Source organism: Bradyrhizobium sp. Ash2021 (genome assembly GCF_031202265.1).
Classification (GTDB): Bacteria; Pseudomonadota; Alphaproteobacteria; order Rhizobiales; family Xanthobacteraceae; genus Bradyrhizobium.
This window is the reverse complement of the sequence record NZ_CP100604.1, coordinates 6,088,641-6,144,146: the sequence shown is the minus strand read 5'-3', so window position 1 is coordinate 6,144,146 and position 55,506 is coordinate 6,088,641. Positions and strand designations below refer to the sequence as shown.

The 55,506-nt window shown below is 62.0% G+C and carries 55 protein-coding genes, 1 tRNA gene and 2 pseudogenes (1 of these 58 cut by a window edge); 18 read left to right on the top strand and 40 right to left on the bottom strand.

Going from position 1 to position 55,506, the window contains the following annotated elements:
- Positions 1-309 precede the first annotated feature (309 nt).
- On the bottom strand, positions 310-1,953 hold the full coding sequence (groL, locus tag NL528_RS29720) for a chaperonin GroEL (protein WP_309177929.1): 1,644 nt from the start codon (positions 1,951-1,953) through the stop codon (positions 310-312).
- A gap of 90 nt (positions 1,954-2,043) precedes the next feature.
- Positions 2,044-2,361 carry a co-chaperone GroES gene (locus NL528_RS29715; protein ID WP_074275059.1) on the bottom strand — a complete coding sequence of 106 codons (318 nt, stop codon included), beginning with the start codon at positions 2,359-2,361 and terminating at the stop codon, positions 2,044-2,046.
- Positions 2,362-2,738: 377 nt separating this feature from the next.
- Between NL528_RS29715 and NL528_RS29710 the strand changes: the two genes are divergently transcribed.
- Together NL528_RS29710 and NL528_RS29705 are read left to right on the top strand one after the other, a co-directional pair.
- The gene (locus tag NL528_RS29710; RefSeq protein WP_074278385.1) at positions 2,739-3,026 is read left to right on the top strand and encodes an usg protein; all 288 of its coding nucleotides are present in this window, start codon (positions 2,739-2,741) and stop codon (positions 3,024-3,026) included.
- Between the two features lie 161 nt (positions 3,027-3,187).
- The gene (locus NL528_RS29705; RefSeq protein ID WP_309177928.1) at positions 3,188-3,745 is read left to right on the top strand and encodes a cupin domain-containing protein; all 558 of its coding nucleotides are present in this window, start codon (positions 3,188-3,190) and stop codon (positions 3,743-3,745) included.
- Positions 3,746-3,858: 113 nt separating this feature from the next.
- Here NL528_RS29705 and NL528_RS29700 read toward each other — a convergent pair whose 3' ends face one another.
- Positions 3,859-5,130: a nucleoside transporter C-terminal domain-containing protein gene (locus NL528_RS29700; RefSeq protein WP_309177927.1), complete on the bottom strand. Its 1,272-nt coding sequence runs from the start codon at positions 5,128-5,130 to the stop codon at positions 3,859-3,861.
- A 173-nt stretch (positions 5,131-5,303) separates the two neighbouring features.
- Between NL528_RS29700 and NL528_RS29695 the strand changes: the two genes are divergently transcribed.
- Positions 5,304-6,527, top strand: coding sequence for an MFS transporter (locus NL528_RS29695; RefSeq protein WP_309177926.1), 1,224 nt, complete (start codon positions 5,304-5,306; stop codon positions 6,525-6,527).
- A gap of 142 nt (positions 6,528-6,669) precedes the next feature.
- Here NL528_RS29695 and NL528_RS29690 read toward each other — a convergent pair whose 3' ends face one another.
- Both NL528_RS29690 and NL528_RS29685 read right to left on the bottom strand, forming a co-directional pair.
- Positions 6,670-7,434: an SDR family oxidoreductase gene (locus NL528_RS29690; protein ID WP_309177925.1), complete on the bottom strand. Its 765-nt coding sequence runs from the start codon at positions 7,432-7,434 to the stop codon at positions 6,670-6,672.
- A 13-nt stretch (positions 7,435-7,447) separates the two neighbouring features.
- A complete protein-coding gene (locus tag NL528_RS29685) occupies positions 7,448-8,206 on the bottom strand; it encodes a proteasome-type protease (protein ID WP_309177924.1) in 759 nt (252 codons plus the stop codon).
- A gap of 226 nt (positions 8,207-8,432) precedes the next feature.
- On the opposite strand from NL528_RS29685, the gene NL528_RS29680 reads away from it, so the two are divergent.
- Complete coding sequence (locus tag NL528_RS29680; RefSeq protein WP_309177923.1) at positions 8,433-10,043, top strand: ABC transporter substrate-binding protein; 1,611 nt, start codon at positions 8,433-8,435, stop codon at positions 10,041-10,043.
- A gap of 258 nt (positions 10,044-10,301) precedes the next feature.
- Here the strand turns inward: NL528_RS29680 and NL528_RS29675 are convergent, their stop codons facing one another.
- From NL528_RS29675 to NL528_RS29665, 3 genes are all read right to left on the bottom strand, one after another.
- Positions 10,302-11,138: a transglutaminase family protein gene (locus NL528_RS29675; protein ID WP_309177922.1), complete on the bottom strand. Its 837-nt coding sequence runs from the start codon at positions 11,136-11,138 to the stop codon at positions 10,302-10,304.
- A 190-nt stretch (positions 11,139-11,328) separates the two neighbouring features.
- Positions 11,329-12,273 carry an alpha-E domain-containing protein gene (locus NL528_RS29670; protein WP_309177921.1) on the bottom strand — a complete coding sequence of 315 codons (945 nt, stop codon included), beginning with the start codon at positions 12,271-12,273 and terminating at the stop codon, positions 11,329-11,331.
- Positions 12,274-12,289: 16 nt separating this feature from the next.
- Complete coding sequence (locus NL528_RS29665; RefSeq protein ID WP_309177920.1) at positions 12,290-13,708, bottom strand: circularly permuted type 2 ATP-grasp protein; 1,419 nt, start codon at positions 13,706-13,708, stop codon at positions 12,290-12,292.
- Positions 13,709-13,933: 225 nt separating this feature from the next.
- Between NL528_RS29665 and NL528_RS29660 the strand changes: the two genes are divergently transcribed.
- The 3 genes from NL528_RS29660 (at position 13,934) to NL528_RS29650 (ending at position 16,001) form a co-directional block, all read left to right on the top strand.
- Positions 13,934-14,671 (top strand): molybdopterin-binding protein, encoded by a 738-nt coding sequence (locus tag NL528_RS29660; protein WP_074275069.1) that lies wholly within the window; start codon positions 13,934-13,936, stop codon positions 14,669-14,671.
- Between the two features lie 40 nt (positions 14,672-14,711).
- Positions 14,712-15,242, top strand: a complete 531-nt coding sequence (gene gpt / locus NL528_RS29655; protein ID WP_074278386.1) for a xanthine phosphoribosyltransferase — start codon at positions 14,712-14,714, stop codon at positions 15,240-15,242.
- Positions 15,243-15,383: 141 nt separating this feature from the next.
- Positions 15,384-16,001 carry a hypothetical protein gene (locus tag NL528_RS29650; protein WP_309177919.1) on the top strand — a complete coding sequence of 206 codons (618 nt, stop codon included), beginning with the start codon at positions 15,384-15,386 and terminating at the stop codon, positions 15,999-16,001.
- Positions 16,002-16,202: 201 nt separating this feature from the next.
- Here the strand turns inward: NL528_RS29650 and NL528_RS29645 are convergent, their stop codons facing one another.
- The 3 genes from NL528_RS29645 to NL528_RS29635 all read right to left on the bottom strand — a co-directional run bounded on the left by NL528_RS29645 (position 16,203) and on the right by NL528_RS29635 (position 20,152).
- Positions 16,203-17,402 (bottom strand): MBL fold metallo-hydrolase, encoded by a 1,200-nt coding sequence (locus NL528_RS29645; protein WP_309177918.1) that lies wholly within the window; start codon positions 17,400-17,402, stop codon positions 16,203-16,205.
- Between the two features lie 104 nt (positions 17,403-17,506).
- Positions 17,507-18,028, bottom strand: coding sequence for a Cache 3/Cache 2 fusion domain-containing protein (locus NL528_RS29640; protein WP_309177917.1), 522 nt, complete (start codon positions 18,026-18,028; stop codon positions 17,507-17,509).
- Between the two features lie 1,101 nt (positions 18,029-19,129).
- Complete coding sequence (locus NL528_RS29635) at positions 19,130-20,152, bottom strand: methionine synthase (protein WP_309177916.1); 1,023 nt, start codon at positions 20,150-20,152, stop codon at positions 19,130-19,132.
- 123 nt (positions 20,153-20,275) lie between these two features.
- Here NL528_RS29635 and NL528_RS29630 point away from each other — a divergent pair, with 123 nt between their 5' ends.
- The 3 genes from NL528_RS29630 (at position 20,276) to NL528_RS29620 (ending at position 22,731) form a co-directional block, all read left to right on the top strand.
- The gene (locus NL528_RS29630) at positions 20,276-20,977 is read left to right on the top strand and encodes a glutathione S-transferase N-terminal domain-containing protein (protein ID WP_309177915.1); all 702 of its coding nucleotides are present in this window, start codon (positions 20,276-20,278) and stop codon (positions 20,975-20,977) included.
- 165 nt (positions 20,978-21,142) lie between these two features.
- Positions 21,143-21,757, top strand: coding sequence for a 2-hydroxychromene-2-carboxylate isomerase (locus NL528_RS29625; protein ID WP_309177914.1), 615 nt, complete (start codon positions 21,143-21,145; stop codon positions 21,755-21,757).
- Positions 21,757-22,731 carry an NADPH:quinone oxidoreductase family protein gene (locus tag NL528_RS29620; RefSeq protein ID WP_309177913.1) on the top strand — a complete coding sequence of 325 codons (975 nt, stop codon included), beginning with the start codon at positions 21,757-21,759 and terminating at the stop codon, positions 22,729-22,731. The genes NL528_RS29625 and NL528_RS29620 overlap by 1 nt, the downstream gene beginning before the upstream one ends.
- Positions 22,732-22,852: 121 nt before the next feature.
- Here the strand turns inward: NL528_RS29620 and NL528_RS29615 are convergent, their stop codons facing one another.
- The 8 genes from NL528_RS29615 to NL528_RS29580 all read right to left on the bottom strand — a co-directional run bounded on the left by NL528_RS29615 (position 22,853) and on the right by NL528_RS29580 (position 33,029).
- Entirely contained in the window at positions 22,853-23,743 is an 891-nt protein-coding gene (locus NL528_RS29615) for a crotonase/enoyl-CoA hydratase family protein (RefSeq protein WP_309177912.1), read from the bottom strand.
- A 147-nt stretch (positions 23,744-23,890) separates the two neighbouring features.
- Positions 23,891-25,312, bottom strand: a complete 1,422-nt coding sequence (locus NL528_RS29610) for an amidase (protein ID WP_309177911.1) — start codon at positions 25,310-25,312, stop codon at positions 23,891-23,893.
- Positions 25,305-26,477 carry a M20 aminoacylase family protein gene (locus NL528_RS29605; RefSeq protein ID WP_309177910.1) on the bottom strand — a complete coding sequence of 391 codons (1,173 nt, stop codon included), beginning with the start codon at positions 26,475-26,477 and terminating at the stop codon, positions 25,305-25,307. The genes NL528_RS29610 and NL528_RS29605 overlap by 8 nt, the downstream gene beginning before the upstream one ends.
- 6 nt (positions 26,478-26,483) lie before the next feature.
- Positions 26,484-28,007, bottom strand: coding sequence for a M81 family metallopeptidase (locus NL528_RS29600; RefSeq protein ID WP_309177909.1), 1,524 nt, complete (start codon positions 28,005-28,007; stop codon positions 26,484-26,486).
- A gap of 138 nt (positions 28,008-28,145) precedes the next feature.
- Entirely contained in the window at positions 28,146-29,789 is a 1,644-nt protein-coding gene (locus NL528_RS29595; RefSeq protein WP_309177908.1) for an ABC transporter ATP-binding protein, read from the bottom strand.
- Positions 29,790-29,827: 38 nt separating this feature from the next.
- Positions 29,828-30,718: an ABC transporter permease gene (locus NL528_RS29590; protein WP_309177907.1), complete on the bottom strand. Its 891-nt coding sequence runs from the start codon at positions 30,716-30,718 to the stop codon at positions 29,828-29,830.
- A 14-nt stretch (positions 30,719-30,732) separates the two neighbouring features.
- Positions 30,733-31,674 (bottom strand): ABC transporter permease, encoded by a 942-nt coding sequence (locus NL528_RS29585; RefSeq protein ID WP_074275140.1) that lies wholly within the window; start codon positions 31,672-31,674, stop codon positions 30,733-30,735.
- A gap of 224 nt (positions 31,675-31,898) precedes the next feature.
- A complete protein-coding gene (locus NL528_RS29580; protein WP_309177906.1) occupies positions 31,899-33,029 on the bottom strand; it encodes a M20/M25/M40 family metallo-hydrolase in 1,131 nt (376 codons plus the stop codon).
- Positions 33,030-33,296: 267 nt separating this feature from the next.
- Between NL528_RS29580 and NL528_RS29575 the strand changes: the two genes are divergently transcribed.
- The 4 genes from NL528_RS29575 (at position 33,297) to NL528_RS29560 (ending at position 36,559) form a co-directional block, all read left to right on the top strand.
- Positions 33,297-34,901, top strand: a complete 1,605-nt coding sequence (locus tag NL528_RS29575; protein WP_309177905.1) for an ABC transporter substrate-binding protein — start codon at positions 33,297-33,299, stop codon at positions 34,899-34,901.
- 163 nt (positions 34,902-35,064) lie between these two features.
- Positions 35,065-35,388 (top strand): metalloregulator ArsR/SmtB family transcription factor, encoded by a 324-nt coding sequence (locus NL528_RS29570; protein WP_309177904.1) that lies wholly within the window; start codon positions 35,065-35,067, stop codon positions 35,386-35,388.
- Positions 35,385-35,870 carry an SRPBCC family protein gene (locus NL528_RS29565; RefSeq protein ID WP_309177903.1) on the top strand — a complete coding sequence of 162 codons (486 nt, stop codon included), beginning with the start codon at positions 35,385-35,387 and terminating at the stop codon, positions 35,868-35,870. Before NL528_RS29570 ends, NL528_RS29565 begins: the two co-directional genes overlap by 4 nt.
- 29 nt (positions 35,871-35,899) lie before the next feature.
- Positions 35,900-36,559 carry a glutathione S-transferase family protein gene (locus tag NL528_RS29560; protein ID WP_309177902.1) on the top strand — a complete coding sequence of 220 codons (660 nt, stop codon included), beginning with the start codon at positions 35,900-35,902 and terminating at the stop codon, positions 36,557-36,559.
- A 47-nt stretch (positions 36,560-36,606) separates the two neighbouring features.
- On the opposite strand, the gene NL528_RS29555 is transcribed toward NL528_RS29560, so the two are convergent.
- Entirely contained in the window at positions 36,607-37,467 is an 861-nt protein-coding gene (locus NL528_RS29555) for an alpha/beta hydrolase (RefSeq protein ID WP_309177901.1), read from the bottom strand.
- Between the two features lie 162 nt (positions 37,468-37,629).
- On the bottom strand, positions 37,630-37,866 hold the full coding sequence (locus NL528_RS29550) for a PepSY domain-containing protein (protein WP_309177900.1): 237 nt from the start codon (positions 37,864-37,866) through the stop codon (positions 37,630-37,632).
- 602 nt (positions 37,867-38,468) lie between these two features.
- Between NL528_RS29550 and NL528_RS29545 the strand changes: the two genes are divergently transcribed.
- Positions 38,469-40,931, top strand: coding sequence for a family 16 glycoside hydrolase (locus NL528_RS29545; protein WP_309177899.1), 2,463 nt, complete (start codon positions 38,469-38,471; stop codon positions 40,929-40,931).
- Positions 40,932-41,347: 416 nt separating this feature from the next.
- Here NL528_RS29545 and NL528_RS29540 read toward each other — a convergent pair whose 3' ends face one another.
- The 15 genes and pseudogenes from NL528_RS29540 to NL528_RS29470 form a co-directional block, all read right to left on the bottom strand.
- Positions 41,348-41,521, bottom strand: coding sequence for a hypothetical protein (locus NL528_RS29540; protein WP_309177898.1), 174 nt, complete (start codon positions 41,519-41,521; stop codon positions 41,348-41,350).
- 236 nt (positions 41,522-41,757) lie between these two features.
- The gene (locus NL528_RS29535; protein WP_309177897.1) at positions 41,758-42,333 is read right to left on the bottom strand and encodes a TMEM175 family protein; all 576 of its coding nucleotides are present in this window, start codon (positions 42,331-42,333) and stop codon (positions 41,758-41,760) included.
- Between the two features lie 191 nt (positions 42,334-42,524).
- A tRNA-Leu gene (locus NL528_RS29530) sits at positions 42,525-42,611 on the bottom strand.
- Positions 42,612-42,699: 88 nt separating this feature from the next.
- The gene (locus NL528_RS29525) at positions 42,700-42,948 is read right to left on the bottom strand and encodes a hypothetical protein (RefSeq protein WP_309177896.1); all 249 of its coding nucleotides are present in this window, start codon (positions 42,946-42,948) and stop codon (positions 42,700-42,702) included.
- Positions 42,932-43,726 (bottom strand): hypothetical protein, encoded by a 795-nt coding sequence (locus NL528_RS29520; protein ID WP_309177895.1) that lies wholly within the window; start codon positions 43,724-43,726, stop codon positions 42,932-42,934. Before NL528_RS29520 ends, NL528_RS29525 begins: the two co-directional genes overlap by 17 nt.
- An 8-nt stretch (positions 43,727-43,734) precedes the next feature.
- Positions 43,735-44,682, bottom strand: a complete 948-nt coding sequence (locus NL528_RS29515; protein ID WP_309177894.1) for an IS481 family transposase — start codon at positions 44,680-44,682, stop codon at positions 43,735-43,737.
- Complete coding sequence (locus tag NL528_RS29510; RefSeq protein ID WP_309177893.1) at positions 44,669-44,878, bottom strand: hypothetical protein; 210 nt, start codon at positions 44,876-44,878, stop codon at positions 44,669-44,671. Before NL528_RS29510 ends, NL528_RS29515 begins: the two co-directional genes overlap by 14 nt.
- A gap of 584 nt (positions 44,879-45,462) precedes the next feature.
- The gene (locus tag NL528_RS29505; RefSeq protein WP_309177892.1) at positions 45,463-45,984 is read right to left on the bottom strand and encodes a DoxX family protein; all 522 of its coding nucleotides are present in this window, start codon (positions 45,982-45,984) and stop codon (positions 45,463-45,465) included.
- Positions 45,981-46,787, bottom strand: coding sequence for a DNA-binding domain-containing protein (locus tag NL528_RS29500; RefSeq protein WP_309177891.1), 807 nt, complete (start codon positions 46,785-46,787; stop codon positions 45,981-45,983). The genes NL528_RS29505 and NL528_RS29500 overlap by 4 nt, the downstream gene beginning before the upstream one ends.
- Positions 46,777-47,700, bottom strand: coding sequence for a DUF692 domain-containing protein (locus NL528_RS29495; RefSeq protein ID WP_309177890.1), 924 nt, complete (start codon positions 47,698-47,700; stop codon positions 46,777-46,779). The genes NL528_RS29500 and NL528_RS29495 overlap by 11 nt, the downstream gene beginning before the upstream one ends.
- 37 nt (positions 47,701-47,737) lie before the next feature.
- A complete protein-coding gene (locus NL528_RS29490) occupies positions 47,738-48,043 on the bottom strand; it encodes a DUF2282 domain-containing protein (protein ID WP_074277541.1) in 306 nt (101 codons plus the stop codon).
- Positions 48,044-48,152: 109 nt separating this feature from the next.
- Positions 48,153-48,703, bottom strand: a pseudogene (locus tag NL528_RS29485) (carboxymuconolactone decarboxylase family protein).
- Positions 48,704-49,574: 871 nt separating this feature from the next.
- The gene (locus NL528_RS29480; RefSeq protein ID WP_309177889.1) at positions 49,575-50,300 is read right to left on the bottom strand and encodes an outer membrane beta-barrel protein; all 726 of its coding nucleotides are present in this window, start codon (positions 50,298-50,300) and stop codon (positions 49,575-49,577) included.
- A 269-nt stretch (positions 50,301-50,569) separates the two neighbouring features.
- Positions 50,570-50,875 (bottom strand): DUF2282 domain-containing protein, encoded by a 306-nt coding sequence (locus NL528_RS29475; protein WP_309177888.1) that lies wholly within the window; start codon positions 50,873-50,875, stop codon positions 50,570-50,572.
- Positions 50,876-50,984: 109 nt separating this feature from the next.
- Positions 50,985-51,260 carry a hypothetical protein gene (locus NL528_RS29470; RefSeq protein ID WP_309177887.1) on the bottom strand — a complete coding sequence of 92 codons (276 nt, stop codon included), beginning with the start codon at positions 51,258-51,260 and terminating at the stop codon, positions 50,985-50,987.
- A gap of 690 nt (positions 51,261-51,950) precedes the next feature.
- Here NL528_RS29470 and NL528_RS29465 point away from each other — a divergent pair.
- From NL528_RS29465 to NL528_RS29455, 3 genes and pseudogenes are all read left to right on the top strand, one after another.
- Complete coding sequence (locus NL528_RS29465) at positions 51,951-52,592, top strand: DUF1109 domain-containing protein (protein WP_309177886.1); 642 nt, start codon at positions 51,951-51,953, stop codon at positions 52,590-52,592.
- Between the two features lie 19 nt (positions 52,593-52,611).
- Positions 52,612-53,084 (top strand): annotated as a pseudogene (locus NL528_RS29460) (transposase); the annotation flags it as partial.
- Between the two features lie 392 nt (positions 53,085-53,476).
- On the top strand, positions 53,477-54,031 hold the full coding sequence (locus NL528_RS29455; protein ID WP_309177885.1) for a sigma-70 family RNA polymerase sigma factor: 555 nt from the start codon (positions 53,477-53,479) through the stop codon (positions 54,029-54,031).
- A gap of 219 nt (positions 54,032-54,250) precedes the next feature.
- Here NL528_RS29455 and NL528_RS29450 read toward each other — a convergent pair whose 3' ends face one another.
- The 4 genes from NL528_RS29450 to merP all read right to left on the bottom strand — a co-directional run.
- Positions 54,251-54,376: a hypothetical protein gene (locus tag NL528_RS29450; RefSeq protein WP_309177884.1), complete on the bottom strand. Its 126-nt coding sequence runs from the start codon at positions 54,374-54,376 to the stop codon at positions 54,251-54,253.
- Positions 54,377-54,665: 289 nt separating this feature from the next.
- Positions 54,666-55,037 (bottom strand): hypothetical protein, encoded by a 372-nt coding sequence (locus NL528_RS29445; protein ID WP_309177883.1) that lies wholly within the window; start codon positions 55,035-55,037, stop codon positions 54,666-54,668.
- A 6-nt stretch (positions 55,038-55,043) separates the two neighbouring features.
- Complete coding sequence (locus NL528_RS29440) at positions 55,044-55,268, bottom strand: GDCCVxC domain-containing (seleno)protein (RefSeq protein ID WP_309177882.1); 225 nt, start codon at positions 55,266-55,268, stop codon at positions 55,044-55,046.
- Positions 55,269-55,272: 4 nt separating this feature from the next.
- Positions 55,273-55,506 carry the 3' portion of a mercury resistance system periplasmic binding protein MerP gene (gene merP, locus NL528_RS29435; RefSeq protein WP_309177881.1) on the bottom strand. 51 nt of this gene lie beyond the right edge of the window, so the window shows 234 of its 285 coding nt (coding positions 52-285); its start codon lies off the right edge, out of view — the gene reads right to left on this strand; it ends in the stop codon at positions 55,273-55,275.

The following is a 55,506-nucleotide window of genomic DNA, read 5'->3' as shown; positions in this document are numbered from 1 at the left end:
AGTTTCTGGATGAGCTTTGATTAGCCCCGACACTACTTTGCGTCAGGAGAAACGGGACTGTCGGTTCGGTTTGCGACTCTCGGGCCAATTTTTTTTGAAATTGTCAATACAAACAAACGTATATTTACGGAGGTCCTGTGCATAACAGGGATATCCAAGGGAGCACAAAGCCTCCTCTTCACCGTAGCGTTGCGAAAGAGACTTCGGCGTTAACTGCGTTGCGGGCGGCCATTCGCGTCGTCTGCCCAAACAAAAACCCCGGCATCGCTGCCGGGGTTTTGCATTCTTGTAACCGCCTGAGAGGCTGGATCAGAAATCCATGCCGCCCATGCCGCCGCCCGGGGGCATACCGCCGCCGCCGGCGCCGGACTTCTTCGGCAGTTCGGCGATCATGGCTTCGGTGGTGATCAGGAGAGCCGCAACCGAAGCTGCGTTCTGGATCGCCGCACGAACCACCTTGGTCGGGTCGATGATGCCCTTGGTGACCAGGTTGCCGTATTCGCCGGTCTGCGAGTCGAAGCCGTAAGCGTACTGGTCCTTCTCGAGGATCTTGCCGACGATGACGGAGCCGTCCTCGCCTGCGTTGATCGCGATCTGGCGAGCCGGCCAGGAAAGCGCCTTGCGGACGATCTCGACGCCGGTCTTCTGGTCGTCGTTCTGGGTCCGGATCTTCTTCAGCTGCTCGGAAGCACGCAGCAGGGCGACGCCGCCACCCGGCACGATGCCTTCTTCAACCGCCGCACGGGTCGCATGCATCGCGTCATCCACCCGATCCTTGCGCTCCTTGACTTCGACTTCGGTCGCGCCGCCGACGCGGATCACCGCGACGCCGCCAGCGAGCTTGGCCAGACGCTCCTGCAGCTTCTCGCGGTCGTAGTCCGAGGTGGTTTCCTCGATCTGCGCCTTGATCTGCTGAACGCGGGCTTCGATGTCGGCCTTCTTGCCGGCGCCGTTGACGATGGTGGTGTTCTCCTTGTCGATCATCACCTTCTTGGCGCGACCGAGCATGGCGAGCGTGACGTTCTCGAGCTTGATGCCGAGATCTTCCGAGATCGCCTGACCACCGGTCAGCACCGCGATGTCCTGCAGCATGGCCTTGCGGCGATCGCCGAAGCCCGGAGCCTTGACGGCGGCAACCTTGAGACCACCGCGGAGACGGTTCACAACAAGCGTGGCCAAGGCCTCGCCTTCGACGTCTTCCGCGACGATCACCAGCGGCTTGCCGGTCTGCACCACGGCTTCGAGCAGCGGCAGCAGCTCGTTCAGCGAGGAGAGCTTCTTCTCGTTGATCAGGATGTAGGCATCGTCCATTTCAACGCGCATCTTGTCGGCGTTGGTGACGAAGTAGGGCGAGATGTAGCCGCGGTCGAACTGCATGCCTTCGACGACGTCGAGTTCGGTCTCGAGCGACTTGGCTTCTTCAACCGTAATGACGCCCTCGTTGCCGACCTTCTTCATGGCATCGGCGAGGAACTTGCCGATTTCGGCGTCGCCGTTGGCGGAGATGGTGCCGACCTGGGCGATTTCCTCGTTCGAGGTGACCTTCTTGGAGTTCTTGACGAGGTCGGCGACCACGGCTTCCACAGCCAGGTCGATACCGCGCTTCAGGTCCATCGGGTTCATGCCGGCGGCAACCGACTTGGCGCCTTCACGGACGATCGCAGCCGCCAGAACGGTCGCGGTGGTGGTGCCGTCGCCGGCAGCATCTGCGGACTTGGAGGCGACTTCGCGCACCATCTGCGCGCCCATGTTCTCGAACTTGTCCTCGAGCTCGATCTCCTTGGCGACGGTGACGCCGTCCTTGGTGATGCGGGGAGCCCCGAACGACTTGTCGAGCACGACGTTGCGGCCCTTGGGGCCGAGCGTCACCTTGACGGCGTTGGCGAGGATGTCGACGCCGCGCAGCATGCGGTCGCGGGCATCAACACCGAATTTGACTTCTTTAGCTGACATATTTGATTTCCCTGAGTTGTTGTCTGTGTCTCACCCTTTTGGGGAGGCGCCACGCAGGCGCTCCTCAGGGTGAGCGGTGCGGCAAAAAGCTTAGGCGGCCTTCTTCTTGGAGGCGGGAACGTCGGTGAGGACGCCCATGATGTCGCTTTCCTTCATGATCAGCAGCTCCTGGCTGTCGATCTTGACTTCGGTGCCCGACCACTTGCCGAACAGGACGCGGTCGCCGACCTTGAGGTCGATCGGGATCAGCTTGCCGGCTTCGTCACGGCCACCGGGGCCGACGGCGACGATTTCGCCCTGCGACGGCTTTTCCTTGGCACTGTCCGGAATGATGATGCCGCCTGCGGTCTTCTCTTCGGCGTCGATGCGCTTGACCACGACGCGGTCGTGAAGCGGACGGAATTTCATGCAGTCCTCCTAAGTTTCTGAAGATGTTGTCAGATTCTGGAAATTTGGCAGTCCGAGCCAGCGAGTGCCAGCACGGCTGGGCAGGACATAGGCCAGACTTGTTCGGGGGACAAGGGCTTCTAGCAGAAAAATTGGCACTCAAATATGACGCCTGCCAATTTCGTTCATCGTGATTAATTCGGCGGGGAACCTGCCAAACCCCGTGTTAGCACGTGCGGTAAGCTGCTGCTAACGCGACATTTTTCAACAGATCGTTAAACATTTAGGCTTGTGATGGGTGGGTATCGTGCGTCACATTTCTCTCATGTGAGCGCATCTCCGCCGGGGTGGCTCGGTGCGGCCACCACGTGAAATGCGCTCCAGCAATGGAGGTTGGCATGGTGTCGCAGGTTGGAGTTGTTTCCGACGATTTCCGGAAGCAGGTGCTGGGTTACGGGCTGACGACGGCGCAAATTCTCTATCGGATGCCGGATCATCCCTCGCTGCTGCAGACCTATGTCTGGCAGAACTACGACCTGTTTCCGAAATTCCCGGCGTTGAAGGACTTTCTGGCCTTCTGGCAGGAAAAGCTCGACGGCCCCTTGTTCTCCGTGACTGTGGCGCATTCCAAGCTGATCAAGCCCGCCGAACTGCGCGCAGTCGACGGCGTGTTCAGGCTGCATTGAGCCAAGATCCTAGGGTGGGCAAAGGCGCTCTTGCGCCGTGCCCACCACGACATTGGGAATCTGTTGAAAACACCTTTGGTGGACTCGCTTCGCTTAGCCCACCCTACGAAATTCGTTTTGTGCTAGGCTCCTCCCACCGAACGAAAAGGGAGGACACAAAAATGGCCAAGCAAAAGGCAACATCAAGAGCCGCAGCCAAAACCGCGGTGAAGAAGAAATGGGCAGGCCTCAGAGGCGCCGCCAAACCCTCATCCCGCAAGACTATCAAATCGAAGGGCCGCGTTTCCGCGGCCAAACCCAAGACAGCATCGAAGACAGCAGCGAAGGCGCGTCCGAAGCAGCGCATCGCCATCAGCCATCATCGCGAAGAGGATTTTAAGGCCGACGGCCTTCGCGCTTACGCAAAATACCGCGATCTCGGCATTGCCGATGCGACCCACGGCCTGGCGCAGGCGCATGTGATCCGCCTGATCGGGCCGTGCAATCCGGCAGAAGTCTCAAAACTGCATTACCACGACGTCGAATTCCAGATGGTCTATGTGCTCAAGGGCTGGGTGAAGACCTACATGGAAGGCCAGGGCGAGACGCTGATGAAGGAAGGCAGCGCCTGGACCCAGCCGCCGCGCATCAAGCATCTGATCATGGATTATTCGGACGACGTCGAATTGCTGGAAGTGATTTTGCCGGCGGAGTTCAAGACGGTGGAACTGGCGTCGTAGTTCGGGGCGGGCGTATCTCGTTCGCCGTCATTGCGAGCGAAGCGAAGCAATCCATCGCGATGCGCAAAGAGAGAATGGATTGCTTCGTCGCTACGCTCCTCGCAATGACGACCTCATGTGATCACCCCCACGATCGCGCCCATCAGGCACGTCGTCAGCGTGCCCGAGACGATCGACTTCAATCCCAGCGCATTGATTTCGTCGCGGCGGGTCGGGGCCATGGTGCCGAGGCCGCCGATCATGATGCCGAGGCTGCCGAAATTGGCAAAACCGCACATCGCATAAAGCATGATCAGCCGCGAACGCGGATCGAGCGCATCCGTGCCGAGCTTTGACAGATCGACATAGGCGATCAACTCGTTCAGCACGGTTTTTGTGCCCATCAGGCTTCCCGCCGTGATCGCCTGCGGCCAGGGCAGGCCTATCAGCCAGCACACCGGCGCCATGATGTAACCGAGCAGCCGCTGCAGCGAAATTTTGGCGCCGGCGATCTCGGGCAACAGCCCGAGGATCGCGTTGGCGAGATAGACCAGCGCCACCAGCACCAGCAGCATGGCGATGATGTTGAGCAGCAACTCCAGCCCGGACGCGGTGCCCTTGACGATCGCATCCATGGTGCTGGAGGCGACCTGGCCGGGATCGGCGTCGGCCAACCCGGGCACCGCGGACGCACCGCCGGTGCGCTTGTCTGACGTCTCCGGCACCATGATCAGGCTGATCAAAATCGCCGCCGGCGCGCCGAGCACCGACGCGATGACGAAATGCGCGGCGGCGTCGGGGATCAGCGGCGCCAGCAGCGTGGCGTAGAGCACGAGCACGGTGCCGGCGATTCCCGCCATGCCGCCGGTCATCACCAAAAAGAGCTCGCTGCGGGTCAGTTGCGCGAGATAAGGCCGGATGAACAGCGGCGCCTCGACCATGCCGAGAAAGATATTGGCGGCGGTCGACAGCCCCACCGCGCCGCCGACGCCGAGCGTGCGCTCCAAGAGCCACGCCATGCCGCGCACGATCGGCGGCAGCACGCGCCAGTAAAACAGCAGCGTCGTCAGGACGCTCATGACAAGGATGATCGGCAGCGCCTGAAACGCCAGGATGAAATCCGCGCCCGGCGACTTGAGGTCGAAGGGCAGGGCGCCGCCGCCGAGATAGCCGAACACGAACGAGGTGCCGGCGCGGGAAGCCGCCGAGATCGTGTTGACGGCGTCGTTGATGGCGCCGAACGCCTTTGCCACCAGCGGCAGCTTGATCAGGACCAGCGCGGTCACCAGCGTGACCGCAAGCCCGATGGCCATCTGCCGCAACGAGACCGCGCGGCGGTTTTCGCCGAGCCCCCAGGCGATCGCCAATAACGCCAGAACGCCGAACGCCGATTGCAATTGCAGCATGATCCCCAAGCCCCGCTTTCAGCGATTATGGCAGCGGCGGAGTTCAAAGCGCAATGCCGGGCCCGTCTGCCGGCGCGGCCATTGACAACGGAGCGGGGGTCGGTCACGGCGTCATAAACAACACCGAAGCGGGGCCGCACGGCTCACGCTTTGAACGCAGGACCGGTCGAGCCATGTCTTCCATCATGCCCGCGGGCGCCGGCGCTCTGCTCAAGCATCGATCCTTTCTGCTGTTTCTGCTGTCGCGCAGCCTGTCGCGGTTCTCCAGCCAGATCGGCGCGGTGGCGATCGGCTGGCAGATCTATGACCTGACCGGCAGCGCGTTCGACCTCGGCATGGTCGGGCTGGTTCAGTTTCTGCCCACCGCGCTGTTGCTGTTCGTAGCCGGCAGCGCCGCAGATCGTTACGAGCGCAAGCGCGTCGTGCAGCTTTGCCAGTTTGCCGAAGCGCTGACGGCGCTGTTTCTCGCCTGGGGCGCCTATTCGGGCTGGCTGACGGTAACGCATATTTTCATCGCCACCTTCGTGCTGGGAACGGCGGGGGCGTTCGAGAGCCCGACGACATCGGCGATGCTGCCGCTGATCACGCCGCCGGGTTCGCTACAGCGCGCGACCGCGATCTCGAGCGGTGCCACGCAAGTCGCCACCATCACCGGGCCGGCGCTCGGCGGTCTCGCTTATGCCGTGATGCCCAGCATGCCCTATGGCATCATGGTGCTGTTCTGGCTGTTGGGAGCGATCCTGACCGGCGGCATTCGCCTGCTGCAACCGGCTGCGGTCAGGGATGCGGCGACGCCGGGCGATCTGTTCGCCGGCGTCAGGTTCGTTCGCAACAATCCTGCGATCCTCGGCACGATCTCGCTCGATCTGTTCGCGGTGCTGCTCGGTGGCGCCACCGCGCTGTTGCCGATCTATGCGCGGGATATCCTTCAGGCCGGGCCGCTCGGCCTCGGCATCCTGCGCGCCGCGCCCGCGGTCGGTGCCTTGCTGATGACCGCGTTCCTCGCGCGCCACACCATCCACCGCCGCGTCGGATTACGCATGTTTCAGGCCGTGATCGTGTTCGGCGCGGCCACCGTCGTGTTCGCGCTGTCGCACTGGATGTGGCTGTCGGTGCTGGCGCTCGCGATCCTCGGCGCCGCCGATACCATCAGCGTGGTGATCCGGTTTTCGCTGGTGCAGCTGGCGACGCCCGACGAGATGCGCGGCCGCGTCGGTGCGGTGAATTTCCTGTTCATCAACGCCTCCAACCAGCTCGGCCAGTTCGAAAGCGGCGTCACCGCAGCGCTGTTCGGCGCGATGCCGGCCGCCGTGCTCGGCGGCGTCGGCACCATCGCCATCGCGCTATTGTGGATGAAGCTGTTTCCGGCGCTGCGGGATGTGGAGAAGCTGGAGTAGGCTCAAGCGTCATTGCGAGGAGCGAAGCGACGAAGCAATCCATACTTCGTGCGCCGATAAATGGATTGCTTCGCGGAGCCTGTCATCGGGCGGCGCTTCGCGCCGACCCGTTGGCTCGCAATGACGGTGATAGAGTGGCAGATCAGCCCCGTCCGACGAACGGCATCTTGCTCGCCATGACCGTCATGAACAGCACGTTGGCGTCGAGCGGCAGGCCGGCCATGTAGGCGACGGCGTCGCCGACGGCTTTCGCATCCATGCGCGGCTCTTGTTTCATCGTGCCATCCGGTTGCATCACGCCGGGGCCGGCGACCATGCGGTCGGTCATCGGCGTTGCGGCATTGCCGATATCGACCTGGCCGACCGCGATGTCATACATGCGGCCGTCGAGGTTACTGGCCTTGGTGAGACCAGTGATGGCGTGCTTGGTCGAGGTATAGGCCGCGGAGAACGGCCGCGGCGCGTGTGCCGAGATCGAGCCGTTGTTGATGATGCGGCCGCCGCGCGGGGTCTGGTCCTTCATGATGCGGAAGGCGTGCTGGGTGCACAGGAACGGGCCGGTGAGATTGGTGTTCACCACGGCCTGCCACTGTTCGAGGCTGAGATCCTCGAAGTTCACCGGCGGCGCGCCCATGCCGGCATTGTTGAACAGAACGTCGAGCCGGCCATAGGTGTCCATCACCTTGGCGAACAGCGCCGCGATCGAGCCGGGATTGGTCATGTCGGCGGACACGCAGAGGCTCTTGCCGACATTGTCGCCGAGCTTTTTGGTCTCTTCCAGCATCTCCAGGCGGCGCCCGGCGAGCACCACGGTGAAGCCCGCATTCATCAGCGCCAGCGATGCCGCGCGCCCGACGCCGGTGCCTGCACCGGTGACGATTGCGATCTTGTTTGCTGCCTCGGCCATGGTTTCCTCGCCTTCAGTTTTTTGTTTCTGTTTCGGATTTGTAGGGTGGTCTTGGAATATTCTGATGCGCCGCGCGCAATGCCGCCGACCAGCGCGAGCGCAGATCATGGAAATAGGGCTCGCCGGCCTCGATGCGGTGATTGAGATCGGCCTCGCAGGCATCCGCGCGCACCACCAATACGTCGATCGGAAGACCGACGCCGAGATTGGAGCGCATGGTCGAATCCATCGAGATCAGGCTGGTCTTCAGCGCCTCATACAGCTCGACGTCGTAATGCATGGCGCGGTCCAGCACCGGCTTGCCGTATTTGTGCTCACCGATCTGCAAATAGGGCGTGTCGGTGGTGCATTCGATGAAATTGCCGGCGGTGTAGACCATGAACAGCCGCATCCGCGACCCCTTGATCTGGCCGCCGAACAGGAACGAGACGTCGAACGAGACGTCTTCCGATTTCAGCGCGTCGCCTTCGGTGGCGTGCACGTTGCGGATGGCGCGGCCGATGCGCTGGGCTGCCTGGAACATGGTCGGCGCGTTCATCAGGGTTTCGATCTCGCCGGTGTGCGGGTCTTCGAGCCCTTCGGTCAGGGTCGAGAGCACCGACTGGCTGATCGCGAGATTGCCGGCGCTGGCGATCGCCATGATGCGCTCGCCGGGCTTGGAGAAAATGTGCAGCTTGCGAAAGGTCGAGACGTTGTCGAGCCCGGCATTGGTGCGGGTATCCGCGATCATGACGAGGCCGTCCCGCACCAGAATTCCGCAACAATAGGTCATTCCCAGTCCCCAAACGCGTCCGAGTTTCTCGGCGCCAAACTAGTAGCCAATTTCAGGGGGGCATCCAACCCCAATTCCCCGTGGCGCGGTATGCGTCCAACGGGTAAAAAGACGCATTGGGCGTTGGGCGGAGCCCGATTGCGCCCTCAACTGTGAGTATTGATTAAGCCGATGGCCTCCGGCACGCTGGCGTTTCCAAAAAGAATAAAAAATCGGGGAGATCAACATGCGCGCCAGCCGCCGGTTCCGCCAATCAGCCATGTCCATTGCGGTGCTGAGTTGCGCGATGTTGGCCGCGAGCCCTGTCGCCGCCCAAAAAGCCGGCGGCACGCTCAGGCTCTATCACAACGACAATCCGCCCAGCACCTCGCTGCTGGAAGAAGCGACCATCGCCTCGGTGATGCCGTTTGCGGCGGTGTTCAACAACCTCGTCGTGTTCGATCCTGCCAAGGTCCACGAGAGCCTCGAGACAGTGATCCCGGATCTGGCCGAAAGCTGGTCGTGGGATCCGACCAACACCAAACTGACGTTCAAGCTGCGGCAGGGCGTGAAATGGCATGACGGCCAGCCGTTCACTGCCAGGGACGTGCAATGCACCTGGCGGATGCTGATCGGCAAGGGCGATGCCAAGGATTTTCATCGCAACCCGCGCAAGGTCTGGTACTCCAAGCTGCAGGACGTCAGCGTCAACGGCGACTATGAGGCGACCTTCGAACTCAGCGAGCCGCAACCGAGCCTGCCGGTGCTGCTCGCGAGCGCGTTTTCGGTGGTGTATCCGTGCCACGTTCCGCAGGCCGTGATGCGGACCAGGCCGATCGGCACCGGCCCGTTCAAATTCGTCGAATTCAAGCGCGGCGACTCGATCCGCCTGGTGCGAAACCCCGACTACTTCAAGAAGGGCCGCCCCTATCTCGACGAGATCGCGGTGCGGACCATCGACAGCCGCGCCACGCGCATGCTGGCGTTCGCGACCGGCGATTACGACATCACTTTTCCCTCCGACATCAGCGTTCCCCTGATGAAGGACATCAAGGCGCAGGCGCCGAAGGCGATCTGCGAAATGACCACGACGGGAACCCAGATCAATTTGCTGGTCAATCGCGTCAATCCGCCGTTCGACAATCCGGAGATCCGAAAGGCCATGTCGCTGGCGCTCGATCGCAAGGCCTTCAACACCATCCTGATGGAAGGGGACGCACGGCTGGGCGGCGCCATGCTGGCGAAGCCCGAGGGCGAATGGGGCATGCCGCCGGAAATGGTGGCGTCGCTGACGGGATATGGTCCCGACACCCACAAGAACATCGCCGAGGCGCAGGCCATCATGCAGAAGCTCGGCTACAGCGATGCCAAACCGCTGCCGATCAAGATCCAGACGCGGAACCTGCCGACCTACCGCGATCCGGCCGTCATCGTGGCCGACCAGCTCAAGAAGATCTACATCGTCGGCGAACTCGATATTCTCGACACGCCGCGATGGTATGCCAGGCTCGCCAAGAAGGATTACACCATCGGACTGAACGTCACCGGCGTCAGCGTCGACGATCCCGACGGCAATATCGTCGAGAACTATTCCTGCAATTCGGAGCGCAACTACACCCAGTACTGCAATGCCGAGGTCGACAGGCTGCTGTCGGCGCAATCGCGCGAGCTCGACCGGGACAAGCGGAGCAGGCTGGTCTGGGACATCGAACGTATCCTGGTCGAAGACGCCGCACGCCCGATCATCCTGCACTCATCGGCCGGCAATTGCTGGCAGCCCTACGTGAAGAATTTTCGCCCGCACGACAACAGCCAGTACAACAACCTGCGGTTCGAGGATGTGTGGCTGGATAAGTGACGGCCGAAAGGCCGTCATCTACGATGCGCAATTGCGCATCTGAGGGCGCGCTTAGCGCGAACCCGGGATCTCGAGATTCCCCGGTGTGCAATCGCGCATCGTGGCCGCGCACTATCCACGTCATTGCGAGCCAACGGGTCGCGCGAACGCGCGCCCGATGACAGGCTCCGCGAAGCAATCCATGGCGCAACAAAGCAAGCGTGGATTGCTTCGTCGCTACGCTCCTCGCAATGACGATGGTAGGGCTGCGATCAAATCCTACGACTGGCTCTGCCACTGCCCCGGGCGCCCGGCCTGTTCGACGTTGACTGCCACCGTCAGCGTCTCGTTGCCGCCGCCATAACGGGTGCCGCGCACCGGGGCGGCGCCGAGATAGTCGAGCCCGATGGCGACGCGGGCGTGCGCGTCCGTGGTGCAGATAGCGTTGGCCGCATCGAACCCGACCCAGCCCAGATCAGGCACGAAGGCTTCCGCCCAGGCGTGGCCGGCCTGCTGGTTGACCATGCCGTCGGAGCGCAGGAAATGCCCGGAGACGAACCGCGCCGGCACGCCGCCGGAGCGCGCGCAGGCGATGAAGATATGGGCGTAGTCCTGGCACACGCCGCGCTTGAGCCCAAAGGCCTCCGCCGCGGCGGTGCCGCTGGTGGTGGGGTCCTCGTCGAACGTCATGTGCTCGTTGATCTGCACCATCAGCGCATGCAGGAAGCCGAGCACGTCGCCGTCCGATTCCGAGCGCAGCTCGCGGGCAAAGGTCGCCATCGCCGGATTGACCTCGGTCAGCGCGGTCGAACGCAGGAACAGGCTCGGCGGGAAGCGCTCGTCGGTGCCGCGCAGCACGCCGCCGGTGTCGTGGGTCTCGATCAGGCCCTCGACATTGATGGTGAGTTCGGCGAGCGGCCCATACGTCAGCACATGCGTCACGTTGCCGAACGCATCCTGGTGCATATCGAGCCGCGAATCGGTCGAGACGTCGATCTGCCATTCGGCGATGTATTGCCCGTCATGGCTGGAGGGCGTCATCCGCAGAATCTGGATCACGCCCGTGGCCGGCGGCTCGTAGCGATAGCTCGTGGAATGGGCAATTCGCAGGCGCATGGCGTACCAAGAGCAGAACTAGAGTTTCTTTTGTAGACGAGAGGAAGAACTTCGTCATGCCCGGGCATAGTAGTCTGCTTTTACGCAGACTACGTAAACTTGTCTGCGCTCCCGGGCATCCACGTCTTTCTTCCAAGTCCGCTCCCAAAGCAAGACGTGGATGGCCGGGTCAAGCCCGGCCTTGACGGTATCAAATCAGATACTGCTTGGTGATGATTTCACCCAGCCGTGAGTTATCCGCAAGGAACTCCTGGATGAACTCATGCACGCCATGCTGGAAGATATCGTCCATATGGCTGTGTTCAAGGCGGTTGCGGACGCCACGGGCGTGGCGCTGCGCGGCGCCCTGGCGGCCGTAGGCGACGCCGATCTGGTCGAGATTGCGGACCAGATTGCTGTAACAGCTCGCCAGCGAGCGCGGTAGCGTATCGTTCAGGATCAACAGGTCGGCGATCAGCCACGGTTTCAGCGTTTCGCGGTAGACCCAGTGATAGGCGGTCAGCGCCGACACCGAGCGCAGGATCGAGGTCCACTGGTAATAATCCAGGGGACCGCCGACATGCTCTTCCTCCGGCAGCAGCACGTGATACTTCACGTCGAGAATGCGGGCGGTGTTGTCGGCGCGCTCCAGATGCAGGCCGAGCCGCGAGAACCAGTAGGCATCGTTGCGCAGCATGGTCCGATAGGCCGAGCCGTCGAACCGCAGCGAGGTTTCCTGCACGAAACGGAGGAATTTGGCGAGTTCCTCACGGGTCGAGGTGCCCTTGCCCCAGACTTCCTGCAATTCGATCCAGGCCGAGTTGATGGTGTCCCACATCTCGGAGGTCAGCGCGGTTCGTACCGAGCGGGAATTCAGCCGCGCGGCCTCGATGCAGTTCTTGATCGACGAGGGGTTGGACGGCGAAAACGCCAGATACTCGACGACGTTGTGTTCGTTGGCTTCGGAATAGGCCTCGTAGAAGCTCGCGCCGACGCCGGCGGTGAGAAGTGCGGAGTCCCATTCATTGGTCTTGCCGATATAGGCGGCGGGAAGGGCGGTGACGCGCAGGGTCGCGTCGACGGTGCGCGCCAGATATTCCGCCCGCTCGACATAGCGGGCCAGCCAGTACAGGTTTTCGGCGGTGCGCGACAGCATGCGAGGGTCTTGCTCTCTATTCGTCCAGAATCCAGGTGTCCTTGGTGCCGCCGCCCTGGCTGGAATTGACCACCAATGAGCCTTCCTTCAGCGCCACGCGGGTCAGCCCGCCCGGCACGATGGTGACGTGGTTGCTGCCGGTCAGGACGAACGGACGAAGGTCGACATGGCGCGGCGCGAGGCCCGACGCGGTGCAGGTCGGGCAGGTCGACAGCGCCAGCGTCGGCTGGGCGATGAACCCTTCCGGCTCGCGCTTCAATTTATCGCGGAACGCCTCGATCGTCGCCTTGGTGGCGGCCGGCCCGATCAGCATGCCGTAGCCGCCCGAGCCGTGCACTTCCTTGACCACGAGTTCGCTTAGATTGTCGAGCACATAAGCGAGGTCCTGCGGCTCGCGGCAGCGAAAGGTCTGCACGTTCTTCAGGATCGGTTCTTCGCCGAGATAGAATTTCACGACGTCCGGCATGTAGGAATAGATCGCCTTGTCGTCGGCGATGCCGGTGCCGACCGCATTGGCGAGCGTGATATTGCCGGCCGCATAGGCCGACATCAGTCCGGGCACGCCGAGCGCGGAATCCGGGCGGAAGGTCAGGGGATCGAGGAAGTCGTCATCGACCCGGCGATAGATCACGTCGACCCGTTTGAGGCCTTCGGTGGTCCGCATGAACACCTCGTCGTTCTTGACGATGAGGTCGCGGCCCTCGACCAGCTCGATGCCGAGCTTGTCGGCCAAAAACGAGTGCTCGTAATAGGCGGAATTGTAGACGCCGGGCGTCATCAGCGCCACCGTCGACTCGGCCGAGGCGCTGAGCGGCGCCACCGACCGCAACGCCGCCAGCAATTCGTCGGGATATTTTTCCACCGGTGCGACGCGGTGGCGGGCGAACAGGTCCGGAAACAGCCGCATCATGATTTCGCGGTTTTCCAGCATGTAGGACACGCCGGACGGCGTCCGCGCATTGTCCTCCAGCACGATGAAATTGTCGGCGTCGACCCGGATGATGTCGATGCCGGCGATGTGGACATAGACGTCGTGCGGTACGTTCTGGCCGTTCATCTCCGGCCGGAACACCGGGTTCTGGAAGATCAGGTCTTCCGGGATGATATTGGCGCGAAGGATATCGCGGCCGTGGTAGATGTCGCGCAGGAACATGTTGAGCGCGCGCACCCGCTGCTTCAGACCCTTCTCGAGCAGGGTCCATTCCTTCGCCGACAGGATCCTTGGGATCACGTCGAACGGGATCAGCCGCTCCTGGGCTTCGGCATCGCCATAGACCGCGAAGGTGATGCCGATCCGGCGGAACAGCAGCTCCGCTTCCTGGCGGCGATATTCGAGCGCGTCCGGCGGCGTCTCCTTCAGCCAGCGGGAGAGCTCCTGGTAGGCCGAGCGGAGGTCACCGCCGAGGCCGTTCATCTCATCGAACGCAACTGCCATAAATCCCGACTGCCCTTGGACGCCATACGACACAGTGCATGACTTAACGGGATGGTAGCAAGGCCCGGGCCAGCGGGATATGCATTGGCCAAGGGCATTTGCTATGGGTGTTTTGCGGCGCTGCCTGAAAAACCGGCTGCTGGGTGCTTGTTTCGGCAGCAAAACCCCGTGACTTCAAGGCGTTGGCCCGGCAAGGTCGCGCGCAAAGGGTGAGGAAAAGTGACTATGAGTGAGATCGTCACGGCGGGAATTCTGGTCATCGGTGACGAGATCCTGTCCGGCCGGACCAAGGACAAGAACATCGGTTTTATCGCCGAATATCTGACCAATATCGGGATCGACCTCAAGGAAGTCCGCGTCGTCGCCGACGACGAGGCCGACATCATCGCCGCCCTTGATGCGCTGCGGCATCGCTACAATTACGTCTTTACCACCGGCGGTATCGGGCCGACCCATGACGACATCACCGCCGACAGCGTCGCCAAAGCGTTCGGCGTCGGCATCGACCATCACCCCGAAGTGGTGGCGCGGTTTCGCGAGCGCTGGACCGAACAGGATTTGAACGAGGCGCGGCTGCGCATGGCCCGCGTTCCCGACGGTGCCGAGCTGATCCAGAGCGCGACTATTCTCGCGCCCGGCTTCAAGCTCGGCAATGTCATCGTCATGGCAGGCATCCCCTCGATCATGCAGGCGATGATGGATATCGTCGCGCCCCGGCTGAAGTCGGGAGTTCGGATGCTGTCGGAATCGGTCCGCGCCAATGCGCGGGAAGGCGACATCGGCGGGCCTTTGCGGGAAATCGCCAATGCGCATCCCGACACCATCATCGGCAGCTATCCGTTCCAGGACGAAGACAAGAAGCCGAACACCAATCTCGTCGTCCGCTCGCGCGATCCCGAAAAGCTTGCCGCCGCGATGGCGGCGGTGAAGGAGATGCTGGCGGGATTGAACGTTACCCGGTAACGGGGACGGCGACGGGGTTCTAAAAATGCAGGAGAAGATGATGGCGGCAGATGCTCCGGAACTGAGCGCGGAGGAGCGGGCGGGCAAGGCTTTCCCGGTCTCATGGGACCAGTTTCACCGGGATTGCCGGGCGCTGACCTGGCGGCTCAACGAGGTCGGACCGTTTCATGCGGTCATTGCCATCACCCGCGGTGGCCTCGTGCCGGCGGCGATCGTCGCGCGCGAACTCGGCGTGCGCATCATCGATACCGTCTGCATCGCCAGCTACGACCACACTAAGCAGGGCGATTTGAAGGTGCTGAAGGGAATCTCGGCCGATACCGCGGCGCTCGGCGGCGGCACCGGCAAGGGCCTGCTGATCGTCGACGATCTCGTCGATACCGGCAAGACCGGACGGTTGGTCCGCGACATGATGCCGGACGCGCATTTCGCCACCGTCTACGCCAAGCCAAAAGGCCGGCCGCTGGTCGACACCTTCATCACCGAAGTGTCGCAGGACACCTGGATCTTCTTTCCCTGGGATACCGCGTTGTCATTCCAGCCCCCGATCCGCGGCGACAGCGCGGCGTGATTTTCTCTTACCTCGCCCCGCGTGCGGGGAGAGGTCGAAGCCGTAGGCTTCGGGTGAGGGGGGCTATCTGCGAGTCCGAGTGCGCGGAGATTCCCCCTCATCCCGACCTTCTCCCCGCACGCGGGGAGAAGGAGAAGTAAGATGCCGCTGCAAAACCGGGTCACTCCCTCAGGCGACATCATCGCCACCCCACATCGCGGCCTGTTCACCGGCAATCGCGGCATCATCCATGACCCCGCGACCAAGACGCTACTGAACAAGCGCTGGTCCACCCCGGCGTGGATTACCTGCGTCTGCGAATTCAGGGGATGGCGACGCAAGGTGATGGGCGGCCGCAGCTGGACCGAACTGTTCTTCCTCGACGAGGCAACCGCGTTCGCAGCCGGACACCGCCCCTGCTTCTTCTGCCGCCGCGACGACGCCAACCGCTTTCGCGCGGCATGGGAGCAAGGCAACGGTGTTGCAAAGGTTCTCGCACGCGACATCGACGCCGTGCTGCATCGGGAGCGGCTGGATCGCGGCAGGAAGCGGCTGCATCCGCTGCCAATGCCGGTGAGGCAATTGCCTGAGGGGGCGATGGTGGAGGCGGGAGACGAGAGTTATCTGATCGTGCAGGGAAGGGCGCTGCAATGGTCACCGGCCGGCTATCGCGAGGTGGAGTGCGCGATCGAGCATGCGATGCTGCTGACGCCGCCATCGACATTGCGGGCACTCGGGGCAGGGTATCGGCCGGTGCTGCATCCGAGCGCGAGTCCATAGCGACAGGGTAGTCAGCGAGCACAATCTACCAAGCGGAAGCGGGAACGCATGGTCGCCCGCAGAGACGATGAGCCAGGGCCTAAACCGAATAAATTGAAAAGCGTCGGCGGACGTCCGTTCTGGAGCGTATTCCGGACTCAAGCCGAGCATCGCGCGAGGTCCGAAAAGTGCCAGCAACGGACATAAACGTTGAGGCTCTGCTCACGCCTCGAAAACCAAGCGAGTTCCCGTGTACGAGCGTATGAGCTTCGTCGGCATCGCAGCGCGCGCGATTTCGTAAAAAGGTTCGCCCGTACAATGCAGCGGAACCACGTAAGTCGGATCGAGTTCCTGGAGTGCCTTGACCGTATCTCGAACGTATTCCTCTTGATAGGGCGCGAGATGGAAGCCCCCGATCACCGCATGAATTTTTTCCACGCCGGAGGCGGCTTGAGCCTGCCTGATCGCATTGACCACGCCGCGATGGCTGCACGAAGTCAGCACGACAAGCCCGCGTCCTTTCAGATTGAATGCCGTCGCGATCTCGTGCTGAAATTGATCCGGGACGACCGGCGCACTGCGTTCCGCCTCGCTGAGGCGCTCGGGATAACAGCCGACGCCCCGGTGGAAGCCGACGGTCATTGCACTCGGTGACAGCACTTTCTCGAAGCTCTTCTGGCCGATCTGCCCTGTCGTCACGGCGTGATCGACGACCAACGCTGGTCGCTCCGTGTAGGTGACGGCGATGTCGGCTTCTTCGAGCGCTTTGCGGTCGATAACGCCGAAGCTGCCGCGCACCGGCAGGCCAGTCCACTCGCGTGCGCAAAAGCATCCTTCGCCACCGACAAACAACGGGAGCTTGGGCTTTAGCTTGCCACTGTGCGCCTGCAAGAAACCAACGAGACCGCCAAAGTGGTCCTGGTGCCCGTGGCTCAGCACAAGCGCGTCGACGGCCGCGGGATCAACACCAAGCAGATTCATGTTGTTGAGAAGGGCTTCCGGCGTGAAACCGAAATCAACCAGGATATTGCGCGCCTCGTTGCCGCGTTGCGACTCGACATGCATCGCAAGACCGAATTCGCTGACCAGCGTTCTGCGTGGCGGCTTCTCGCTGAGGCCCCAGCCAAAGTGCTGGACATCAAGGTTGGGCAGTTTCCTGCTCGGAGCGACAGCAAACTGATAGCTATCGATCACTATCCGAACCGCGACGCGGTCAAGCTCAGGCAATGATCCAGTGACGGCCGCGGCCCTCACCGGCTTCGAGCCTGCGAGGAGCGTAGCAAGCATCCCACTCAAGATACTGGCACCGCCGCCGCAGAGAAATTCTCGTCGTCCAACCTCGTCACAGAAAAACTGCCGCCGAGGCACCCGAGGGCCTGCTTGCAACAGCGCAATTGAAGCAGAGGTCAAATCAATAGCCATTGTTAGCTCCCGTTCCATTCAACAACGAGGCCATAAACAGAAGGTGCGGGACCGCTCCGGGCAGCAAACTCCGCGCCTTAGCGGTCATGCAAACTGTGACTCGGCTAGTTCTTCAAGTATCCGACGTAATAGACGCCGATGACGTTGCCGCTTGCATCGCGGATTGGTTCATAGCCGGTTACGTAAGGCTTCCCTGGGATATCGGCCTCTCCGTAATACCTTTCGCCCTTCAAAATAGCCGTGATGGCTTTACCCTTTGGGTCGAGAATGGTGCCTATTGCCCGCGACCCGTCATCCTTCTTGACATTGGTTGCCACACGAACGAACTCGTCGCCGCTCTTGACAAAGATAGTGGCCGTCCCACCGGCTTCCTTCTGCACCTCGTCGACCAGCACGAAGTTGTTATTCATCTTGGTCGCACCAAAATGTAAGGCGGGGACGATCTTCCCGACGACTTCCTCTTGCCCGTTGACAGTGGGCGTACCCAGCGTCGAAGCCTTCGACTTGAGGAGTTGCATCGCAACCTGGACATTCTCGGCGGCTTCAGCGAACACTCGCGCGGGGAACTGAATCGAAAAACCAGCAGCGAAGCCCAACAGTAACAGTGCGAGCAGGGACTTCTTCATGGTTACCTCCCATTGGCCTCACAGCATCTCGATGTGAAGACTATCGGGCGAGGAGGCCCATTTCGAAGCACGCCGCCAAGAGGCTCCCGTAATGTCGGTCACGGGTACTGCCGCGTTTCTTTATCCGATATGTCGCAGCCACTGTATGGATCACATCCGGCCCACAAACGGAATGAGGCCCAATGTCTCAGTTGGGTCATTCGCGTCACTTTGACCTTGGACCAGCCACTTCCGGTCTACCCTGATCAACGGACATCGTCAGATTGATCCTGCAGGTCCGGTTGGTACGGCAAAACGTCGATTTGTTCAGCCGGATCAACGTGATTTGCCCTGTCCAGTCTGCCTTGCAAAAATATTCCGCTTCGCTCGTCGGGCAAATCAAAACTATAAGCTGCGCCGTCCTGTCCCGGGAAGAGGGGCGTTGGCCATCGTCATGAACGTTAGGACGGGATGCGGTGGACGCGGCGGCGTCGTGTGTGAAGATCGATTGCAGGGCGGATTCCCGTGAGCGATCGTGATGACGCCAGACGAGCGACGCCAAAGCGTACGGCAAAACCGCGTGGTCCTGGCACCCGTTGCTGGTGCTAAATTTGCGGAGGCGTGTCGGCCCAACCGGGTGCGGACACCCCGTTAATCCGCCGATGACGGTGACAAGAGGAATTCGTCGCCGGGGAGAGGTAAAGCCATTGCGCGGGGAATGCCGGAATGCTCCGACTGTACCTGTATGCTCGTGTGCGTTTTCGCTGTGCACTTTGCACGCGAGACCGCGGGTGCGGCAAGCACCCGGCGTTCCCTGTGCCCTCTTCTTTGGGCGGAACGATTTGCACAACTCGGGCGAAACGTGCCGCGAGAATGCCGAGGTATGTTTGATGGACGCAGGCGCCACACCCTCAATTGTCATCGTCCGCCAACGGGTCGGCCGAATGGCCGCCCGATGACAGGCTCCGGCGGACGATCCAGTATCCCAGAGACGTCGGCGATAGAACCGAGAAGCCGCGGCGTACTGGATCGCCCGGTCAAGCCGGGCGATGACAGCGGGGTGCGGGGCGCGATGCGCCGCGAGAGCATGTCAGCGAGCAGCAGGTGACGCCGAGACAGAAATCATCCCAACCGTTCGCGCGCCAGCTTGGCGCCGGCACCCAGCGCCATCAGCTTGGCTTCCGCGATATCCCGGCGCATCGGCGCCATGCCGCAATTCGTGGTCGCGACGATGTTGCTCTTCGGCACGAATTTGGACACCGCGTCGATCACCTTGACGACGTCTTCCGCGGTCTCAACCGTGTCGCTGGCGACGTCGATCACGCCGGCCTGCACGATCTTGCCGGGCAGCAGCGCGAGCAGATCGAGCGGGACGTGCGAATTGCGGCATTCGATCGCGACCTGCTGGATCGGGCTCTTCGCAATTGCCGGAAAGATATCTTCGTACTGCCGCCACTCGGCGCCCAGCGTTTGTTTCCAGTCGGTATTGGCCTTGATGCCGTAGCCGTAGCAGATGTGCACGGCGGTGGCGCAGGTCAGCCCTTCCGCGGCGCGCTCCAGCGCCTTGATGCCCCAGTCCGAGACTTCGTCCATATAGACGTTGAAGGCGGGCTCATCGAACTGGATCATGTCGACGCCGTCGGCCTGCAACGCCCTGGCTTCCTCGTTGAGCAATTCGGCAAAGGCGAACGCCATCTTGACCCGGTCGCCGTAATATTTGTCGGCGATGGTATCGATGATGGTCATCGGGCCGGGCAGGGTGAATTTCAGCTTGTGCGTGGTGTGGGTGCGGGCGATTCGAGCCTCGTCGGCATGGACGCGGCCCTTCAGCGTCAGGGGGGCGACCACCTGCGGCACCATCGCCTTGTAGCGATCCTTGCGGATGCCCATCTCGACCTTGTGGGCGAAATCGATGCCTTCGATCTTTTCCAGAAAGCCATGCACAAAGTGCTGGCGGGCCTGTTCGCCCTCGGTGACGATATCGACGCCGGCGTCTTCCTGCAGCTTGACCGCCAGCATGGTGGCATCGCGCTTGGCGCGGGCCAGCTCGGAGCCTGTGGACTTCCAAGGCGCCCAGAGCGTGTTGGGTTCGGCCAGCCATTCCGGCTTCGGCAAGGAGCCGGCGATCGTGGTTGGAAACAGCATTTTGGCCTCCCGGTCGGTTCTGATTGAGCGCCTGTCTGCCATGTCTTATGATCGAGGTACAGAACAACAAAAGTCGCCGTCGCCGGGCCTCGAGCCGGTCCCGGCGCGGCAGCAAGGGGAGCCATGATCGACCTGTATTACGCGCCGACGCCCAACGGCTGGAAAATCTCGATCATGCTGGAGGAACTCGGGCTTCCCTATCAGGTCATCCCGGTCAACATCCGTGCCGGCGAGCAATTTCGGCCGGAATTTCTGGCCATCAGCCCGAATAATCGCATCCCGGCGATCGTGGATCGCGCGCCCGCCGATGGCGGCGAACCATTTTCGGTGTTCGAGACTGGCGCGATCCTGATTTACCTCGCCGAGAAGACCGGCCGGTTCCTGCCAAAGGACATGCGCGGGCGCTCGCAGGTCGTGCAATGGGTGATGTGGCAGATGGGCGGGCTCGGTCCGATGCTGGGCCAGCACGGCCATTTCGCGCTCTATGCGGCGGAAAAAATCCCCTACGCGATCGAGCGCTACCGCGACGAGGCGGCGCGGCTGTACCGGGTGCTCGATACGCAATTGGGCAAAACCGGCGCTTACGTCGCCGGCGATTACTCGATCGCCGACATCGCCTGCTTCCCCTGGACCATGACGCACAAGGCGCAGGGCTTTACGCTGGACAGTTATCCGAACATCAAGCGCTGGTACGCCGAGGTCCGCGCCCGGCCACAGGTGCAGGCCGGGCTGGCAATCGGGAAGTTCGTCAAGGAGCCGTTCGACAAGGAGGCGCGGAAGAATATGTTCGGGCAACGGGCGAAGGAGATGGCGAAGCAAAAATAACGGCTCGTCATTCCGGGACGCGCCACTTGGCGCGGGCCCGGAATCCATAACCACGATCGGGAGTATGGATTCTCTGATGTGCAATTGCACATCAAAGCTCGCGCTGCGCGCGCCCCGGAATGACGAGAATCGCAAAGAGCAAAAGCCAAACAAAAGGAAACCCCAATGATCGAATTCTTCTTCGACTGCTCCAGTCCCTGGACCTATCTCGCCTTCCACAACATCCAGCCGCTGGCCAAGGAGTTCGGCGCCGAGATTACCTGGCGGCCGATCCTGGTCGGCGGCATCTTCAACACCATCAATCCCAGCGTCTATGCCACGCGCGAAACGCCGGTGCCGGCGAAGCTGAACTACCAGAAAAAGGACATGGCGGACTGGGCGCGCTCCGCTGGGCTAGCGATCAAGATGCGGCCGACCGTGTTTCCGGTGAACAGCGTCAAGGCGATGCGCGGATGCATTCATCTCGCGCCGGAAGGAAAGCTGGTCCCGTTCGCGCGCGCCGTGTTCGAGATCTATTGGGGCGAGGACAAGGATATCTCGCAGGACGCGGTGCTGACGGAAGTTTGCCAGCGCGTCGGCGTCGATCCCCAAAAATTCTTCGCCGGGATTGGCGGGCAGGCGATCAAGGACCAGCTCAAGGCGAACACTGATGAAGTGATGGCGCGCGGCGGTTTTGGCTCGCCGACCATCTACGTCGACAAGACTGACATGTATTTCGGCAATGACCGCATGCCGCTGATTTGCGAGGCGCTGGCGCGCCGCAAAGAGCAGGCCGCCTGATGCCGAAGGCCGTCGTCTGCCGCGAGCTCGGCCCGCCCGAGAGCTTGCGCCTGGAAACCTTTACCGCAGTACCGCTGGCGCGGGGGCAGGCGCGCGTGGCCATCCATGCCGCCGGGATCAACTTTCCCGATATCCTGATGGTCGCGGGCGAATATCAGCTCAAGCCGCCATTGCCGTTCACGCCGGGCGTGGAGGCCGCCGGCGACGTGGTCGAGGTAAATGACGCGAAGGGCGTCACTGTCGGCGACAAGGTCATCGTCAAGATGCGACACGGCGCCTATGCCGACGAGGCCGTCGTCACGCCGTCGCAGCTCACGCCGCTGCCGTCGACCTTCGACTACGCCGAGGGCGCGACGTTTCTGGCTGGCCACGGCACCGCGTATCACGCCCTGATCGACCGCGGCCAGCTCAGGCCGGGCGAAGTGCTGCTGGTGCACGGCGCCGGCGGCGGCGTGGGCTTAGCCGCGGTCGAGATCGGCAAGATGCTGGGCGCTATTGTGATCGCGACGGCGTCATCCGACGAAAAGCTCGCGGTCGCCAAAGCGCGGGGCGCCGCTCATCTCGTGCGGTACGACCGCGAGCCGTTCCGCGACGCCGTCAAGCGCATCACCGACGGGCGCGGTGCGGATGTGGTGTTCGATCCCGTCGGCGGCGAGGTGTTCGAAAACTCGATGCGCTGCATCAACTGGGGCGCGCGGCTCCTGATCATCGGTTTCACCGGCGGCATCGGGCTGGCGCGCACCAATCTGTTGATGATCAAGGGCGCCAGCGTGCTCGGCGTCCGCGCCGGCGAAGCCGTGCGGAAAAATCCGGCACTCGGGGAGGTGCGGATCAAGGCGCTGACGGAATGGGCGGAAGCGGGGAAAGTCCGGCCCAACGTTTCGCACCGCCTGCCGCTGGAGGATTACGCGAAAGCGATGCGGCTGTTGCTGGAGCGCAAGGCGATCGGGCGGGTGGCGCTGATGATGCGGTGACTTCGTAGCCGTCATTCCGGGATGGTCCGAAGGACCAGATCCGGAATCTCGAGATTCTCAGCTGCGCAATAGCGCAGCGTAGTTCGATGCTTTGCATCGCCCCGGAATGACGGCTTCGCCGTCACTTATACCCGCGCTCTTCCCACCACGGGAAATAGTCCGGCATGTCTGACGAAACCTTGTTCTTGAACTCGGCCGGGCGCTTTTCCAAAAACGACACCACGCCCTCCCTGACGTCCTCGGAGCGGCCGCGGGCGTAGATGCCGCGGCTGTCGATTTTGTGCGCTTCCATCGGATCGTCAGCGCCCAGCATCCGCCACATCATCTGACGGATCAGCGCCACCGAGACCGGCGCGGTCTTGGCGGCGATCTCCCTGGCCAGCGCACGCGCGGTCGGCAGCAAATCATCCGGCGGCACCACCTTGCTGACGAGACGGCCGGCCAGCGCCTCCTGCGCCGGGAAGACCCGGCCGGTATAGCACCATTCCAGCGCTTGCGAGATGCCGACGAGGCGCGGCAGGAACCAGCTCGATGCCGCCTCCGGCACGATGCCGCGCTGGGAGAACACGAAGCCGAAGCGCGCGGCTTCAGAGGCAATGCGGATATCCATCGCCAGCTGCATGGTGACGCCGATGCCGACCGCCGGTCCGTTCACCGCCGCGATCACGGGCTTTAAGCATTTGAAGATGCGCAGCGTCACCTGGCCGCCGCCGTCGCGCACCTGGGGATCGCTGTAATCGACCGCGCCGCTGGCGAGCCGCTTCACCGGCCCGCGCCGCGCGTCGCGGTCGAACGTGTTGGCGCCGGAGGAGAGATCCGCGCCGGCGCAGAAGCCGCGTCCGGCACCGGTGACGATGATGGCGCGGACGTCGTCGTCCTTGTCGGCCGCATCGAAGGCGTCGATCAGTTCCTGCTGCATGGTGCCGTTGAAGGCGTTGAGCTTGTCGGGCCGGTTCAACGTGATGGTGAGAATTTGCTCGGCGACCTCGTACTTGATCGTCTCATATGCCATGGGGTGATTCCTTCCTGTGTGTTCGTTTATTTTCAAAGTCGTCATTCCGGGGCGGAGCGAAGCGACGAGCCCGGAATCCATAACCACGATCGTGAGTATGGATTCCGGGCCTGCGCTTTCAGCGCATCCCGGAATGACGGAGAGAGATCACTTCTTCGGCGGCGATGGCCACGGCTTCTGCGGGCCCCGCAGGCCTTCGAACGTCTTGGCCATGCCGAGCACCCCAAGGTCGTCGAAACGGCGGCCGACGATCTGCACGCCGATCGGAAAGCCGCGTCTGTCGTAGCCGCCATTGATCGAGACGGCCGGGTTCTCGGACATGTTCCAGGGCACGGTGTAGCAGATGTGCTCGAACGGCTTTGCGGGGTCGTTGATGGGGGCGGCGAATTCGGCGGGGAAATTCACCACCGGCGACACCGGCGACACGACATAATCGAGATCGAAGAACAGCTTTGCCGCCGCGGCCCGGATCGCCATCGTCATGTTGAAGCCCCGGATCACGTCGACGCCCGAAAGCTTCGCGCCGGCCTCGGCCCATTGGTAGATGTAGGGCAGCGCCTTGGCGCGCTGTTCCGGCGCGAGCCTGGACAGATCGTCCCACATCCGCGCGCGCCAGAAATTGTCGAGGCCGTCGAGCATCTCGCGCGTCAGTATGCCATCGACCTCGGTAATGATGGCGCCCGCCGACTCGAAGGCCTTGGCGGCCTTCACGGCGACGTCGCGGACTTCCTTCTCCAGCGGCTGGCCGACGCCGGGATCGAGCATCAAGCCAATGCGCAGCTTGCGCGGCGACTTTTCCAGCGCCTTCCAGTTGATCTCATGCGCCGGCAGGCTCATGCCGTCGCGGCGGTCGGGCCGCGACAGCACACTCATCATCAGCGCCGCATCGTCGACGATGCGGGTCATCGGTCCTGCGACACGGCCGACATAAGGTGGATCGACCGGAACGCGCCCGAGGCTCGGCTTCAGCGCCACCAGGCCGCACCAGCAGGCCGGCAGCCGCACCGAGCCGCCGATATCGGTGCCGAGATGCAGCGGGCCGTAGCCGGCCGCACCCGCAGCACCCGCGCCGGAACTGGAGCCGCCGGGATTCTTGCTGACGTCCCAGGGATTGCGGGTGAGGGGATGGAAGCTCGACAGGCCGGACGACAACATGCCGTAATCCGGCATCGTGGTCTTGGAGAAGATCACAGCCCCTGCCTCGCGCAACCGCGCGGCGGGCGGCGCATCCCGGTCTGCCGGCACCAGCTTCACGCTGGCAGCGCCCAGCGGCACCGGCTGGCCCTTGGTCGCAATATTGTCCTTGATCGTGACCGGCACGCCATCGAGCGTGCCCATCGGCTCGCCCTTCTGCCAGCGCTCGGTCGAGGCTTTTGCAGTGGCGCGGGCGCCCTCGGGATCGAACGCGTAGAGCGCCTTGATGTGCGGCTCCCACACCGCGATATGCGCGAGCACCTCTTCAAGCACTTCCGACGGCGAGAACTGCTTGGCCCGATAGCCCGCGATCAGGTCGACGGCGGAAAGGTCGTGCAGCGACGTGACAGCTTCCTCTGCTTTGATTTTATGCATGGGCACCTGCCGGCAGACGGTTTTCGATGATGCGGGCGAACATGCTGGCGCCGATCGGCAGGATCTTGTCGTCGAGCACGTAGCCGGGATTGTGCACGGGCACCGAACCGTCATGGCCGACCCAGAAATAGGCGCCGGGCACCCGCTGCATCATGTCGGCGAAATCCTCGCTGCCCATCTTCGGCTGCGTTCGGGTGATGACGTTCGCCGGGTCGACCACGGTGCGCGCCACGGCCTCGACGACCCGGGACTGCTCTTCCTGGTTGACCAGCACGCTAAAGATATCGCGGATATCGGCCACGATCTCGACCTGGAACGCCGCGGCGATGCCGGCGCAGATCGCGCGCATCCGCTCGCGGATCAGCGCGCGCACCTCGTCGGAAAAGGCGCGGACGGTGCCGCAGAGCTTCGCCTCGCCGGGAATGACATTATAGGCCGAGCCGGCATGGATCTGCGTGATCGACAGCACCGCCGGCTCGTTCGGGCTGACGTTGCGGCTGACGATGGTCTGCAACGCCTGGCCGAGCGTCATGGCGATGACCACCGCATCCTTGGAACGCTCCGGCATCGCGCCATGGGCGCCGTAGCCGTTGATGGTGATGTCGAAGAAGTCGGCGCCGGCCATCGCTGGGCCGGGCAGGATCCCGATTTCGCCATGGTTCAGGTCGGGCGCGTTGTGCAGCCCGTAGATCTCATCGCAGGGGAATTTATCGAACAGCCCGTCCTTGATCATGGCGCGGGCGCCGCCGAGGCCCTCTTCGGCGGGCTGGAAGATGAAATGCACGGTGCCGTCGAAATTCCTGGTCTCGGCGAGATAGCGCGCGGTGCCGAGCAGCATGGTGGTGTGGCCGTCATGGCCGCAGCCATGGAAGCGGCCGGGAATGGTCGAACGCCAACGCAGGTTGGTGTTTTCCTCCATCGGCAGCGCGTCCATGTCGGCGCGCAGGCCGATGCGCTTAGCCCCACTGCCTTTGCCCTTGAGCACGCCGACCACGCCGGTGCCGCCGAGACCGCGATGCACCTCGATGCCCCATCCCTTCAGCTTGTCGGCGACGATGCCCGACGTGCGCACTTCCTCGAAACCGATCTCGGGATGCGCGTGCAGATCACGGCGAATGGCGGTGAGTTCGTCGGCAAAGCCTTCGATGCGGTCGATATTGGGCATGTCTGTTTATCCGGTTGAGCTTGACTTGGCGGTGGGAACGAAGGGAGAGCCGTTCGGCTTGATGCGGATGCCCGGACGCAGCCGCGTCCAGGGAAGCGAGGCGGTATCGGCCGGCATCGCGCCCGGCGCGGCGCAGATCAAAAGCCGTTCGGCGATCGGTTCGAAATCGGCACGGAAATGCACCGAGCTTTTGTTGACCAGGATCGATTGCTCAGTCGGTTCGATGCCGACATAGCGATACATCGACTGATCGGCGAGCTGCGCCTTGTGCGAACTCACGACCACCCTGACATCGCCGATCCGCAGGCAGGCCGATGGGCCCATGTCCATGTCGCGGCCGCCATAATAGGGACCGGGTGCCACGAATTGTCCGTCTGACAGCTTTTCGACGACGAAGGCGTCCTTGTACGGCGCGTCCCCGGGAATGCCGGACTTGCCGCCGAGCGCCAGCGTCACCGTCGCGCCGACCCCCGCGGCATGCGCCGCTCTGGCCGATTGCGGATCGTAGATCACGCCGTGCGCCGCGCGCGTCGCCTTGTTGCGGACCAGCGCGCGGAGCATGCCGGTGGTGTCGGAATCGCCGCCGGCGCCGGGATTGTCCTGGGTGTCGGCGATGATGATCGGCTTGCTCGCGGTCCTGGCCAGCTCCATCGCATGAAGCACGCCCTCGTCGGGCGTAAAGATGCGTCCATCGAAATCGTCCTCATGGCCTTCGATCAGTGCGACCAGTTTGTCGGCAGCCGCATCGGCATCGGCCTGGGTCTTGCCATAGGCGAATATGCTCGGTCCGCAATCCCTGAAATCGGCGGCCGGAAAACCGGGCGCAAAGGACAGCGTCGGCACCGCGCCGTTCTCCAGTGCCGCCAGTTTTTCGTAAATGCCCTTGGTCGGCTGATCGTTGGTGCATTGCCAGCTGATCGGAATCAGGAAAGGCAATTGCCGGAAGGCCTTTGCGAAGCGCGCCCTCGTCTTCAGCATCAGCGCGAGATGCCTTGCCGAGGCGCGGCCGGTGTCGGCCATATCGACGTGCGGGTAGGTGCGATAGGCGATCAGTGCATCCGCATGTTCCACCATTTCGGGCGTCACATTGGCGTGCAAATCGAGACTGACGACCAGCGGCAGTTCCTTGCCGATTACCTTGCGGACGCGGGCGAGAATTTCGCCTTCGCCATCGTCGAGGTGCTCGGTCACCATCGCGCCGTGCAGGTCGAGATAGACCGCATCCAGCGGGCCGGCCGCCGCGATGCCGCCGACCATCTCCGCGACGATGCGCTCATAGGCATCTTTCGCGACATGGGCGGAGGGACTGGCGCCGCAGGAGATGGTCGGAACCAGTTCCCAGCCATTGGCCTCGGCGGCTTCGACAAACCCGGCCAGTCCGACATTGATCTTGCGCATGACCTTGACGACATCGGGACCGTGCGCCATGGCCGGCCAGCCGCCACCATGGACGAAATCGTCATACGTCGCCTTCGTTGGCGCAAAAGTGTTGGTTTCGTGCAGAAAGCCGCCAACGGCGATGCGGGTCATCAATGAAGTCTCAGCCTGTGTTAGGTGCGCGCGACGTTAGCCCCGTCATTGCGCGAAGCGCAAGCTGTGAAGCAATCCCGTTTTGCATGCCGCATGGGCGTCGGGATTAGTTCAGGCGGCGATAGCGGCGAGCGCTTCTCACTCCGCTGCAACCGCCGCCACCGGCCGGAAATTGGCAAAATCCCAGCCGCGCCCGGGTGCGGCATCGAGCAGCGCGCGGGTATAGGCCTGCTGCGGATGGGTCAGGACTTGCGCGGCCGGTCCCTGTTCCACGATGCGGCCATGCTGCATCACGGCAACATCGTCGCAGATTTGCGCCGCGACGCGCAGGTCATGGGTGATGAACAACAGCGCGATGCCGAGCCGGTTCTGGATTTCATCGAGCAGTTCGAGCACCTGCGCCTGCACGGAGACGTCGAGCGCAGAGACCGCTTCATCCGCGACCAGAACGTCGGGGTCGAGCGCGAGTGCGCGCGCAATCGCAATGCGCTGGCGCTGGCCGCCGGAGAACTGGTGCGGGTAGCGCGAAACCGCGTCGGGCGGCAGATCGACCAGTTCGAGCAGCTCGCGCGCTTTCGCCAGCGCGTCCGCGCGCGGCATGCCGTAATTGATCGGGCCTTCGGCGATGGTCTCGCCGATCGTGACGCGCGGATTGAGCGAGCGGTAGGGATCCTGAAAGATGATCTGGATGCGCTTGCGGTGCGGCTGCAACAGCCGGCGCGACAGGTCGGAGATCTCGCGCCCGACAAGGCGCACGCCGCCGGAAGTCGGGTCGATCAGGCGGACGATGCAGCGCGCCACCGTCGATTTGCCGGAGCCGCTTTCGCCGACGATGCCGAGCGTGCGGCCCTTGCGCAAGGTGAGCGTCACGTCCTTGGCGGCGGCGACCTCGCGCGCCTTGCCGAAGAAGGAGCGCTCGCGATAGACCTTGCCGAGCTCGTTGGCTTCCAGCACCACCGGTTCGGTGGTCTCCTCGCGCGGCGCGCGCGGCACCAGGCTCGGCACCGCAGACAACAGACTGCGGGTATATTCCATCGTGGGCGCCCGCAGGATGGCGTCGAGCTGACCGGTTTCGACCAACCGGCCGTGGCGCATCACCGCAACCCGATCGGCGATCTCCGCGACCACCCCCATGTCGTGGGTGATGAACAGCACCGCGGTGCCGTGTTCGCGTTGCAGGTCGCGGATCAGGGTCAGGATCTGCTTTTGCGTCGTGACGTCGAGCGCGGTGGTCGGCTCGTCCGCGATCAACAGTTTCGGCTCCAGCACCAGTGCCATCGCGATCATGATGCGCTGGCGCTGGCCGCCGGAAAGCCGATGCGGGTAGGAGGTAAAGATGCGCTCGACCTCGGGCAGCCGCACCTGTTCCATCATCGCCAGGATCTTCTGGCGCCGCGCCCGCGCATCGAGATCGGTATGGACGCGCAATACCTCGTCGATCTGGCGGCCGACCGGAACGACCGGGTTGAGCGCGGTCATCGGCTCCTGAAAGATCATCGCCATCGTGGTGGCGCGCAATTGCCGCAAGCGCCGGTCGCTGGCGCCAAGCAGCTGTTCGCCGACCAGCTTGACGCTGCCGCCGGAGGGGGCCAGCGCACCCTTCTGCAACAGCCCCATTACCGTCAGCGAGGTCACGGATTTGCCCGAGCCGCTTTCGCCGACCAGGCACAGCGTTTCGCCCTCGCTCACCCTGAGCGAGAGGCCGTCGATGATGCGGCTGCCGCCGGGTTTCTTGCCGAGGCCGACGACGAGATTGTCGATGTCGAGAACGATATTAGTCATCGGAACTCTCAGCCGTCATTGCGAGGAGCCAACCATATTCACTTGCCGCTCTCCCGCTGTTTCATGCGGGGATCGAGCGCGTCGCGCGCGGCATCACCGATCAGATTGACGCTGAGGATCGCGATCGACAGCAGCAGGCCCGGCCAGAAAATCAGCGAAGGCTTGATCTGAAAATAGGCGCGTCCCTCGGCCATGATGTTGCCCCAGGTCGGCGTCTCCGGATTGATGCCGGCGCCGAGGAACGACAGGATCGCCTCGGTAAGAATGGCCGACGCGGCCACATAGGTGCCTTGCACGATCAATGGTGCGATCGTGTTCGGCATCAGATGCCGCCACATGATCTTGGGCAGGCTGGAGCCGACCGATATCGCGGCCTCCACATAGGGCTCCTCGCGCGCCGACAGCACGACCGAGCGCACCAGCCGCGCGACGCGCGGGATTTCGGGAATGGTGATGGCGACCAGCACCGTCATCAGGCTCGCGCCTGACAGCGACACCACGGCAATGGCGAGCAGGATGCTCGGCATCGCCATCAACCCGTCCATCACGCGCATCATCACGGCATCGATCCATTTGAAGAAGCCGGAGACGAGGCCGATCACAAGCCCGATGCCGATCGAGAACACGGCGGCGCCAAGGCCGATCAGCAGCGAAATCCGCCCGCCATAGAGAATTCGCGACAACACGTCGCGGCCATAGCCGTCGGTGCCGAGCAGGAACTGGGCACTGGACGGCTTCAGCCGCAGCGAAGGTGCCAGCAACTGAGGATCGTGCGGCGACAGCCACGGCGCCAGAACCGACGCTGCGATGACGAGCGCCAAACAGATCGTCGCGACCGCGATGATCGGCGTCGCCGTCAGAAATCCGAGCTTTGGCCGGAACGGCGTCGTAATCGGAATCGACGGTTCGGGGAGGGTTTCGATCGCCATCAGTATCTAAAGCCTCAGTAGCGGATTCTGGGATCAAGCAGGGTGTAGGCGAGGTCGATCAGAAGATTGACGGCGACATAGATGCCCGACGTCAGCAGGATCATCGCCTGGATGACCGGATAGTCGCGCGCCAACACGGCATCGACGGTGAGGCGGCCGATGCCCGGCAGGTTGAATACGCTCTCGGTGACGACGACGCCCGAGATCAACAGCGCGAAGCCTGTCCCGATCACGGTGATCACGGGCACGGCGGCATTGCGCAGCGCGTGGCGCAGCAGCACGCCGGTCTCGTTGATGCCCTTGGCGCGGGCGGTGCGGACATAATCCTCGCCGAGCACGTCGAGCATCGAGGCGCGGGTCATGCGCGCAATCAGCGCGACATAGATAAAGGACAGCGTACAGGTCGGCAGGATGATGCGCTCGAAGAACGGACCGAAGCCTGCCGAGATACTCTTGAAACCCTGCACCGGCACCCAGTGCAGGTCGATCGCAAATATCTGAATCAGCACATAGCCGATCACGAACACCGGGACGGAAAAGCCGATCACCGACAATCCCATCACGAAACGGTCGATCCAGGTGCCGTGTTTCCACGCCGCGATGACGCCGAGCGGGACGGCGACCAGGATCGAGAGGATGATGGTCGACAGCGCGATCGAGATCGACGGTTCGACGCGCTGGCTGATCATCTTCAGCACCGGCACGTTCGAGATCAGGGATACGCCGAGATCGCCATGCAGCAGCTTGCCGATCCAGGTGAAGAACTGGGTGTACAACGGCTCATTGAGGCCGAGCGAGGTGCGGATGCGCTCGAGCTGTTCGGGCGTCGCATTGTCGCCGGCCAGGATCGCGGCGGGATCGCCGGGCGTCAGTCGCAGCAGGAGAAACACAAACAGCGCGACCACGCCCATCACGGGGACGGCGGCGAGGATGCGGCGAAGCAGATATCCGAGCATGCTTGTCCATCATAAAGCGCGCCAACCCAGGGTTTGGGTTGTCGCAAACCAGGTTCCCCGCCAGCAGCCTATCAGGTCAGCAAATCTCGTGCCATTGCACACTAGGCCTCGGTCATTCCGGGATGGTGCGCCAGCACCAGACCTCAGGTGCGCAATTGCGCACCGGGGAATCTCGAGATTCCGGGTTCGATGCTTCGCATCGCCCCGGAATGACGTTTTCATTGTCACTCCAGCGTCGCCAATAGCCCGGCCATCAGCCGGCCGCGCTCGGCCAGGCTATCGACCTCGATATGCTCGTTGAGCGTATGCGCATCGGCCCCGCGGACGCCGAGCCCGTCGAGCGTGGGTATCCCCATCGCGCCGGTGAAATTGCCGTCGGAGCCGCCGCCGGCGCTGCCATGGGGAAGGTCAAAGCCCATGTCCGTGGCCAGCCCGCGCGCCTTTTCATACAGCGCCAGGGTGCCGGCATCCGGCTCCCATACCGGCCGGGTGACGCCGCGCGTCACCTTGAACGTCACGTCGTTGGCGCTGCCGGACAGCGCCAGCATGCGCTCGACGCCGCGGTCGAGATCGGCCTGCCGCTTGGCCATGCTGAGCGCTTCGCCGGTGCAGGTGGTGGCGACACAATTGACCCATTGGCCGCCATGCACGATGCCGACCGAGAAGGTGCAGTCCTCGGTCGTCATGCCGTCGATGGCGATGATTTGCCGCGCCATTTCGCGGATCGCCGAGCGGCCCGAGGAAAGCGTGGCGCCGGCATGGCTCGGCTTGCCGACAGCTTCGAGATTAAAGCGCGCGATCGCGTAACGCCCGGTGACGACGCCGTTGTTGGGCCGCCCCGGCTCGGGCACCAGCACATATTTGTTGCGCGCCGCCTCCGCCTCGATGATGTCGCGGGTGGATGGCGTGCCGACTTCTTCGTCGGGGGTGAACAGCACGGTGATCGGCAGCGGCGTCGTGAAGGCGGCACGCGCCAATTGCCGGATCGCTTCCAGGGTGAGGTAGTTGCCGCCCTTCATGTCGAAGATGCCGGGGCCGAAGCATTTGCCGCCTTCGCGCCGCCATTTCAGCTTCTCGATGGTGCCGACGGGATGCACGGTATCGAGATGGCCGGCAATCAGGATTCCCGGCTCGCCTTGTTTGGGATGCGGAAAGCGGGCGCGGACGCAGCCGGCAAAGCCCTGCCGTCCGGCGATGCGCTCGATGGTCGCGCCCATGATCGCCATGTCGCGCGCGGCAAGATCGAGCATGCGCTCGACCGCGGCGGCATCCCAGGTCGGGCTTTCACATTCCACCCAGCCGCGCAGTCCCTGCAGCATGGTCTCGGAATCAAAGGGAAGATTGGCAGGATTCATGAATATCTCTCTTCGTTGCAGCAGGCGACGTCAGCTTTGCGCGGCGTTACGAAAGTCGCCCGTGGAGGATTTGTAAAGTCAAAATAGCCGAGCCCGCACCATTCGTTTGTGTACGTCTGATCTCGACGAAAACCGGATTGACGCGCCACACGCTTGGTGCAAGTCTCGAGTATGCAAGCCTTACAGCATGTTAGTTCGCCTAAATAACGAACCTCATGCATAATCAGTAAGCGGGCTTTGACCAGTTTCACGTCAGGAGAGACACGAATGTTCCAAACCTTTAGTTGGAAACGTACCGCGCTAGCGTCGGTGTTATCCATTGCCGCGCTTTCGGCGGCGCTGACGTCGCAGGCCTTTGCCGCCGGCAAGACCATCACCGCCGTGATGCATTCCGATCTGCGCGTCATCGATCCCTTGTTCACCACCGCCTACATCACGCGCGATCACGGCTACATGGTCTACGACACGCTGCTCGCCACTGACGCCAACTTCAAGATCCAGCCGCAGATGGCGGACTGGAAGATCAGCGATGACAAGCTCACCTACACTTTCACTTTGCGCGACGGCCTGAAGTGGCATGACGGCACGCCGGTGACGGCGGAAGATTGCGTGGCGTCGCTGAAGCGCTGGGGCAAAAACGACAATATGGGTCAGAAGCTGATGGACTTCACCGCCAGCATCGAGCCCATCGACGCCAAGAGCTTCGCGCTGAAACTGAAGGAGCCCTACGGCCTGGTGCTGGATTCCATCGGCAAGCCGTCGTCCTATGTTCCGTTCATGATGCCCAAGCGGTTGGCGGTGACGCCTGCCGGCCAGCAGATCAAGGAGCAGATCGGATCCGGTCCCTTCAAGTTCGTGCAGGCTGAATTCCAGCCGGGCGTGAAGGCGGTCTATGAAAAGAACACCGACTACGTGCCGCGCAAGGAACCGGCGAGCTGGACCGCCGGCGGCAAGGTGGTGAAGGTCGACCGTGTCGAATGGATCACGATGGCGGATGCGCAGACCGCGGTGAACGCGCTGCAATCCGGCGACATCGACTTCATGGAGGCTCCCCCTTTCGATCTGCTACCGGTGCTCTCGGCCAGCAAGGACTTGAAGATCGAAACGCTGAACAAGTTCGGCTTTCAGACGCTGGGCCGGATGAATTTCCTCTATCCGCCGTTCGATAACGTCAAGGTTCGCCGCGCTGCGCTCCTGGCGATCAATCAGAAGGATGTGCTGGATGCGCTGGTCGGCAATCCCGACTATTACAAGATCTGCGGTGCGTTCTTCGTCTGCGGCACGCCGCTGGCGACCGAGGAAGGCTCGGAGACGCTGGTGAAGGGCAATGGCATGGCGGCAGCGAAAAAGGCGCTGGCCGAATCCGGCTATGACGGCACGCCGATCGTCATCATGGCGCCCGGCGATGTCGTGACGCTGAAAGCGCAGCCGGTGGTGGCGGCGCAGCAGCTGCGTGACGCCGGCTTCAAGGTGGATCTGCAGGCCACCGACTGGCAGACCGTGGTGACCCGCCGCGCCAGCCAGAAGCCGCCGAAGGAAGGCGGCTGGAACATGTTCTTCACCAATTGGGTTGCTGCCGACGTGTTGAACCCGATCGCCAACTTCTCGATCGGCGGCCGCGGCAAGAATGGCGGCTGGTTCGGCTGGGCGGAAGACGCCAAGATCGAAGCGCTGAAGGACGCCTTTGCACGCTCGTCCTCGCCGGACGAACAGAAGAAGATCGCCGCCGACATCCAGAAGGAAGCCTATGAGCAGGTGATCTACATCCCGCTCGGGCAATATCTGGCGCCGAGCGTGTGGCGGAAGTCGCTGACCGGCGTGCTCGATGGTCCGGCCACGCCGATCTTCTGGAACATCGACAAGTCGGAGTGAGGTGAGGACCAACAACGCTCCTGCACCTGATCAGCTGCGATCGTAGCCCACCTCTATGCAAGAATTTCGAACGGCGCCGCCATTGCAAGCGGCGCCGTTTTCGTTTGCTGAACCGAAATCAACGCGTGCTTGACATTGCGTAAGCCATAGCTTACCGTTAGTCATGGCTTACGGAAGCGCGCTCATGGTATTGGCGGACCCGACGCGGCGGGAGGTGTTCGAGCGCCTCCGCGCCGGACCGCGTCCGGTGAATGCGATTGCCGCCGGGTTGCCGGTGTCGCGGCCGGCGGTGTCGCAACATCTAAAGGTCCTGAAGGGTGCGGGCCTGGTCGACGAGCGCAGCGAGGGCGTCCGCCGGATCTACTCGCTTCGGCGCGAGGGCCTGGTGGAATTGCGCGAATGGCTGGACAGTTTCTGGAGCAATGCACTCGACGCATTCAAGGCGGAAGTGGAAAAGTCCCACATCGACGCCAAGAGGAAGAAATGACTGAGGTGACCATCATCGCGCCCGTCCGCAAAACCATTCGCGTCAAGGCGCCGATCGAGCATGCGTTCGAGGTCTTCACCAGCGGCCTGACGCGCTGGTGGCCGTACGATCACGGCGTCGGCAAGAAGCCGATTCAGAAGGTGTTGATGGAGCCGCAGCTCGGCGGCCGCTGGCTGGAAATAGCCGAGGACGGCACCGAGACCAGCGTCGCCACGATCACGCTGTGGGAGCCGCCGCATCGGCTAGTGATGCTGTGGCAGGTCAACGCCCAGTGGAAGCCTGACGCCGCGATGAAATCGGAGGTCGACGTTCGCTTTGCCGCCGACGGGCCGGACGCGACCCATGTCGAGCTGCTTCACCACAAGTTCGAGACGATGGGTGCGGACGCCGGGGCTTCGATGCGCAGGGACGTCGACGGCGGCTGGCCTGGCCTGATGCAGCGCTTCGCGCAGCAGGCCGAACTCGGCAAAACCGAGGCTTGAAAGTCAGCAGTCCAGAAGAGGAGACAGTCATGTCGGAATTTACAGTCCATTCGATACCGGGCAGCCCATTCGGACGGGCGGTGTTGATGACGCTGGAGGAGAAAGGCGTGTCGTATCGCTTCGCGCCGGTGGCGCCGGGCACGCTCCGTTCGCCCGAACATCTGGCGCGGCATCCGTTCGGCCGGGTGCCGGTGCTGGAGCATGACGGCTTTCTCCTGTACGAGACCCAGGCCATCCTGCGTTATCTCGACCGCGTACTGCCGACGCCCTTGCTTACGCCCGCCGATCCCAGGCGCGCCGCGCGGATGGACCAGGCGATGAATGTCAACGACTGGTATCTGTTTCACGGTGTCGGCAATGTCATCATTTTTCATCGAGTGGTAGGCCCGCGGGTGATGGGATTGACACCGGACGAAGCGGCAATCGAAGCCGCGATGCCGAAGGCGCACGCGGTGTTTGATGAGCTGGCGCGGCTTCTCGCCGGGCAAGACTACTTTGCGGGCGATAGCATATCGCTGGCGGACCTCATGCTCGCTCCGGCGGTGGAGTTTTTCACGGGCACGCCGGAATGGTCTGACCTCGGCGCACCGCATGCCAATCTCGTCGCCTGGCTGGCGCGGATGGCGGCTCGGCCAAGCATGAAGGCAACCACCTGGGAGCGCGTGGCCGGGATGGCCCGGGCGGCCTGACAAAGCAGGCGGGGATCGTCGTGGGCTGCTCAGCTTTGGATCGATCGTCAGGCCGGATGTTCCGCCACATGCTCCAGCAATAATTCGCAGACCCGATCGGGCGCCTGATCCGCCGCAAAATGCCCGACACCGGGCAGAACCTCGAAGCGATAGGGCGCCGCGATGAAATCCACCGTGCCTTCGGCGGCGACACGCCCGACGGTATCGTCGGCATCGCCCCAGATGAAGAGCGTGGGCACGCGGATCGGCCCGAGGGGACCGCGGATCGCGCCGCGCGCGCGATACCAGGCCAGTGCGGCTTCCATCGCGTCCTTGTTGCCGAGCACGGCGAGATGCGCCTCGATCGCGGCAGCGGGAACGCCATTGGCCGCCAGGCGCTCGCGCAGCCATTTGGCATCGTCGGCAAGCACGATATCGGCGGCATCCGGTTCGAGAAACGCCTTGTGGTGTCGCGAGCGCTGTGCCTGATCGCCGTCGATCATGAGCAGCGCGCGGTTGAATGCGTTCGGGTGCGGCCGCGAGAGAATGGTGAGCGACGCCACGCGCCCGTGATGGCGATCGGCCAGCGCCCACGCGATGCTGCCGCCCCAGTCGTGGCCGACGAGATGAAAGCGCGCATCGCCGTAGCCGGCGGCTGCCGCGATCGCCATCGCGTCGTCCATCAAGCGGTCGATATGATAGTTGGCAGTGTCGTTCGGATCCGGCCGCGCGTCCGGCGAATAGCCGCGTTGGCTCGGCGCGATCGCGCGATAGCCCATATCACCGAGGGCGCCGAGCTGCGCGCGCCAGCAATGCATCGATTCTGCAAAGCCGTGCAGCAGCAACACCAGCGGTGCGCCAGGCTCGCCGGCGGTGAGGGCGTCGAAGGTCAGGCCGGGAGCGATCGTGATCTGTTCGAGCGACGGCATCGATACATCTTAGATAGGCTCACCCGGCTGGTCCATCGCAGAAATGAGGTCGCTACCTGTTGCAGCGAGATACTCGAACGAGAGCACCGCAAAAGATCTACGCCCAGAACGCCGGGGACTTCGATCCACGACCATGCGCAAGCTGATGAACTCACGCATGGTCTACTTCCGTTCCTTGACTTGGCCGCTGCTGTCGACGACGAGAGAAATGTCCTTACCGTCTTTCGTCGCCTTGACGGAGATACCTTCGGCCGTGGATTTGATGTCCCGGACTTGCGAATAGCCCGCGGCTTCAAGTTTGGCTACAAGCTCATCCTGGGTCAGGGCATGGGCAGGCGAGAAGATGCCAAATATCATCAGACACCAAAGGACCATTTGAAAGATTGTTCGCGTCGACATGATCCGTCCTCCTGGTTAAGCGAACTGCGACATCACGCTCCGGCACCAACTGCCCTTCGAGACAACGGTTCCGCCGTTTGCGAGGCGGCCCTGTCACGTGCTGATTACCTAGTCGCCAACGCTCGCCGCCACGGTGAAAGTAAGTTAGCTAGAGCTGCATCCTCGATCCGTTGCACGAAGGCGTCGCGTGCGACGTAAAATCGTCGATTCCGGGCGGGATGTCAGCCAATAGGTAGGCTCGCAGTCCCAAAATAGGCCAACCGACGTTCGCGGAGCAGGCCAGCCGCCGCGGACGTATCCGTCTCCTATCAATATTCATTTGGGACCCCGTGTACGCCATTGCGTCACCCCCAAAGTAAGAGCATTCTGTGAACTAGATCATTTTAGGTTGAGGAAGATCGTGATGTCATTCCGCAAGGCACACGGATAGCTACCTAGAATTGGTTTCTCTGGGAAGAAGCGTCTCTCTGCATCGCCGTTGCTAATCGGGTCTGATCCAAGCCCTTTGAAAGATGGGTTGAAATTTTTGGATCACGGTCCCGGACCTGAATTCTTGTTCTTGGCCGAACGCTGGCTAGAGAATTGTATCAGGAGGACGGACCATGCCTACCACTACGGAGAGGACCTCGTTCACCAAAGACGTCCAAGGCCGCTATCTGTGCAACAACCTCACGGAGGTCGATGCGTGGAAGTCCGCAGGCGGGCGTCCGTTCGACTTCATCATCGTGGGCGGGGGAACCTTCGGCTCCGCGATCGCGGAACACCTTTGGTTCCGTCAGAAACAAGCGGGTGGTGGATTGCGCACGCTGGTCGTCGAAGCTGGCCTGTTCACGGTCCCGGAGCACGTACAAAACACCGGGATCCAGGGTTTTACCGATCCGCAAAACCCATTTTTTCTCAATGAAAACGCGCCGCAACCGGAGAAGCCGCAGAACGAAGTCTGGGGCATTCCCTGGAAGTCGGCTATCCCGTTCAAGGGGCTCGCCTACACGCTCGGGGGTAGATCTCTTTTTTGGGGAGGGTGGTCCCCTCAACTGTTGAACGAGGAGATGGCGACCTGGCCCGCGACCACGGTCGCCGATTTGAACGGGAGATATTTCGACGAAAGCTCAAGGCAGATCGGTGTCGATGAGGCGAACGATTTCATTTCAGGTGAGCTACAGAACGGCTTGCGACGCCAGCTCTTCGACAATCTTGCCAGCGTCCCAAATGTGTTTTCCCTGAATGCCCTCCCGCCGTCCCCACTTCTCAAGCCGGGCTCCGATCCGGCGCAATTGCTCGGTCTAACCTCGACCGGTGGCCTTTCTCAAGCCGACCTGTTGAATCTTCTGAAGCTCGAGGCACCACTCGCGGTCCAGGCGCGGCCTCCTCACGCGGGTTTTTTCCCGCTGAACAAATTCAGCGTGGTGCCGCTTTTGACGAAGGCCGCCCGAACCGCTGCAAGCGATTCGAACGGCAACGATACCGCCAAGGAATTCATGATTCTGCCGGACGCTCATGTGCTGTCGCTGCGGACCGTTCCGACTGCCGCCGGCACGTGGCGGGTCACGGGCATCGATACAAGCCAGGGGCCTATCGACCTTGCACCCGGCGGCACCGTCGTCATCGCTCTCGGTACCATCGAAAACGCGAGACTGGCTTTGGCCTCGTTTGAAGGGACCGGTCTTCCCACCTTGCCGCTCATCGGCAAGAACTTGATAGCGCATCTTCGCTCGAACCTCGTCATCCGCGTGCCCCGGGCGGCGATATCCGGCCTCTCGGCCGCGGCGAACGAACTACAAACGGCGGCGCTGTTCGTAAAGGGGCGCGCTACGCGGCAAAACGGTGATTTGCTCGGCCGATTCCACCTTCAGATATCGGCGAGCGGAGGCGGTAACACCGTCGGTGCCGAGGACGAACTCTACCGCAAAGTTCCCGATGTCGACTTCTACGACCAACTGCGCACCTCGACGGATACTCACGTGGCGATCGCGATCCGCGGCCTTGGGGAAATGGAGCCCGCCGATCCCGCGAACGCCGGCGCGCATCCAAGTCGTGTCGAGTTGAGTACCCGAACGGACGAATACGGAGTCCGTCGCGCATCCGTCTTGCTCACACAGACCCCACGCGATCAGGAACTCTGGAACGCCATGGATGCGGCCATGCAGAAGGTGGCGGCAATATTCGCCAACGGGCAGCCCATGCAGGTCATCCAAACCAATCGCGACGGATTGGGAACCACGCATCATGAAGCCGGAACGCTCTGGATGGGAACTGATCCGACGCGAAGCGTTACGGATCATCAGGGTCGTTTCCATCATACCGATAATCTGTACGCGGCCGGGCCCGCGCTTTTCCCGAGCACCGGCTCACCCAACCCGATGCTCACCGGCATCGCGCTGTCGCGGCGCACCGGTGACTTTATCATGGCCCCGCCGGCCTTCACGGCAGACGCGGGTTTCGAAAGCTTGTTCGACGGCATCTCGCTCGGCGACTGGACTATGTCGACGATCAGCAACCAACCTGGGCGAGACGACCCCGGCTCCTTTTGGGTTCGACGGGGTGTGTTGGAGGGACGGGTCGGGACGGATCTCGGCCTTCTCTGGCTTACGCGACCGACGCCCGCCAGCTATGTATTGCGGCTGCAGTGGATGATGACGGCACCCGACGACAATTCGGGAGTATTTATCGCCTTCCCGGACCCGAGGCACGAAGGCTACGACAACACCGCCTACGTCGGCGTCAACTTCGGCTTCGAGATACAGATCGACCAGTTGGCCCGTCCAGACAATGCGCCGATCCACAGAACCGGTGCCATCTACTCCTTCAAGGGCCCGACTGACGGTCCGCTGATCGTGTATCCGGTAGGAGAATGGAATGACTATGAGATCACCGTCGATGGCGCTGACGTCAGGGTTGCTCTGAACGGACAGACGGTAAATCTTTTCCATTTCACGGGCGATCCGCAGTCTCCGCGTCGCGGACTTCCGTCAAGTCCCCAGGACCCTCGATTCATCGGACTACAGACGCATACCGGCCGTGTTCTCTTCCGCAACATTCAATGGAAAGGCATCGTGACCTCATGAACCTGATGCCGCTCGGATTGCTGGGCGCCGTCGAGACGAACGGCACCGTTACATTCGGGCTCTGGCTTCCGTGGGTCTCGGCTACCGATGGCAATGCCGTGACTGTGAAGATCATTCATGAGGCCGATCAGTTTCTCCAGGGGCTGCCGGCTCGGGAGTTTCGGCTCACGGCTTCTGGAAAGAGCGCTTCAACAGCGATGTCTTTGACCACTGGCCCAATCCGCAGGTCGCCGGTAATGGCGGCGGCGTTGTTGCGGAGGGCAGGGCGCTGCACGGCTTTGCGACGTCGGCGCCGATCGTGATACCGGCGAACGGGGCCGCGGTGTTTGTCAAAGGTTAGAGCGCCGCGCCTGGCCGGGCCAGTACCCGATCGGAAGTAAAATCGAGCTCGGCCGCGTGGGCGGCCGGCAACTGTGCTACGGAAAGGCGACCATCGAGGCGAAATCGCCGGAAGCTGTTCCGGGCGACATCGATGCTGAATACAGCGCGACCATGAAAATGATCGACAAGATCAGGTAGCCCAGAACGATCGATGCATCACGATTCCGGACTTTTTCGGTTGCAAAATGATTGTGCTCTGCAATTGCCATCGTCTCATCTCCAACAGCCGGGTCTTGGGATTTGACGGCCGCAAAAACGCGGTCGTGGTTTCAGGCAGGCGCGAGATTATGTCTCGGCACCTTCGCAGATTGTGAACTCGGCTACATTCGCGAAAATGTGAGGTAACCCCGCAAGCCGGCAGCAACGATCGGCGCCGGCGTCGTTACACCGCGCTTCGCTGCGCGCCGCGGCGTCGACCGGCGGAGGTTGTTACCTGCGGGAGCCGCTAACGGCGCGCCGCCAGCCAGCCCGCCAAGGGCGCGCCAAATGCCAGGCACCATATGAATTGCGCAACGGGTGGAGCGATGGTGGCGACAACGGTACCCAGCACGAATACGAACACGGGAAAGATCGCGGTTGCCAGCAATTCGGGATGGCCGCGGCCTCGGAGGGCGAGAAGCCACAGCAGCGCGTTCAGGACAGCGATGACCGTCAGATGGCCGCCGTAAATCACGGCGACGACGCCGTCGAGCCGATAGGCTCCGTAAAGGCCATTCGTGACGGGAAGGATGATGATCGACACCAGAAAGATCAGGTTGAGGAAGACTTCGCCGCGGCTGCCTTCCGGCGCCACCGCGAGCCGCCGGTGATGGCTGAACCAGAACAGGCCCGCGACGATGAAGCTGATCATCAGCGCGATGAGAGGTTGCGCATAGGCGCGGACCAGGTCGATCCAGGCGGGCGCGTTCTTGAAAACGCTCGCCTTCGGCAAATCATAGGCCAGCAGCGTCATCGCAACGCCGAAGATGGTGTTGCTCAACGCCTCCAGCCGGCGCATTTCAAAAAGACCGATCTGCTGCAAGCTCGCTCCTTCGCTTCGCACCATCCGTCTTCGCTGCGCCCAAGCTGCGTCGGAAGCGCCTCGGTCTGGTGTGGCTGCGCCACGCGTGGCCTGTGAGGGCGATGTGGCTTGCCAGCCGTAGCTCGCAGACACAAGCCCGCCTCCGCCAACAGGCTCCGGCGCGGCAGCCTTGCTCGCACGCGAGCGAAGGCTGGTGCGGGCGGTGGGACTCGAACCCACACGACGTTGCCATCGAGGGATTTTAAGTCCCTTGCGTCTACCAGTTCCGCCACGTCCGCGCCGTTGTTTCATAACGGTTTTTCGCCCTCAGGCAACCGATGTTTTCCAAGAGTCGGAACCGGTTTTCCAAAATCGTGCAAAACAGGTTCACGCCTTGTCCTTTATCCGTGTGAAGGCGCGGATGACGTTGTTCTCGGCGTCGACGTGCCGGGTGTAGTGCGCGCCCATGCGTTCTGACTTGTCGCCGAGCAGGTCCGCGATCTCCGAATTGTTAGCGCCACCGGTCCGCTTCCACCAGGCGGCATAGGAGACGCGCAGGCCGTGCAGGGTGGTACCCGCGCCGATCAGCCCGTCTCGCTCCAAATCGCGCAGGTAGTGGCTAACGCGGGTCTGCATCTCCTTCTCGCTGGGCCAAGGCGTTACCATCGTCGCGAACTGCAATCAGAGTCGACGATCGGTTAAGACCAGCCAGGAAGGTCTGCAGCTCCTGCATCGCCGGCAGGAAGATGCTCGTGACGCTCTTCTTGTTCTTCAAAGTCGGCAGCCGGAAGCACATACCTGTGAGCTTGTGCGGCTGGTATTGTTTCCAACCCACAGCCACGATGCTCTGACCGCGGAGGCCGCCGAACCGGCCAAGCATGAGCGCAATCTTGATTTCCATCGGGGCGGGATCGAACGCCGCGGGCCATTCCTCGGCGAACCACTCGCGGTTCGCGTTCGGGTTGGCGTCGTGCGCTTTGTCCATACCCCGGCAGGGATTGAGCACCATGCCCGTTCTGTTGCCGCGCTTCACGCCCTGGCTGAACATTGACGACAGCGCCGATATCATCTGATCGGCGAAGCGCGGCCACTTCTGGTTGGCGCATGTGTCGCGAAGGTCATACAGGTCGGATTGAGTGATATCGGTCAGCACGATGTCGAACTCGGGCCGCAGGTATTCGAATGCGTCCAGATAGTCCGCCCGCGTCGCCCGCGCGAGCTTCTTCCATTTCGGGTAGCCCGCCTTGTCGTCGCCGGCGTCCGCGCCATCCGCTTTGGCGGCGTCTTTGCAGTCGACGTCGCCGTTTGTGAACCAATGCACCAAGCCGCCAAGCGTGGTGATGGGCAGTTCGCTGGCGGGCGCCACGCGCTTGCGCGGACGATTATAGGCGCCTAAAAACTCCGGCGCTGCCATTTCGCGTTCTAGATGTGGAGCCTCAACAGGTTGTCCTCGGTCAAGCCGAGGCGGCTGATGGGTGGTTTGGACTTTAGACTGCTGTGTGGTCGATGCCAGTTATATCGATGCAGCCAGATCGGCAGGTGCTGAGCCCGATGATCGGATGTGAGATAGGCTTGGGCATAGGCCCATTCGCGCAACGAGGTTTGGACGAAGCGCTCGGCCTTGCCGTTGGTTTTCGGCGTATAGGGCTTAGTGCGCAGGTGCTTGATTTTGAGCAGGCGCAATGCCTTAGGGTAACGACGGGATCGGAAGCTAGTGCCGTTGTCGGTCATGACACGATAGACTTTGACGCCATGGGCCCTGAAGAAGCGCAACGCGTTAAAGAGAAAGCTCAGGCAGGATCGACGTTTTTCATCGGGCAAGATTTCCGAATAGGCGACGCGGGAATGGTCGTCGATTGCCAGGTGCAGATATTCCCAACCGACCCTGCGGCTCTTGCTTTGGCGATCGCCGGTGATGCGGTGGCCGACTTGCTCGAAACGGCCCAGCTTTTTGATATCGATGTGGATGATCTCGCCGGGGTGTTCGCGCTCGTACCGGCGCACCGGTTCGGCCGGCTCCAGTGCCGAGAGCTTGTTGATGCCGAGCCGCTGCAGGATGCGGCTGACGGTCGCCGGAGACACGCCGACCTCGACCGCGATCTGCTTGCCGGTGTAGCGCTGGCGGCGCAAGGCCTCAACCACGGCGCATGTGGCGGGCGCCGTTTGGCTTGGCAATGAAAGAGGCCTGGAGGAGCGGTCGCGCAAACCATCGACACCGCCTGCGCGGAACCGTTCGACCCATTTGGCGACGGTCTTTGGCGTGGTGTTGAACTGGCGCGCGGCGGCCGCTTTGCTCAGTCCCGCTGCCACACTCCGCACCATGGCCTCTCGACCTTTCGGCGTCAGGCGAGCATTCTTATGGCTGTTCATCTGGTCTCTCCGTGGAACACTGAAGCTTCGCAACCTCAGCTTCCTCGGTTCGGACCAGATGGACAACCTCCTGAAAGCCCACAGCTAGATCGGCCCGGTTGCCGGCGAAACCATTGACCAGCTTCTCGCCGGTGGCGCGCCGATAGACGTAATACTTGCCGCGGGCGCGGACGATCTTCAGCCCTTCGAGTTTCACACTAACCACCAACTCTCTCCCCGATGCGCCGACGGGCGACCGGGGCAGTTTGCGCGTTCGGGTCAAGAGAAGAAAGCCAGGAGTCAAGGCTGGCCCGCAGGTACCGGTTACCCCTTGTGGATTGTGTGAACTCGATCGGCTTGACCGGGCACACCTCCCTGAAGGTGTCGACGCTCAGGCTGCAGTATTCCGCCGCCATATGGAGCGGCAGGGCAGCCGGCCATCGCTCGGCGAGGTGCTGCGACACACCGGTGACCTTTCGTTCCCCGCTTAAAGAACAGGAATTTAGGTTCTACCGTTACCAGCACGGGGATAAGGTTTTAGTGCTCGAGATAAGTGAATTTCCCGAAAGCTCGCCCCAAGTGCAGCCGGGTCCTTGAGGTTTCAGGCGAACGCTCCGGTCGTCCTCCCGCCCCTGCTGGCTGCCTTCGTTGAAGCAACCAACGCTTCGATGTCGAGCGATTGATGGCCACGTTCGGCGAGGATGCTCTCGTCAATGATCAGTTACGGGACTGCTGGTGGACTGTCAGGCTTTTCGGCGCTCGGCGCCCTTCCTCAAGGATGTTCGATCAAGCTGCCACGGATCACCGAATCGTCGTCGGGAGGCCCAACAAACGGCGGATGACGTAGTCGATTGATATGCGACCTGGTCCCCATGCCATGATCCCCAGGGCCATCGCAGCCCAGGTGATGTGGACCGGCCACCCGTCCGGCACGGTAAGCTCGACGATCACCGTCATGAAGAACAAACCCAAGGCAGCGAACCGGGTGACGAAACCGAGAACAAGCAGGGTCGGGAAGATGATCTCCCCGCAGCCCGACAGAAAGGCCATCACGGTTGGGGCCGGAAAAGGGTAGGGACCTCCAGGAAGGTGGAGCATGAATTCGTCGGTGAACAGGGTGACCGCAGTGTCGCTCAACTGCAAGAAGCCATCCCATTTGAGAATGCCCGAGCGCCAGAACGGCACAGCCAGCGCGACGCGAAGTAACAGCTGGGTCAAGGACGGTTGTGCGATCGTGCGGACCAACAGGCTGGCGCGGTCGGTCAAAAGGGCCATCCCGCGGAATCTGTCAATGCTGGCCAAGGGTTGATCTATAGCGGTCATGGCTCGTCTCCGAATTCGGCAGCGACAAAAGCGCCGGCAGCCAACATGCCTGAGATGCTGGCACAGAGGTCGAAAGTGGCTACGACCTCCAAAGCAGCGTTTGCTGCATGATCGAGCGTCTTGCCCTCCATTAGCGCCGTAAAGAATATCGCCCCCCCATCGGGAAGGTGACGAACCTCGACCTCGTTCTCGGCTCGAGTGATCAGGGCGTCTTCTGGCTCGGCAGCATTGATTTGGCCGACGGAGTCCGCGCTGCGATTTGCCGAAAAGATCGTGAGTGCCGCGTATTCGGACCTGACGATGTGTGTCGCCGGATGACGGACGAACGTAAGGTCGGCTAGGCGGTCCGGCGGAACAGACGCGAGTCGATCGGGTGCCAGTGAAGTGGCGTCAGCCGCGTGATACGCGTCGAGCCAGGCTCTCTCGATGCGAGCAGTGTCGGCAAGCCAGGGCATGGTCTGCGCAAATTCGTAGGTCTCGATGAAGGCCGGAAAATCACGGCCATATTCGAACAGGAGCGGTGAGGTCGGCGGAGTCTCTCGAACATGGAACCGCGCCATGGCACGAAAGAACTCCACTCCGGTAATGCGCTGGACGGCAGGATAAATCGCCGCCAGCGCGTCGATCAGACTGACGGTCACGTTGTTGCGATAGACGTTGTACCGCTTCACCGCCGCTTTCCCGTTTGGGCCGGAGACGAGTGCTGGGGTCGCACGTTCAGGCTTGATGAGCCCTGGCGAGAAGGCGGCCGCATAGGTCGGCGCTTTCTGGACTCGCTTGTTAGGAAATCGGCTAAGCTGCATGGCTCTGATCCAGCGAGGAGGTACCCGCATAGCGGTCCAGGATCGACTGCGCGGTGGTTGATTCCGCCTTGAGGACGGGCCAGTCGGGGATGTTGCTATCCCACTCAATCAGTGTCGGGACGGGACCGCATTTGCGGATGACAATTTCGAACAGTTTCCAGACCGCATCCGCGACCGGCCCATCGTGGCTGTCGATCAACAGCAGCTCGCCCTCATCATCGGTCTGTTCCGCATGCCCCGCGAGATGGATCTCTCCCACCTTCTCGAGTGGAAAATCAGCCAGATAGTCGAGCGCCGAATAGCCGTGATTTGTCGCCGACACGAAAACGTTGTTGACGTCGAGAAGAAGCCCGCATCCGGTCCGTCGAGCAATCGAGCGGATAAAGTCCGTTTCGCTCAGCGTTGATTCACGGAAGGTGACGTAGGTCGACGGGTTCTCTAGAAGGATCGACCGGCCGATCGCCTCCTGAACTTCATTGATATGTGCGCAGACACGCGCGAGGGCATCCTCCGTGTAGGGCAGCGGCAAGAGATCGTTGAAGAAAGTGGTTTCGTGCGTGGACCAAGCCAGATGTTCAGAGACAAGTGCCGGCTCGTAGCGCTCGACGAGCGATTTGAACCGAGCCAAGTGGTCTCGGTCGAGCGGCTGTGGTCCGCCGATCGACATGCACACGCCGTGGAGCGAAACGGGATTGTCCTGGCGGATTGCTTCCAGCGCTCGGTGCGGCGGGCCGCCGGCTCCCATATAGTTTTCGGCGTGGACCTCGAAGAAGCCCTTCGGCTTGCCGTCCGCCATGATCGCTGCAAGGTGCTCGTGCTTGAAGCTTGTGCCCGCTTGGCCGGCGATGGGGTGGTCCGGAAAGCGGAGAGGGTGCGCAGAGGAAACGGCGATCGGGGGGGTGTTCGTTTTCATGGCGTCTCTCCGCCTTCCGGTTGCAGCAGTGTGGGGATCAGATCGGGTTCAGCGAGCCATGCTTGCCGTTCGGGAGGACGATCGACTCGCAGGTCCCGCCCTGGACCAACTTCCAGGCGTTGCCCTGGAAATCCGCCGTGGAGGTGCCCTGGCAGGTGGTGCCGGGGCCGGCGGCACAATCATTCTGACCCTTCAGGGCGATGCCGTAGCATTTCACCTTGTGGGCGGCGAGGGCAGCCTGCTCTTCGGCCTTGGTCAGCGGTGCGGCGACGGCGATCGTGGCGAGTGCGCTGGAAACAGCGCCGGCGAGGATCAGTGAGCTGATAGCGGACTTTGCGGACATCAAGCATACTCCATGTTGGTTTTTGCGCGCCGATTTGGCGGCACGACGATTCTTCGGTTGATTGCAGCTTTTCGTTACACCGTGTGCCGCTCACGGATCGGTGTACGGATCAGGCGGCCTGGCGAGCGTGAACCACCGGGAAGTCGACATCCGTCTTGGCGACTTCGTTGACGTAGTTCGTCAACGTGTTCAGGGCGACGTGCAGCACGATCTCGACGAGTTCTGCATCGCTGTAGCCGGCTGCCCGGACGTTCTGCAGCGCTTCGTCATTGACGTGCCCCCGTTTGCGGGTCACGGCCGCCGCGAACTTGACGGCGGCGTCAGCCTTAGGATCGTTCGAGGCGCCGTTCCGGTTCGCCGTGATCTCAGCGTCATCGAGCTTCGCGAGGTTCTTCCCCAGATAGGTATGAGCCGAGAGGCAGTAGTCGCACCCGTTGATCTGGGCGACGGCAAGAGCGATCCGCTCGCGAGTCGGTGCCGGCAGGCTGCCCTTCCCCAACCTCCGAAGAGGCAGAGAAAGCCTTCGATCGAGGCCGGGCTGCTGGAGACGAGGCGAAAAAGATTCGGAACGCTTCCGAGCTGCTTGCTCACCGCTTCGAGGAACGCATGAGAAGCGGCGGGCGTGGCTTGGATGGAGGCGGGAATGGCGATACGCGACATTGTCTAGAGAGCCCCGCAGTTCGTCGAAATATCACGGCGAGCGCGTGCGCTTGATGCGATTTTGGATACTGCCGCTTTTATAGTGAGTCAGAGAGAAAGCCGTATGACCTTCAGTTTGGCTTAAGGTAGCGAGCGACTGTTTAGCTCCCGAAAAAGTGACCCGGAGATTTTCGACTCGTCGTGAGCCGTTTGCCGGGAAGGGTCCGATCCAAGGACCCCCACTTTGGGAGGCGTCGTTATGAGGAATAAAATGCCTAATGCCACCGCTCTCAGTACCGCGACGGTGGCCCACGCTGGCGAGTTCCCCGATCCTAAGGTTCAATCGGAGAAGCTCCGTCCGTGGCACAAAGGGCGAATACAGAAGCCGAGATGCTGCACCGCCAAAATGCTCAAGGGCAAGCGAATTCTCGGGGGGGGGGGATGTTTTCAAAATCCACACGCGCCGGCTAATGCTGGCTGCTTCTCAGCTTCCGCTTGCGGCCTTCATCGCCGGAACGGCCAACGCACAATCGTCGCAGCAATTGGAGCGGATGGAGGCAACCAGACGCGCATCCAGTCCTCCCTGATCTACCGTTTCTGAATATTGGTTTGAGGGCGCGTGCCGCGCGTTTGATCCTCCCGATGGATCGTGCGCGAAACGCAGCGCGCCCTCACGCCATCAACCGCCTGTCGATCCGTGAAGGCGAGCGCAAATTCCTGTGGACCGGTCGAGGCCTCGCCCTGCGGATTTATCCCTGTTTGAGCGACCTTGGTCTTTAACGCGGCCTTTTTGAACGGGCGCTCGCCGATAACCTCAATGTTGAAACAAAAAAGCCGGCAAGCGGGTATTCCGCTTGCCGGCTTTTCGGATGAGTCTTCGATCAGGCGCGGATCAATACTTCGCGACCAGCGGGCCGTCCCAGTTGAAGCGATAGTTCAGGCCGGCCTTCACAGTATGCTCCTCGTTGCGGAAGGAGCCGAACGGGACAAGCGCGACCGGGGTGGTGAACCGGCTGCTGTCGAAGTCATAAAACTGGTACTCGACCTTGGCCGACCAGTTCTGGGCGAGCATGTATTCCAAGCCAGCGCCGACAGTGAAGCCATTGCGATGGTCGCGATCGAGCGCGAAGCCGACCGGAACGCCGGCGGACGCCAGGGTTTCGCGGTTGTCGGCGTAGGCATAACCTCCCTTGGCGTACAGCAGCGCCGGCCCCCAGGTGTAGCCGATGCGCCCCGTTACGGAGGCAATCGCGCGCTGGTCGTTTGTGAAAGCGAAGCCGCCGGGGAATATCGCGCTGCTATTGTTGCTGGCAAGCCAGCTGTACTGGCCTTCGATACCGAACACCCAGTTCGGAGCGAACTGGTAGTCGGCGCCAACCTGCACACCGCCGAGGAATTGGACGTTATTGTTGTCGCTGGAGACAAGGCCGTTGAAGTCATTGTTGCCGCTGAACGCGCCGCCGATATGACCGCCGAAGTAGAAGCCGGTCCAATTGTAGATCGGCGCGGCATAAGCCGGAGCCTTGGTGTGGATGCGAGGGTCAAGATCGGCTGCGAGTGCTGGCACGGTCGCGCCGAGAGCGACGAGGGCCACAGTACCGAGTAGAAACGTTTTCATCAGTCTTTTTCTCCAAGAGATCATTTTTAGAGGCGCCGCGTGTCGGCTCCCTCCATGGCGGGTAGATAGACGAGTTTTGGATGAAATGTTGTCACCTGTCGGCCACAGCGCGGGTGAGTTCCTGACCTGTTGGGTAACAATTTTACGCGCTCAATAAAGCGCAGGATACCAAGCCAAACGTGGGTGATATGCGCCGTATTGCCGACACAATAGGCTACGCATCAGGGCGCTTCATCGGACTCTCGCAAGGCAATGCAGCAGTGTGGGGATCAGATCGGGTTCAGCGAGCCATGCTTGCCGTTCGGGAGGACGATCGACTCGCAGGTCCCGCCCTGGACCAATTTCCAGGCGTTGCCCTGGAAATCCGCCGTGGAGGTGCCCTGGCAGGTGGTGCCGGGGCCGGCGGCACAATCATTCTGACCCTTCAGGGTGATGCCGTAGCATTTCACCTTGTGGGCGGCGAGGGCAGCCTGCTCTTCGGCCTTGGTCAGCGGTGCGGCGACGGCGATCGTGGCGAGTGCGCTGGAAACAGCGCCGGCGAGGATCAGTGAGCTGATAGCGGACTTTGCGGACATCAAGCATACTCCATGTTGGTTTTTGCGCGCCGATTTGGCGGCACGACGATTCTTCGGTTGATTGCAGCTTTTCGTTACACCGTGTGCCGCTCACGGATCGGTGAACGGATCAGGCGGCCTGGCGAGCGTGAACCACCGGGAAGTCGACATCAGTCTTGGCGACTTCGTTGACGTAGTTCGTCAACGTGTTCAGGGCGACGTGCAGCACGATCTCGACGAGTTCTGCATCGCTGTAGCCGGCTGCCCGGACGTTCTCCAGCGCTTCGTCATTGACGTGCCCCCGTTTGCGGGTCACGGCCGCCGCGAACTTGGCGCCAGAAGATTTGCCAGCGCTTGAACGCATCGCCGAGACAATTGCCGCTACGCTGCCGAGCGACGCGCTCACCGTACTTACGACATGTCGCTTTTGCGACGACCGTAGCTGCAGCGACTGTCCGATGGAGGTCTTTGGGCCGGTGGAAACTTCCGGCGGCTCTGTCGCCGGGGCGTGAGACTGCTATTCGGCTATATCTCGGCTGCACCAGGCTGGTTTCCTCTCCTGGGTCTCGTTCTGCTCGTTGGTGCGGCGACGGCCGTGATGACGTGATGCCGTCGCAACGGGCTCCGGCGGCAAACTGAAGCGAAATCGACATACATTTGGCGGCGCTGACGATGGCTGCCGTGCAGTCGCGCCGAGGCCCTATACGGCGAGAAGAGGCGTGTCGTGGCTTTGGTCTCCGCTCGAGGTCGATTTCGACCCAAGCCGATGCCGCCGTCTGTAACAAAGCGGCCTGTGCCGACGAATTACCTCAAGAAGCCGGACAGTTTCAGCGCGGTCGTGCGCTGGAGCATCCGGCTGCTCGATCTAGGGGATTGAGGACGGACATGGTTGGGTACCTGGATTCTATTGGGCTTCCCGGCCGTGGTGAAGTAGCTATGGCCGGTTTGGTGTTCTTCAAACGGCGAGGTTGGTCTCCATCCAGGGTTATTGGCGTCGAAAGCGCTGCAAGAGCGACCGACCGGTCAGAACTGTTGGTCAAGGTCAATATCCGGCGCGGCCTTCGGCGACTTGTCGCTACGGCCCCAGGGAACAACGATGCGAACTGAAGCACTCGTCGAGGCACTGTCTCGTGATCTGAAGCCTGTGCGGCCCCGAAGCGCACTCCGCGATGCCATCGTTCTGTGCGTCGTGGCCGTTGTTGAGCTTGCTGCTTTTTTTGGGGCTGGGCTGATGCGGCCTGACATGCATCACGCGATGCACATGCCATCGTTCTGGTGGAAGATGGCGAGCATGGGGGTAGTTGCTGTTTCAAGCGCGACCGTCGCCCTGTTGTCGGCCTACCCCACCCGATCTCCACGCGCAGGTCTGCGATGGCTAGCGATGTGTATCGCAGCCGTCTTCGCCACGGGGTGGCTTGTCGATTCGATCCATGACGGCTTCGGTGAGTTGTTGAAGCGACTCGATTGGGAAATGGGTATTCAGTGCACGTGGAAAATGGTGGTGCTTTCCGTGCCCTCCGTCGTTGCGCTTGGAGTTCTCATTCGACGGGGCGCTCCGACGGATCGGTTCGGAACTTCGCTGGCCGCGGCGCTTGGATCTGCAGCGTGGGGAGCTTTCGTCTTTGTTTTCGCGTGTCCATCCGATGATGCGCTCTACATCGCGGTCTGGTACTCAGTCGGGTGCGGTATCGTGACACTTTTCGGCCGTTCGATCCTGGCCCGACTATTTCGGTGGTGATCTGCGTGAAGCGCGTGACTCGCTCGCGGAGGAGCGGATCGTGCGCCTGATCCGCGACGGCACCGTCGTTCGCGTCCGGCTCGACCGCAAGGCCACCTCCGTCTCGCTGTTGGTCGTCATCGGCGTGCGCGCGGATGGGCAGAAAGTGCTGCTGGCGATCAAGAGTATGGGCGGCGAGAGCTCCGAGACCTGGCGCAGTGTGCTCGACGATCTCGTCCGGCGCGGGCTGCCGCAGCCCCAGTTCCTCATCGTCGACGGGGCGCCGGGCCTCGATAAGGCCATCGCCGCCGTGTGGGACGGCGTGCCGGTCCAGCGCTGCACGGTGCACAAGCACAGGAATTGCTGGCGCACGCCCCCGAGCCCCTGCATGAGGAGATCACCGCCGACTACAGCGACATGATCTACGCGACAACCTGCGAAGAGATCGAGGCCCGCCACAAGGCCTTCATCCGCAAATGGCGGCTCAAGTACCGCGCCGTCTTCACATCAGTTCTTCAATCTCTGCCGCTTGCAACCTGCGAGATGCAGGTTGGAGTTCTGCAGTACCCTATTATCCCCTTTCGTTTTCTGAGCCCGAAGTGTTACGCCGAGCAACAGTAAGGCGCCGCCAATTCGCAAGGGAACCTCGTGCGTCCGCGAGACGGTTACGAGGAACTTCCGCTGTTGGCCGCGCGATCTTGCTTTCTAGAGCGTACGGTCTAAATTGTGCAGGCTGGCCGACGGCAGTTCCCGACAGGACGGAATTTGGATATGATCAAGGGAGTTTGATTTGGAAGTTTTGGACGCATCGGCGGTTTCTTCGATCGGTAACCTCATGCCAGGACTTGACTGATCGACGCGCGCACATACTGAAGAAGGAGATGCACCGCCGGAAAGAAACACGCGTGGAATCTGGTTCGCGCGAGGAGCGATGGGCGGCATGGATGCGCGCGGCGATTGGCGGGGACGCTTCCGCTTACCGGCAATTTCTCGAATCGGTCACGCCATTCCTTCGGGGAACCGCGGCGAAGCGTTGTTCGCAGCTCGGAATTTCGCGATCCGAAGTTGAGGACATCGTCCAGAATGTCCTATTGGCGATGCACCTCAAACGCGGCACTTGGGATCAATCGCGTCCGATCGGACCCTGGCTGGCGGCGATCGTTCGGAACAAGGTGATCGATGCCTTCCGCAGCCGCGGGCGGAGAATCGATATTCCCATCGAGAGCGTTATCGAGACGCTGGCTTCAACCGACCCGGAGGCGGATTCGGAAAGTCATAGCGTTCGGCGGATGCTCGCAAGCCTGAAAGATGTCCAGCGATCCATTGTGATGTCCGTTTCAGTCCAGGGCGAGAGTGTAGCGCAAACAGCGAAGCGCCTCGGCATGTCCGAGGGAGCCGTTCGCGTGGCGCTGCATCGCGCCCTGAAATCGCTGGCGGCACTCTATCGCGACAAGATCTGAGAAACGATAGGCATGCTTGGCGGCAACGTAGGCGCGCTAATCAAAATTGGTGATCGGCGCGCATGCCACGAACGGTCGCTTGCGGCGAATCATTTGCAATAGCGATCCATTTTTTTATTGTATTAGATCGATCGAGTTAAAATTATCAGACTATTTACTCGCATACTCAGTAGTCGCTCGCGATGGAAAGAAATCGCGGTGAGAGATATGGATCGGTTGTTACAAATTCGCCTGAGGGTTCGAAATGTCGCCCTGATTTTGCTCGTGAGCCTGCTGGCAAGTCAGGGCGTCGGGGCTGCCGAAACCGCGCAGATCGAGGCGCTGAAACAGAAATACGTTCGCCATCGTCGATCCCTTTTCCGAAAGACAACCCTTACACCGACGCTTCTCGTGGCAGCGAATGCACGGGCTCGCCGCCGACTGGCTCCCTCAACCGCGTATCCTTCACCCGTATCCTGACCAGCGTTTCGCCGTCATACACCCAAGGTAGGAGCCGTGTGCGGGAATTCCGCCTGCACGGATTTGGGCGGGGGGCGGTCAGCAATGACCGTCCCTACCGCGCTTCGCATTGAGCTTTTCTGGGTTTGACCCACATTAACGGACCTCGCGCAGTGAGCTGCGTCCGGCTCTCACACTAGGAGAATTTCCCCCATTTTCGCTCTGTGGCCCACCATATGAACCCGCTTCCGCCGAGTATGATCACGCCCAACCAAACCCATCCAACTATGCCAACGGTGATGAGCCCCGCACCGAGCGCCATCACTGGCACGATCATCGCAAGATAGTAAGGTCCTGTGTAGCGGCAGTGCGTGCGATTACACCGCCCCGCATTCAGCATGCACGCAGTGCCCATCCAGATGAGGGCGATGATCCAGATCACGGCGCGAAAAGATACAGGGACAAACAAACCGGCAAGAATGGCTGCTTTAGGCATCCACCACGCCAGCAAGCTGGTGTGCGCGCTGCCAAGCCAGTCACGCGAGGTTTGGATCGGCGCGTTGGTCATCGCCTTTTACGCACAGCAGGCGGTGGCACCCGGTTCGCCGGCGCGGACCGCCTGAATCGGCGGACACCGCACCGAGCCGTAGGAGCAGAACACGCAACAATCGCCCGACTTGGGCTTTAGCTTTGTACCGCAGCCGGTGCATTCATAGAAGAACTGACAGGCATCGGTCGGCATGATCTCCGTTTTCGCGACGGCGCAGTGCGGACAAGTGATGGTCGATTGAAGAAGCATCGGATTAACTCTTGGGTGCGGACGGATAGCCCGCTTTGGTGGTTGCCGATGTCAGTTGGTTCACATCGGCTTTGGCGTCGTCATAGATGATCGTTGCTGTCTTGTCCTTGAAGGACACCGCAACCTTGGCAACGCCGGGCACGGCTTCCAGGCTACCTTTGACGATGGAGGGGCAGGCCGCGCAATCCATATTGTTCACGGCCAAGGTGATCGTTTTATCGGCGGCCATCGCCGCTGG

Excerpts from the sequence above, each read along its gene's own strand:
- NL528_RS29665 (WP_309177920.1), bottom strand. The coding sequence starts at position 13,708 with ATGGCAGTTGCGTTCGATGAGATGAACGGCCTCGGCGGTGACCTCCGC.
- groL (WP_309177929.1), bottom strand. The coding sequence starts at position 1,953 with ATGTCAGCTAAAGAAGTCAAATTCGGTGTTGATGCCCGCGACCGCATG.
- NL528_RS29580 (WP_309177906.1), bottom strand. The coding sequence starts at position 33,029 with ATGAATCCTGCCAATCTTCCCTTTGATTCCGAGACCATGCTGCAGGGA.
- NL528_RS29480 (WP_309177889.1), bottom strand. The coding sequence starts at position 50,300 with ATGAAAACGTTTCTACTCGGTACTGTGGCCCTCGTCGCTCTCGGCGCG.
- NL528_RS29550 (WP_309177900.1), bottom strand. The coding sequence starts at position 37,866 with ATGTCGACGCGAACAATCTTTCAAATGGTCCTTTGGTGTCTGATGATA.
- NL528_RS29540 (WP_309177898.1), bottom strand. The coding sequence starts at position 41,521 with ATGGCAATTGCAGAGCACAATCATTTTGCAACCGAAAAAGTCCGGAAT.
- NL528_RS29440 (WP_309177882.1), bottom strand. The coding sequence starts at position 55,268 with ATGCTTCTTCAATCGACCATCACTTGTCCGCACTGCGCCGTCGCGAAA.
- NL528_RS29590 (WP_309177907.1), bottom strand. The coding sequence starts at position 30,718 with ATGGCGATCGAAACCCTCCCCGAACCGTCGATTCCGATTACGACGCCG.
- NL528_RS29505 (WP_309177892.1), bottom strand. The coding sequence starts at position 45,984 with ATGACCGCTATAGATCAACCCTTGGCCAGCATTGACAGATTCCGCGGG.
- NL528_RS29680 (WP_309177923.1), top strand. The coding sequence starts at position 8,433 with ATGCGCGCCAGCCGCCGGTTCCGCCAATCAGCCATGTCCATTGCGGTG.
- NL528_RS29555 (WP_309177901.1), bottom strand. The coding sequence starts at position 37,467 with ATGCCGTCGCTCGAACAGATCACGATCGCTCCCGGCCTGACCTTCGAC.
- NL528_RS29635 (WP_309177916.1), bottom strand. The coding sequence starts at position 20,152 with ATGCTGTTTCCAACCACGATCGCCGGCTCCTTGCCGAAGCCGGAATGG.
- NL528_RS29490 (WP_074277541.1), bottom strand. The coding sequence starts at position 48,043 with ATGTCCGCAAAGTCCGCTATCAGCTCACTGATCCTCGCCGGCGCTGTT.
- NL528_RS29545 (WP_309177899.1), top strand. The coding sequence starts at position 38,469 with ATGCCTACCACTACGGAGAGGACCTCGTTCACCAAAGACGTCCAAGGC.
- NL528_RS29500 (WP_309177891.1), bottom strand. The coding sequence starts at position 46,787 with ATGCAGCTTAGCCGATTTCCTAACAAGCGAGTCCAGAAAGCGCCGACC.
- NL528_RS29495 (WP_309177890.1), bottom strand. The coding sequence starts at position 47,700 with ATGAAAACGAACACCCCCCCGATCGCCGTTTCCTCTGCGCACCCTCTC.
- NL528_RS29685 (WP_309177924.1), bottom strand. The coding sequence starts at position 8,206 with ATGACCTATTGTTGCGGAATTCTGGTGCGGGACGGCCTCGTCATGATC.
- NL528_RS29525 (WP_309177896.1), bottom strand. The coding sequence starts at position 42,948 with ATGCAGACCCGCGTTAGCCACTACCTGCGCGATTTGGAGCGAGACGGG.
- NL528_RS29620 (WP_309177913.1), top strand. The coding sequence starts at position 21,757 with ATGCCGAAGGCCGTCGTCTGCCGCGAGCTCGGCCCGCCCGAGAGCTTG.
- NL528_RS29475 (WP_309177888.1), bottom strand. The coding sequence starts at position 50,875 with ATGTCCGCAAAGTCCGCTATCAGCTCACTGATCCTCGCCGGCGCTGTT.
- NL528_RS29615 (WP_309177912.1), bottom strand. The coding sequence starts at position 23,743 with ATGGCATATGAGACGATCAAGTACGAGGTCGCCGAGCAAATTCTCACC.
- NL528_RS29570 (WP_309177904.1), top strand. The coding sequence starts at position 35,065 with ATGGCTTACGGAAGCGCGCTCATGGTATTGGCGGACCCGACGCGGCGG.
- NL528_RS29650 (WP_309177919.1), top strand. The coding sequence starts at position 15,384 with ATGCCGCTGCAAAACCGGGTCACTCCCTCAGGCGACATCATCGCCACC.
- NL528_RS29705 (WP_309177928.1), top strand. The coding sequence starts at position 3,188 with ATGGCCAAGCAAAAGGCAACATCAAGAGCCGCAGCCAAAACCGCGGTG.
- NL528_RS29695 (WP_309177926.1), top strand. The coding sequence starts at position 5,304 with ATGTCTTCCATCATGCCCGCGGGCGCCGGCGCTCTGCTCAAGCATCGA.
- NL528_RS29700 (WP_309177927.1), bottom strand. The coding sequence starts at position 5,130 with ATGCTGCAATTGCAATCGGCGTTCGGCGTTCTGGCGTTATTGGCGATC.
- NL528_RS29585 (WP_074275140.1), bottom strand. The coding sequence starts at position 31,674 with ATGCTCGGATATCTGCTTCGCCGCATCCTCGCCGCCGTCCCCGTGATG.
- gpt (WP_074278386.1), top strand. The coding sequence starts at position 14,712 with ATGGCGGCAGATGCTCCGGAACTGAGCGCGGAGGAGCGGGCGGGCAAG.
- NL528_RS29625 (WP_309177914.1), top strand. The coding sequence starts at position 21,143 with ATGATCGAATTCTTCTTCGACTGCTCCAGTCCCTGGACCTATCTCGCC.
- NL528_RS29600 (WP_309177909.1), bottom strand. The coding sequence starts at position 28,007 with ATGACCCGCATCGCCGTTGGCGGCTTTCTGCACGAAACCAACACTTTT.
- NL528_RS29660 (WP_074275069.1), top strand. The coding sequence starts at position 13,934 with ATGAGTGAGATCGTCACGGCGGGAATTCTGGTCATCGGTGACGAGATC.
- NL528_RS29640 (WP_309177917.1), bottom strand. The coding sequence starts at position 18,028 with ATGAAGAAGTCCCTGCTCGCACTGTTACTGTTGGGCTTCGCTGCTGGT.
- NL528_RS29605 (WP_309177910.1), bottom strand. The coding sequence starts at position 26,477 with ATGCCCAATATCGACCGCATCGAAGGCTTTGCCGACGAACTCACCGCC.
- NL528_RS29595 (WP_309177908.1), bottom strand. The coding sequence starts at position 29,789 with ATGACTAATATCGTTCTCGACATCGACAATCTCGTCGTCGGCCTCGGC.
- NL528_RS29630 (WP_309177915.1), top strand. The coding sequence starts at position 20,276 with ATGATCGACCTGTATTACGCGCCGACGCCCAACGGCTGGAAAATCTCG.
- NL528_RS29450 (WP_309177884.1), bottom strand. The coding sequence starts at position 54,376 with ATGGCGAACGTATTTCTGTTTCAGCGCCTCGATCTGCGCGGTTTCGGC.
- NL528_RS29610 (WP_309177911.1), bottom strand. The coding sequence starts at position 25,312 with ATGCATAAAATCAAAGCAGAGGAAGCTGTCACGTCGCTGCACGACCTT.
- NL528_RS29445 (WP_309177883.1), bottom strand. The coding sequence starts at position 55,037 with ATGACCAACGCGCCGATCCAAACCTCGCGTGACTGGCTTGGCAGCGCG.
- NL528_RS29565 (WP_309177903.1), top strand. The coding sequence starts at position 35,385 with ATGACTGAGGTGACCATCATCGCGCCCGTCCGCAAAACCATTCGCGTC.
- NL528_RS29675 (WP_309177922.1), bottom strand. The coding sequence starts at position 11,138 with ATGCGCCTGCGAATTGCCCATTCCACGAGCTATCGCTACGAGCCGCCG.
- NL528_RS29465 (WP_309177886.1), top strand. The coding sequence starts at position 51,951 with ATGCGAACTGAAGCACTCGTCGAGGCACTGTCTCGTGATCTGAAGCCT.
- NL528_RS29645 (WP_309177918.1), bottom strand. The coding sequence starts at position 17,402 with ATGGCTATTGATTTGACCTCTGCTTCAATTGCGCTGTTGCAAGCAGGC.
- NL528_RS29710 (WP_074278385.1), top strand. The coding sequence starts at position 2,739 with ATGGTGTCGCAGGTTGGAGTTGTTTCCGACGATTTCCGGAAGCAGGTG.
- NL528_RS29670 (WP_309177921.1), bottom strand. The coding sequence starts at position 12,273 with ATGCTGTCGCGCACCGCCGAAAACCTGTACTGGCTGGCCCGCTATGTC.
- NL528_RS29575 (WP_309177905.1), top strand. The coding sequence starts at position 33,297 with ATGTTCCAAACCTTTAGTTGGAAACGTACCGCGCTAGCGTCGGTGTTA.
- NL528_RS29560 (WP_309177902.1), top strand. The coding sequence starts at position 35,900 with ATGTCGGAATTTACAGTCCATTCGATACCGGGCAGCCCATTCGGACGG.
- NL528_RS29520 (WP_309177895.1), bottom strand. The coding sequence starts at position 43,726 with ATGGCAGCGCCGGAGTTTTTAGGCGCCTATAATCGTCCGCGCAAGCGC.
- NL528_RS29715 (WP_074275059.1), bottom strand. The coding sequence starts at position 2,361 with ATGAAATTCCGTCCGCTTCACGACCGCGTCGTGGTCAAGCGCATCGAC.
- NL528_RS29690 (WP_309177925.1), bottom strand. The coding sequence starts at position 7,434 with ATGGCCGAGGCAGCAAACAAGATCGCAATCGTCACCGGTGCAGGCACC.
- NL528_RS29515 (WP_309177894.1), bottom strand. The coding sequence starts at position 44,682 with ATGAACAGCCATAAGAATGCTCGCCTGACGCCGAAAGGTCGAGAGGCC.